This window comes from Couchioplanes caeruleus (assembly GCF_003751945.1).
GTDB lineage: Bacteria > Actinomycetota > Actinomycetes > Mycobacteriales > Micromonosporaceae > Actinoplanes > Actinoplanes caeruleus.
In genome coordinates this window covers 5,931,477-5,988,481 of record NZ_RJKL01000001.1, presented here as the reverse complement: position 1 = coordinate 5,988,481, position 57,005 = coordinate 5,931,477, and the positions used below count along the sequence as shown (strand labels likewise).

Annotated in this window: 57 protein-coding genes and 1 pseudogene (1 of these 58 only partly in view); 17 read left to right on the top strand and 41 right to left on the bottom strand. The window is 72.1% G+C overall.

The genetic code is table 11. The features are described 5' to 3' along the window. On the top strand, positions 1–290 hold the 3' end of the coding sequence (locus tag EDD30_RS26890; RefSeq protein ID WP_071809024.1) for an aspartate/glutamate racemase family protein. It extends 433 nt beyond the left edge of the window; 290 of the gene's 723 nt are visible here — the last part of the coding sequence; its start codon lies off the left edge, out of view; it ends in the stop codon at positions 288–290. Between the two features lie 222 nt (positions 291–512). Here the strand turns inward: EDD30_RS26890 and EDD30_RS26885 are convergent, their stop codons facing one another. Continuing rightward, positions 513–974: a pyridoxamine 5'-phosphate oxidase family protein gene (locus EDD30_RS26885; protein ID WP_071809023.1), complete on the bottom strand. Its 462-nt coding sequence runs from the start codon at positions 972–974 to the stop codon at positions 513–515. A 72-nt stretch (positions 975–1,046) separates the two neighbouring features. On the opposite strand from EDD30_RS26885, the gene EDD30_RS26880 reads away from it, so the two are divergent. Continuing rightward, complete coding sequence (locus EDD30_RS26880) at positions 1,047–1,964, top strand: tyrosine recombinase XerC (RefSeq protein WP_071809022.1); 918 nt, start codon at positions 1,047–1,049, stop codon at positions 1,962–1,964. 171 nt (positions 1,965–2,135) lie between these two features. Beyond that, positions 2,136–3,323 carry an aminotransferase class V-fold PLP-dependent enzyme gene (locus EDD30_RS26875; protein ID WP_071809073.1) on the top strand — a complete coding sequence of 396 codons (1,188 nt, stop codon included), beginning with the start codon at positions 2,136–2,138 and terminating at the stop codon, positions 3,321–3,323. Between the two features lie 50 nt (positions 3,324–3,373). Here EDD30_RS26875 and EDD30_RS26870 read toward each other — a convergent pair. The 17 genes and pseudogenes from EDD30_RS26870 to EDD30_RS26790 all read right to left on the bottom strand — a co-directional run. Next, a pseudogene (locus EDD30_RS26870) lies at positions 3,374–3,793 on the bottom strand (M23 family metallopeptidase); the annotation flags it as partial. Between the two features lie 139 nt (positions 3,794–3,932). Continuing rightward, complete coding sequence (locus EDD30_RS26865) at positions 3,933–4,256, bottom strand: DUF2469 domain-containing protein (RefSeq protein WP_043532656.1); 324 nt, start codon at positions 4,254–4,256, stop codon at positions 3,933–3,935. Continuing rightward, positions 4,253–5,116: a ribonuclease HII gene (locus tag EDD30_RS26860; protein ID WP_071809020.1), complete on the bottom strand. Its 864-nt coding sequence runs from the start codon at positions 5,114–5,116 to the stop codon at positions 4,253–4,255. The genes EDD30_RS26865 and EDD30_RS26860 overlap by 4 nt, the downstream gene beginning before the upstream one ends. After that, positions 5,116–5,580, bottom strand: a complete 465-nt coding sequence (locus EDD30_RS26855) for an NUDIX hydrolase (protein ID WP_071809019.1) — start codon at positions 5,578–5,580, stop codon at positions 5,116–5,118. Before EDD30_RS26855 ends, EDD30_RS26860 begins: the two co-directional genes overlap by 1 nt. 47 nt (positions 5,581–5,627) lie before the next feature. Then, positions 5,628–6,278, bottom strand: a complete 651-nt coding sequence (gene lepB, locus EDD30_RS26850; protein ID WP_071809018.1) for a signal peptidase I — start codon at positions 6,276–6,278, stop codon at positions 5,628–5,630. Further along, the gene (lepB, locus tag EDD30_RS26845) at positions 6,275–7,159 is read right to left on the bottom strand and encodes a signal peptidase I (protein WP_170047672.1); all 885 of its coding nucleotides are present in this window, start codon (positions 7,157–7,159) and stop codon (positions 6,275–6,277) included. Before lepB (EDD30_RS26845) ends, lepB (EDD30_RS26850) begins: the two co-directional genes overlap by 4 nt. A gap of 224 nt (positions 7,160–7,383) precedes the next feature. Continuing rightward, complete coding sequence (rplS, locus tag EDD30_RS26840) at positions 7,384–7,743, bottom strand: 50S ribosomal protein L19 (RefSeq protein WP_071809017.1); 360 nt, start codon at positions 7,741–7,743, stop codon at positions 7,384–7,386. Positions 7,744–7,870: 127 nt separating this feature from the next. Continuing rightward, positions 7,871–8,635: a tRNA (guanosine(37)-N1)-methyltransferase TrmD gene (trmD, locus tag EDD30_RS26835; protein ID WP_071809016.1), complete on the bottom strand. Its 765-nt coding sequence runs from the start codon at positions 8,633–8,635 to the stop codon at positions 7,871–7,873. Between the two features lie 10 nt (positions 8,636–8,645). Continuing rightward, positions 8,646–9,212, bottom strand: a complete 567-nt coding sequence (gene rimM / locus EDD30_RS26830) for a ribosome maturation factor RimM (RefSeq protein ID WP_211278018.1) — start codon at positions 9,210–9,212, stop codon at positions 8,646–8,648. A 17-nt stretch (positions 9,213–9,229) separates the two neighbouring features. Next, positions 9,230–9,487 carry an RNA-binding protein gene (locus EDD30_RS26825; RefSeq protein ID WP_014447131.1) on the bottom strand — a complete coding sequence of 86 codons (258 nt, stop codon included), beginning with the start codon at positions 9,485–9,487 and terminating at the stop codon, positions 9,230–9,232. Further along, a complete protein-coding gene (gene rpsP, locus EDD30_RS26820) occupies positions 9,465–9,980 on the bottom strand; it encodes a 30S ribosomal protein S16 (protein WP_071809014.1) in 516 nt (171 codons plus the stop codon). Before rpsP ends, EDD30_RS26825 begins: the two co-directional genes overlap by 23 nt. Before the next feature lie 338 nt (positions 9,981–10,318). Continuing rightward, positions 10,319–10,972 (bottom strand): hypothetical protein, encoded by a 654-nt coding sequence (locus tag EDD30_RS26815; protein WP_143162998.1) that lies wholly within the window; start codon positions 10,970–10,972, stop codon positions 10,319–10,321. Between the two features lie 47 nt (positions 10,973–11,019). Continuing rightward, entirely contained in the window at positions 11,020–11,673 is a 654-nt protein-coding gene (locus tag EDD30_RS26810; RefSeq protein WP_071809012.1) for a ribonuclease FAU-1 family protein, read from the bottom strand. After that, positions 11,670–13,076, bottom strand: a complete 1,407-nt coding sequence (gene proS / locus EDD30_RS26805; RefSeq protein WP_071809011.1) for a proline--tRNA ligase — start codon at positions 13,074–13,076, stop codon at positions 11,670–11,672. The genes EDD30_RS26810 and proS overlap by 4 nt, the downstream gene beginning before the upstream one ends. A gap of 53 nt (positions 13,077–13,129) precedes the next feature. After that, entirely contained in the window at positions 13,130–14,206 is a 1,077-nt protein-coding gene (locus EDD30_RS26800) for an amidohydrolase family protein (protein ID WP_071809010.1), read from the bottom strand. Between the two features lie 208 nt (positions 14,207–14,414). Continuing rightward, entirely contained in the window at positions 14,415–15,977 is a 1,563-nt protein-coding gene (gene ffh, locus EDD30_RS26795; RefSeq protein WP_071809009.1) for a signal recognition particle protein, read from the bottom strand. 64 nt (positions 15,978–16,041) lie between these two features. Next, positions 16,042–16,281: a hypothetical protein gene (locus EDD30_RS26790; protein WP_071809008.1), complete on the bottom strand. Its 240-nt coding sequence runs from the start codon at positions 16,279–16,281 to the stop codon at positions 16,042–16,044. Between the two features lie 430 nt (positions 16,282–16,711). Between EDD30_RS26790 and EDD30_RS26785 the strand changes: the two genes are divergently transcribed. Genes EDD30_RS26785 through EDD30_RS26775 form a run of 3 tightly spaced genes read left to right on the top strand, consistent with a single transcriptional unit; the run spans position 16,712 to position 21,717 of the window. After that, a complete protein-coding gene (locus EDD30_RS26785) occupies positions 16,712–18,370 on the top strand; it encodes a stealth family protein (protein WP_123678874.1) in 1,659 nt (552 codons plus the stop codon). A 24-nt stretch (positions 18,371–18,394) separates the two neighbouring features. Continuing rightward, the gene (locus EDD30_RS26780) at positions 18,395–19,642 is read left to right on the top strand and encodes a nucleotide sugar dehydrogenase (RefSeq protein WP_071809006.1); all 1,248 of its coding nucleotides are present in this window, start codon (positions 18,395–18,397) and stop codon (positions 19,640–19,642) included. 5 nt (positions 19,643–19,647) lie between these two features. After that, positions 19,648–21,717 carry an acyltransferase family protein gene (locus EDD30_RS26775; protein WP_071809071.1) on the top strand — a complete coding sequence of 690 codons (2,070 nt, stop codon included), beginning with the start codon at positions 19,648–19,650 and terminating at the stop codon, positions 21,715–21,717. Here EDD30_RS26775 and EDD30_RS26770 read toward each other — a convergent pair. From EDD30_RS26770 to EDD30_RS26760, 3 genes are read right to left on the bottom strand one after another with little or no spacing between them, the layout of a single operon-like run. After that, the gene (locus EDD30_RS26770; protein ID WP_071809005.1) at positions 21,662–22,090 is read right to left on the bottom strand and encodes a GtrA family protein; all 429 of its coding nucleotides are present in this window, start codon (positions 22,088–22,090) and stop codon (positions 21,662–21,664) included. The genes EDD30_RS26775 and EDD30_RS26770 overlap by 56 nt on opposite strands. Further along, complete coding sequence (locus tag EDD30_RS26765; RefSeq protein WP_071809004.1) at positions 22,077–23,066, bottom strand: glycosyltransferase family 2 protein; 990 nt, start codon at positions 23,064–23,066, stop codon at positions 22,077–22,079. Before EDD30_RS26765 ends, EDD30_RS26770 begins: the two co-directional genes overlap by 14 nt. Next, positions 23,063–24,703: a hypothetical protein gene (locus EDD30_RS26760; RefSeq protein ID WP_148088159.1), complete on the bottom strand. Its 1,641-nt coding sequence runs from the start codon at positions 24,701–24,703 to the stop codon at positions 23,063–23,065. Before EDD30_RS26760 ends, EDD30_RS26765 begins: the two co-directional genes overlap by 4 nt. A 226-nt stretch (positions 24,704–24,929) precedes the next feature. On the opposite strand from EDD30_RS26760, the gene EDD30_RS26755 reads away from it, so the two are divergent. Then, positions 24,930–25,421, top strand: coding sequence for a CAP domain-containing protein (locus EDD30_RS26755; protein ID WP_244945413.1), 492 nt, complete (start codon positions 24,930–24,932; stop codon positions 25,419–25,421). Between the two features lie 97 nt (positions 25,422–25,518). Here the strand turns inward: EDD30_RS26755 and EDD30_RS26750 are convergent, their stop codons facing one another. From EDD30_RS26750 to ftsY, 7 genes are all read right to left on the bottom strand, one after another. Then, positions 25,519–26,562, bottom strand: coding sequence for an O-methyltransferase (locus EDD30_RS26750; RefSeq protein WP_071805684.1), 1,044 nt, complete (start codon positions 26,560–26,562; stop codon positions 25,519–25,521). 64 nt (positions 26,563–26,626) lie between these two features. Then, complete coding sequence (locus EDD30_RS26745; protein ID WP_123678527.1) at positions 26,627–29,137, bottom strand: glycosyltransferase family A protein; 2,511 nt, start codon at positions 29,135–29,137, stop codon at positions 26,627–26,629. Between the two features lie 71 nt (positions 29,138–29,208). Next, positions 29,209–31,434, bottom strand: a complete 2,226-nt coding sequence (locus EDD30_RS26740) for a [protein-PII] uridylyltransferase (RefSeq protein WP_071805722.1) — start codon at positions 31,432–31,434, stop codon at positions 29,209–29,211. Between the two features lie 19 nt (positions 31,435–31,453). Next, on the bottom strand, positions 31,454–31,792 hold the full coding sequence (locus EDD30_RS26735; RefSeq protein ID WP_071805723.1) for a P-II family nitrogen regulator: 339 nt from the start codon (positions 31,790–31,792) through the stop codon (positions 31,454–31,456). Between the two features lie 25 nt (positions 31,793–31,817). Continuing rightward, complete coding sequence (locus tag EDD30_RS26730; RefSeq protein ID WP_071805686.1) at positions 31,818–33,212, bottom strand: ammonium transporter; 1,395 nt, start codon at positions 33,210–33,212, stop codon at positions 31,818–31,820. Positions 33,213–33,421: 209 nt separating this feature from the next. After that, positions 33,422–34,234 (bottom strand): phosphotransferase, encoded by an 813-nt coding sequence (locus EDD30_RS26725; protein ID WP_071805687.1) that lies wholly within the window; start codon positions 34,232–34,234, stop codon positions 33,422–33,424. A 70-nt stretch (positions 34,235–34,304) separates the two neighbouring features. Further along, positions 34,305–35,507: a signal recognition particle-docking protein FtsY gene (gene ftsY / locus EDD30_RS26720; protein ID WP_071805688.1), complete on the bottom strand. Its 1,203-nt coding sequence runs from the start codon at positions 35,505–35,507 to the stop codon at positions 34,305–34,307. 153 nt (positions 35,508–35,660) lie between these two features. Between ftsY and EDD30_RS26715 the strand changes: the two genes are divergently transcribed. The 6 genes from EDD30_RS26715 to EDD30_RS26695 all read left to right on the top strand — a co-directional run bounded on the left by EDD30_RS26715 (position 35,661) and on the right by EDD30_RS26695 (position 40,091). After that, positions 35,661–37,349: an alkaline phosphatase D family protein gene (locus tag EDD30_RS26715; protein WP_071805689.1), complete on the top strand. Its 1,689-nt coding sequence runs from the start codon at positions 35,661–35,663 to the stop codon at positions 37,347–37,349. 21 nt (positions 37,350–37,370) lie between these two features. Beyond that, positions 37,371–37,526, top strand: coding sequence for a hypothetical protein (locus tag EDD30_RS39340; RefSeq protein WP_170047273.1), 156 nt, complete (start codon positions 37,371–37,373; stop codon positions 37,524–37,526). Next, positions 37,523–37,942, top strand: coding sequence for a hypothetical protein (locus tag EDD30_RS26710; protein WP_071805690.1), 420 nt, complete (start codon positions 37,523–37,525; stop codon positions 37,940–37,942). Before EDD30_RS39340 ends, EDD30_RS26710 begins: the two co-directional genes overlap by 4 nt. 107 nt (positions 37,943–38,049) lie before the next feature. Further along, the gene (locus EDD30_RS26705) at positions 38,050–38,505 is read left to right on the top strand and encodes a DinB family protein (protein WP_170047275.1); all 456 of its coding nucleotides are present in this window, start codon (positions 38,050–38,052) and stop codon (positions 38,503–38,505) included. A 138-nt stretch (positions 38,506–38,643) separates the two neighbouring features. After that, entirely contained in the window at positions 38,644–39,747 is a 1,104-nt protein-coding gene (locus EDD30_RS26700) for a hypothetical protein (protein ID WP_071805692.1), read from the top strand. Further along, entirely contained in the window at positions 39,654–40,091 is a 438-nt protein-coding gene (locus tag EDD30_RS26695) for a hypothetical protein (RefSeq protein WP_071805693.1), read from the top strand. Before EDD30_RS26700 ends, EDD30_RS26695 begins: the two co-directional genes overlap by 94 nt. A gap of 154 nt (positions 40,092–40,245) precedes the next feature. Here the strand turns inward: EDD30_RS26695 and EDD30_RS26690 are convergent, their stop codons facing one another. From EDD30_RS26690 to EDD30_RS38440, 4 genes are all read right to left on the bottom strand, one after another. Further along, positions 40,246–40,863: an HAD family hydrolase gene (locus tag EDD30_RS26690; RefSeq protein WP_071805694.1), complete on the bottom strand. Its 618-nt coding sequence runs from the start codon at positions 40,861–40,863 to the stop codon at positions 40,246–40,248. A gap of 250 nt (positions 40,864–41,113) precedes the next feature. Further along, on the bottom strand, positions 41,114–44,695 hold the full coding sequence (smc, locus tag EDD30_RS26685; protein WP_071805695.1) for a chromosome segregation protein SMC: 3,582 nt from the start codon (positions 44,693–44,695) through the stop codon (positions 41,114–41,116). A 433-nt stretch (positions 44,696–45,128) separates the two neighbouring features. Next, the gene (locus EDD30_RS26680) at positions 45,129–45,323 is read right to left on the bottom strand and encodes a hypothetical protein (protein WP_071805696.1); all 195 of its coding nucleotides are present in this window, start codon (positions 45,321–45,323) and stop codon (positions 45,129–45,131) included. Positions 45,324–45,623: 300 nt separating this feature from the next. After that, the gene (locus tag EDD30_RS38440) at positions 45,624–45,842 is read right to left on the bottom strand and encodes a hypothetical protein (RefSeq protein WP_071805697.1); all 219 of its coding nucleotides are present in this window, start codon (positions 45,840–45,842) and stop codon (positions 45,624–45,626) included. Positions 45,843–46,061: 219 nt separating this feature from the next. On the opposite strand from EDD30_RS38440, the gene EDD30_RS26670 reads away from it, so the two are divergent. From EDD30_RS26670 to EDD30_RS26655, 4 genes are all read left to right on the top strand, one after another. Next, a complete protein-coding gene (locus EDD30_RS26670) occupies positions 46,062–46,865 on the top strand; it encodes a CAP domain-containing protein (protein WP_071805698.1) in 804 nt (267 codons plus the stop codon). A 132-nt stretch (positions 46,866–46,997) separates the two neighbouring features. Beyond that, positions 46,998–48,488 carry a DUF3492 domain-containing protein gene (locus EDD30_RS26665; protein WP_071805699.1) on the top strand — a complete coding sequence of 497 codons (1,491 nt, stop codon included), beginning with the start codon at positions 46,998–47,000 and terminating at the stop codon, positions 48,486–48,488. Further along, positions 48,485–49,657, top strand: coding sequence for a hypothetical protein (locus EDD30_RS26660; RefSeq protein ID WP_084556407.1), 1,173 nt, complete (start codon positions 48,485–48,487; stop codon positions 49,655–49,657). Before EDD30_RS26665 ends, EDD30_RS26660 begins: the two co-directional genes overlap by 4 nt. Further along, on the top strand, positions 49,654–50,241 hold the full coding sequence (locus EDD30_RS26655) for a Spherulin-4 (RefSeq protein WP_071805700.1): 588 nt from the start codon (positions 49,654–49,656) through the stop codon (positions 50,239–50,241). The genes EDD30_RS26660 and EDD30_RS26655 overlap by 4 nt, the downstream gene beginning before the upstream one ends. Here EDD30_RS26655 and mutM read toward each other — a convergent pair. The 9 genes from mutM to rsmD all read right to left on the bottom strand — a co-directional run bounded on the left by mutM (position 50,177) and on the right by rsmD (position 56,786). Further along, positions 50,177–51,031, bottom strand: coding sequence for a bifunctional DNA-formamidopyrimidine glycosylase/DNA-(apurinic or apyrimidinic site) lyase (gene mutM / locus EDD30_RS26650; RefSeq protein ID WP_071805701.1), 855 nt, complete (start codon positions 51,029–51,031; stop codon positions 50,177–50,179). The genes EDD30_RS26655 and mutM overlap by 65 nt on opposite strands. A gap of 11 nt (positions 51,032–51,042) precedes the next feature. Then, complete coding sequence (locus EDD30_RS26645; RefSeq protein WP_084556410.1) at positions 51,043–52,236, bottom strand: hypothetical protein; 1,194 nt, start codon at positions 52,234–52,236, stop codon at positions 51,043–51,045. Positions 52,237–52,241: 5 nt separating this feature from the next. Continuing rightward, a complete protein-coding gene (gene rnc / locus EDD30_RS26640; RefSeq protein ID WP_071805702.1) occupies positions 52,242–53,147 on the bottom strand; it encodes a ribonuclease III in 906 nt (301 codons plus the stop codon). Further along, positions 53,144–54,136 (bottom strand): phosphate acyltransferase PlsX, encoded by a 993-nt coding sequence (locus EDD30_RS26635; RefSeq protein ID WP_071805727.1) that lies wholly within the window; start codon positions 54,134–54,136, stop codon positions 53,144–53,146. Before EDD30_RS26635 ends, rnc begins: the two co-directional genes overlap by 4 nt. 103 nt (positions 54,137–54,239) lie before the next feature. Further along, the gene (rpmF, locus tag EDD30_RS26630; protein ID WP_014694262.1) at positions 54,240–54,413 is read right to left on the bottom strand and encodes a 50S ribosomal protein L32; all 174 of its coding nucleotides are present in this window, start codon (positions 54,411–54,413) and stop codon (positions 54,240–54,242) included. Between the two features lie 5 nt (positions 54,414–54,418). Continuing rightward, positions 54,419–55,066, bottom strand: a complete 648-nt coding sequence (locus tag EDD30_RS26625; protein ID WP_084556409.1) for a YceD family protein — start codon at positions 55,064–55,066, stop codon at positions 54,419–54,421. A 79-nt stretch (positions 55,067–55,145) separates the two neighbouring features. Continuing rightward, positions 55,146–55,643, bottom strand: coding sequence for an ATP synthase subunit B family protein (locus EDD30_RS26620; protein WP_071805703.1), 498 nt, complete (start codon positions 55,641–55,643; stop codon positions 55,146–55,148). A 91-nt stretch (positions 55,644–55,734) separates the two neighbouring features. Beyond that, on the bottom strand, positions 55,735–56,214 hold the full coding sequence (gene coaD, locus EDD30_RS26615) for a pantetheine-phosphate adenylyltransferase (protein ID WP_071805704.1): 480 nt from the start codon (positions 56,212–56,214) through the stop codon (positions 55,735–55,737). After that, the gene (gene rsmD, locus EDD30_RS26610; protein WP_071805705.1) at positions 56,211–56,786 is read right to left on the bottom strand and encodes a 16S rRNA (guanine(966)-N(2))-methyltransferase RsmD; all 576 of its coding nucleotides are present in this window, start codon (positions 56,784–56,786) and stop codon (positions 56,211–56,213) included. Before rsmD ends, coaD begins: the two co-directional genes overlap by 4 nt. Between the last annotated feature and the right edge of the window lie 219 nt (positions 56,787–57,005).

The following is a 57,005-nucleotide window of genomic DNA, read 5'->3' as shown; positions in this document are numbered from 1 at the left end:
TGATCATCCCCGAACCACGCGACCGCGCCGAGGTACACCGCGTCATCTATGACGAGCTGTGCCTCGGCGACGTCCGCGAGACATCCCGACAGACCTACCGACAGGTCATCGACCGCCTCGTCCAGTCCGGCGCGCAGGGCGTCATCCTCGGCTGCACCGAGATCGAACTGCTGATCTCGCCCGCCGACAGCCCCGTTCCCGTCTTCCCGACCTCCCGGCTGCACGTCCAAGCCGCCGTCAACGCTGCGCTGCAGGGCCGGACCACGCACCTCAGGCTCGCCGCAGACTGATTCCGCAAAACCCTAAATGGTGGCCAGAGACGACGGATGGCAAGCCCGAACGGGAATCGCGAAAGAACAAGTCCACGACCGAACAGAGTCCGCACCGAACGCGAAGTCCGCCGCCGAGTGGGCAACCACCGAACGGGGAGTCCGCCACCGAACGGGAGACTGCCTTCTTAGCGGAGGGCCGCCGGCTGCCTCCCCGCGGCCGGACGGGATGGCTCTGCGGGCTCACTTACGGGTGCGGCGGCGGTAGCCGTGCTCCGTGTCCCAGGACTCGATCACCAGATGGTCCGCCGGGTCGCCCACGTAGGTCAGGGACACCTCCCGCACATCCACCCGGAAGTAGCCCGAATCCGGGAACGGGCTGTCCGCCGGCACCGGCATCTCCACAGCGGTGCCCGCGAGCTTGGCGTCGCCCGGCCACCGCTCCGGATGGTCGGGCGGGGGCTCGAGCGTGGGGCTGTGGATCGCGATGCGGGGGTCGCGGCGGACGTCGAGGAGTTTCATCGAGCCGCTCATCGAGCCGAAGGTGATCTCGCCGGCGTCGAAGCCGAGCTCGGTGCCGCTGATGCGGGGAGAACCATCGCGGCGCAGGGTCGCGATGGTTTTGTTGGTGCCCGCCTCGAAGCGGGCCTTGACCTTGGCGGCGAACGCCGGGCTGTCCTTCTCTATCTCCTGCCAACTCGCCATGGTTCGACCCTAGAGCTTGGGCCCGACAACTTCCGCCGCGCTCGCGTGGACCGGACGCGGAATGATGGACCGATGAACACCCGCGATGTTCACGAGGCGCTGCCTCCGGCTCTGCGCCAGGCCGTGGACGACTTCGGCCTGCATCTGGCCCGGGTCGACAACCGCTCGGTCCACACCGTACGGGCATATGTCGGTGATGTCGTCTCTCTGCTCGACCATGCCGCGCAGCGAGGGTGCTCCTCCCCCGGCGACCTGGACCTCGGGGTTCTCCGCGGATGGCTCGCGCAGCGGATGTCCGGCGGCGCCGCGCGCACCTCGCAGGCGCGGCGGGCGGCCGCGGCACGCACGTTCACCGCGTGGGCGCATCGCTCCGGGCTGTGCGCGGCCGACGTGGGCGCGCAGCTCGCCAGCCCCCGCGCGCATCGCGATCTCCCGTCGGTGTTGCGCGCCGATCAGGCGGCGGACCTGGTCGTGACCGCGACCGATCCGCATGGCGTACGCGACCGAGCGGTGCTCGAGCTCCTCTATGCCACTGGCGTACGGGTGAGCGAGCTCTGCGGCCTGGACCGCACCGACGTGGACGAAGCACGCCGCGTGGTCCGCGTCCTGGGCAAGGGCAACAAGGAGCGGGCTGTTCCCTACGGCGTGCCGGCGCAGCGCGCCCTCGACGACTGGCTGCGGGACGGACGTCCGACGCTGGCCCACGCAGGCAGCGGCGACGCCCTGTTCCTCGGCGCTCGTGGCGGCCGGTTGCAGCCCACCGTGGTACGCCGCATCGTCGACGCCGCGGCCCGGGCGGCCGGCCTGCCCCACACCAGCCCGCACGACCTGCGCCACTCGGCGGCAACCCACCTGCTGGACGGAGGCGCCGACCTGCGCGCGGTCCAGGAGCTGCTGGGGCACGCGTCGCTGTCGAGCACGCAGATCTACACCCACGTATCGACGGAACGTCTCCGCGCCGCCTTCGACCAGGCCCATCCCCGCGCTTAACGGGCGTCCTCGCTACTGCCGCGGGGCAGAGCGGGAACACGGTGGCCGTTTCGGCCAGGCCCATGCCGCACGTGAGACGCCGCGACCCGCCTCCCGCGTACGGCGGCAGGGATCCCGCTGCCGTCTTTGATCACCGCACCCCGGCAACCCATGGTGACGTACGATCGCAGCGTGAGCGCCGGAGATCCGCCCCCGCCCATTCCGGGAGCGCGGCTCCTCTTCTCGCTCGATGCCGCCACCGCCTACCTCAATCATGGCTCGTTCGGTGCCGTGCCGATCAGCGTGCAGCGGGCCCAACAGCGGCTGCGGGACGAGACCGAGCGCAACCCCATGGCCTTCTTCGCGCCGCCCGGGCTCACCGATCGCATCGTCCATACCCGACGTCATGTGGCCCAGTTCCTCGGCGCCGACCCCGAGGGCAGTGCTCTCGTGCCCAACACCACCTCCGGCGTCTCCCTGGTGCTGCAGTCGGTGCGGTTGCAGCCCGGTGACGAGGTGCTGCTGACCGATCACGGATACGGGGCGAACGCCCTGGCCACCCGGCGGCAGTGCCGGCGGGACGGCGCCACCGCGCGGACCGTCGCGCTGCCGGTCGACGCCGGGGATGCGGAGGTCGTGTCGCGGATCCGGAGTGCGCTGCGGCCGGGACGGACGAAGCTGCTGATCGTCGACCAGCTCACCTCGCCCACCGCCAAGGTGCTGCCCGTACGGGAGGTCGTGGCCGCCGCTCGCGAGCACGACATCCCGGTGCTCGTCGACGCCGCCCATGTGCCGGGGATGCTTCCGGTCGAGGTCGACCGGATCGGCGCCGATTTCTGGGTCGGGAATCTGCACAAGTGGGCGTACGCGCCCCGAGGCACCGCCCTGCTGGTCGTGGCCCAGCCCTGGCGGCGCCGGATGGAACCGTTGGTCGTCTCGTGGGAGCAGGAGGCCGGCTTCCCGCTGTGTGTGGAGTTCCACGGCACGGTGGACTACACGTCGTGGCTCTCCGCCCCCACCGGGCTGTTCATGTTGCGCACCCTCGGCGTGGACACCGTGCGGAGTCATAATGCGGCGCTGGCCGCGTACGGTCAGCGGGTGGTGGGTGCCGCCCTCGGCCTCTCGCCCACCGACCTGCCGGACCCCGGCGCCGCCGAGGCCTCGATGCGCGTGCTCCCGCTCCCGCCGGGCGTCGCCACGACGTATCCCGAGGCGCACGCCCTGCGCCAGCACATCGCGGAGAAGCTGGCGACCGAGGTGGCGGTGAACGCGTGGGGCGGCCGTGGATGGCTGCGGCTGAGCGCTCAGGTCTACAACCGCGCGGAGGAATACGATCGCTTCGCCCAGCACCTCCCGGAGCTCCTGAGCGGTCTGCGATAGAGCGCAGGACGGCCGCCTGAGGCAAGGCGACGAAGAGCCGGACAGCGGCATCACAGCGGGAGCAGGCGCACTCGACCGAGGCCCAGCAGGGTCAGCGGGTCCAGATAGTCGTCGCCGCGGCGCAGGCCCCAGTGCAGGCACGCCGGGGCCGGGCAGCCCGGGTGGCCCGGCGCGAGCCGCCCGATCTCCTGCCCGGCGGTGACCGGATCGCCCACCCGCAGCGACGTCACCGTCAGCGGTTCGTAGGTCGTGCGCAGGCCGCCGGGATGGGCGACGCTCACGACCCCCCGCTCGGCGACCCTGCCGGCGAAGACGACGGTGCCGGCCCCGGCGGAGCGGACGGGTGCGGACGGCGCGGCGGCGAGATCCACGCCGCGGTGACCGGCCAGCCAGGGTTGTGGTGGCGGATCGAAGCGACGAACGATCGCGGCGCCCGGGACCGGCCAATGAAAGACCGGCCAGGGGAGCAACGGCAGGGAGAGCAGGAACACGACCAGCGAAGCCATGCCGGCATAGTGCCGGGATCAGCCGGCCGCCGCAGAACCGCCTGTGGAAAAGCGAACTCCTGTGGAAAAGGGTCAACCCGTGGGACGGCCGCGGCCGTCGGGATCAGCCGCCGAAGTTCGCGTCGTCCGGCAGGGAGATGTCCGGCTTCTCGAGCTCCTCGACGTTGACGTCCTTGAAGGTCATCACGCGCACGTTCTTGACGAAGCGCGCCGGCCGGTACATGTCCCAGACCCAGGCGTCGTGCATCTCCACCTCGAAATACACCTCGCCGTCGGAGTTGCGCACGTGCAGGTCCACCTGGTTCGCCAGGTAGAAGCGACGCTCCGTCTCCACCACGTAGGAGAACTGGCGGACGATGTCGCGGTACTCCCGGTAGAGCTGCAGCTCCATCTCGGTCTCGTACTTCTCGAGATCCTCTGCGCTCATCGCTTCTCGCCCTCCATGGCCTCATCTTCCCCCACCGGCACCGGCGGCCGAGGCTGCTCGCCCGACGCCACGCCGACGGTACCCTCAAGCTCCGGCCAGAGCATCAGCGGCTCGGCAGAAGCCACCACGGAAAGCGACCCGGCACCCGAAGACGAGGACGGGGCGGAGGCGGAGGCCGCCGCCGGACGCCGCGCCCGCGGCGGGCGATTCCCGCGCCCGGACGCCGCGGCGACGTTCACATAAGAGAACCGGTGCTCCGCGCACGGCCCATGCGCCGTGAGCGCCGCGCTGTGCTCGTCCGTGATGTAGCCCTTGTGCACAGCGAACCCGTAATTCGGGAACCGTCCGTCCAGCTCGACCATGAGCCGGTCCCGGGTGACCTTGGCGAGCACGCTGGCCGCGGCCACGCAGGCCGCCACCCGGTCGCCCTTCCAGACCGCGAGCCCAGGTGCGCCGAGGCCGTCGACCGGGAAGCCGTCGGTGAGGACGTAGTCCGGGACGGTGGCGAGCGACGCCAGCGCCCGGCGCATCGCCGCGAGGTTGCAGACGTGCAGGCCCCGGGCGTCGACCTCGGCCGGCGGGATGACCACGACGGACCAGGCCAGGGCTCGCTTGACCACCTCGTCGTAGACGCGTTCGCGGGCGGCCGCGGTGAGCAGTTTGGAGTCGGCGAGCTCGTCGATCTCGCCGCGCTTGCCCTCGGGCAGGATCGCCGCGCCCGCGACGAGCGGTCCCGCGCAGGCGCCCCGGCCGGCCTCGTCGGCGCCGGCCACGTGCCGGAAGCCGCGGCGTTGCAGGGCCCGCTCCAGCGCGTAGAGGCCGCCTTCGCGTCGGACGACGGTGCGGGGTGGGGCGAGCATCAGTGACCCCGTGCGAGTGCGAGGCACCGCCGGAGCAACCCGGTGAGGCCCGGTGGGTAGATCTCCGCGTCCGTGCCGTCGATCTCGGTAAGGGTCCACCAGCGGTGCTCGGTGATGGTTTGGCGTTCCTGGGCGTCGAACCCGGCGAAGTCGACCTCCCAGGCCGGCACGCGGTGGAGGAAGAAGTGCTGGTCCTGCCGGTACTGCCGGCCGTCGTAGCTGAACTCCGTCACCTCGTGGTGCACGGGCTCGCCGAGCTCCGCGGGATCGAGACGCAGGCCGGTCTCCTCGAACAGCTCCCGGGCGGCGCCCTGAGCGGGCGTCTCGCCCTCGTCCAGGCCGCCTCCGGGGGTGAACCACCATCGCAGGCCCGGCCGGGCGGGGTCGCCGCCGTGCAGCAGCAGGACGCGCTCGCCGGCGTCGACGAGGAGCACCCGGGCGGCCCGCCGTTCGATGTACGTCACGCCTCCAGCCTATTGCGCCAGAGATCGATCTTGACCCCGGCCCGGGGCTACTCGACGGGTGCGGTATCCGGGATGGCGTCGAACTGCTCGGGGACCGGCAGCCAGCTCGCGCGCCCGACCGGCCAGAAGATCGTGAAGGCACGCCCGACGATCGACTCCTTCTCGATCGTGGCTTCCTCGATGCTCTGGCTCTGCTGCCAGTGCTCCAGCGAGTCTCCCGAGGCCGAGCGGTGGTCGCCCATCACCCAGAGCCGGTCCTTCGGCACGGTGATGTCGAACGGCTCGTCCGCGACCGGGTCCTGGTTGCCGCCCGCGTCCTTGTAGATGTATGGCTCATCCAGCGACTGACCGTTGATCATCAGGCGTTGCTGTGGATCGCAGCAGATCACACGGTCGCCGGGTACACCGATGATGCGCTTGATGAAGTCCTCGCCGTCGCCGCCGCTCTGCCAGTCGGCGGGCGCCTTGAAGACGATGATCTCGCCGCGGCGGGGCTCGCGGAAGTCGTAGACGAGCTTGTTGACCAGCACCCTGTCCCAGATGTTGAGCGTGTGCTCCATCGATGGCGACGGGATGTAGAAGGTCTGCAGGACGAAGGCGCGGACGAGAACCGCGACCAGGATCGCCACGCCCAGCAGGATGGGCAGCTCGCGCCAGAAGGAACCGCGGCGCTGCTCGCCGGTCTGCTCGTCAATCACGAACGGAGCCTACGTCCCCGAGGCCTCAACCACAGTCCGGAACGCGCGGATACGCCGATAGTCAGCAGCAAGGGGAGCGCCGCCGCCGTGGTGGCCGGATCGGGCTCGCGGGCCGGCGCGGAGCCGAGCGGGGCAGCGCCGACAGGCTGCCCGGCGGCGTACGCCTTCCAGTTGTCGGGCACGGAGAGGCTGGTGAAGCGACTCGTCGGCCAGACCACCACGAAGGCGCGGCCGATGACGTTGTCGATCGGGACGGTGCCCTGGCACCGGGCGTCCTGGGAGACCAGCCGGTGGTCGCCCATGACGAACATCTCATCCTGCGGCACGGTCACCTCGGCGAAGCGCCGGCTGCTGCACTGCCGCGGGTTGGGCGGCGCATCGAGCGGGGAGTCCTCGAACAGGTACGGCTCGTCGATGGGCGCGCCGTTGACGGTGATCCGGCCCTTGTCGTCGCAGCAGGCCACCTTGTCGCCGGGCAGCCCGATCACCCGTTTGATGAAGTCACGCTCACCCGGGCGGCTGACGCCGACGAGGTCGCCGATGGTGCGCCCCAGCTTGGCGCCGAAGGTGTTGCTGATCGGCTCGGCGGGCTGCTCGGGCGCCCAGTTGTCGGTGCCGCGGAAGACGACGACCTCGCCGCGGACCGGGTCGCGCATGTCGTAGACGACCTTGTTGACGAGCACCCGGTCGCCGACGAGCAGGGTGTTCTCCATGGAGCCGGACGGGATGAAGAACGCCTGGACGAGGAAGGTGCGGATGAGCACCGCGAGGCAGAAGGCCACGACCAGCAGCAGCGGAAGCTCCTGCCAGAGCGGCATCTCCTTGCGCCGGATCACCCGGCCGCGGCGGCGCCGGGAAGAGGAGCCCCGGTACCCCTGCATCGGTTCCACGCTACGCATCTCCCGCCGCCGATCCGGTCGACCGCCCCGGATACAGCACTACCGCCCGCATTCCCCTCGGGGAACAGATCGGGCGGTAGTGCGAATGGCCGCCTTCGCGGCGGACGCCGCAATGGCACTGATTCCCATCCGTCACCGGCGCAAGCGTAGTTCGCCCGCGCTGTAAACGTCAGTCCGAGTGAATACGGCCCGGACCACGAGGGGGTTCAGCTGACGGTCTGCTTCTCGCGCAGCTCCTTGATCTTGGCCTTCTTGCCACGGAGCTCGCGCAGGTAGTACAGCTTGGCGCGGCGGACGTCACCACGGGTCACGACCTCGATGCGGTCGATCGCCGGGCTGTTGACCGGGTATGTGCGCTCGACACCGACGCCGAAGCTGATCTTGCGGATCTTGAAGGTCTCACGGAGGCCACCGCCCTGGCGGCTGATCACGACGCCCTGGAAGACCTGGACCCGGGAACGGTTACCCTCGACGACCCGGGCGTGGACCTTGAGCGTGTCCCCGGCACGGAAGGCGGGAATGTCGGTGCGCTGCGACTGGGCGTCGAGAGCGTCCAGCGTATTCATCGCTGCATCCTCGTGTAACTCAAAGCGCACCGGGAGTTCGATGCGCGAATGGGTGATTCTGATCCTCCGCCAACCGCGGGAGGATCCTCGTCCGGCCGCCACGGCGTGGGGACGAACGGCAACCTCCCTACTTTGCCACATCCGACCCCGGGATCCGAAATCCGGCGTCCTCGATCGCGGCCCGGTCTCGTCTGTCGAGCCGGTCCGGCGGGTACGCGTCGAACAGGTCCGGCCGGCGGGCGGCCGTCCGGAGCAGCGACTGTTCCCGCCGCCAGCGGGCGATCCGCCCGTGGTCACCGGAGCGCAGCACCTCGGGCACGTCCATCCCCCGCCACGACGCCGGCTTGGTGTAGACGGGCGCCTCCAGCAGCCCGGCCGCGTGCGATTCCTCGGTCAGCGACTCGGCGTTACCCAGCACGCCGGGCAGCAGCCGGGTGACGGCCTCCATGATCACGATGACGGCGACCTCGCCACCGAAGAGGACATAGTCCCCCAAAGACACCTCGCGGACCGGCATCCGGGTCGCGGCGTCGTCAAGAACCCGCTGGTCGATGCCCTCATACCGGCCGCACGCGAAGACGAGATGATCGAGCGAGGCCAGCTCGTGCGCGTCCGCCTGCGTGAACGGCCGGCCCACCGGGGACGGCACCACGAGCGTGGCCGAGGGGGACGCCACGGCGGAGAAAGCGGCGGCCCACGGTTCGGGGCGCATCACCATGCCCGGCCCGCCGCCGTACGGGGTGTCGTCCACCGTCCGGTGCACGTCGGAGGTCCAGAAACGCAGGTCGTGCACGGACAGGTCGAGAATCCCGCCGGCGCGGGCCTTGCCGATCAGCGACAGTTCCAACGGCGAGAAGTAGTCCGGAAAGATGGAGATGACGTCGACGCGCACCAGGAGCCTTCTAGAGGTCGAGCAGGCCCTCAGGCAGGTCGACGACGACGCGGCCGGCGGCCAGGTCGACCGTCGGCACGATCGCGCTGACGAACGGCACGAGCGCGACACCGCCCGCGGACTTGCGGAGCACGATCAGGTCGGAGGCGGGCGCGTGGTCGATGCGGTCGACCGTGCCCAGCTCGGTGCCGTCGAGCGCGACCACCGTGAGCCCGATGAGCTGATGGTCGTGGAACTCGTCCGGGTCGTCCGGCGGCGGCACCTCCGCGCTGTCGACCTGCAGCAGCACGCCGCGCAGCGCCTCGGCGACGTTGCGGTCGTGCACGCCCTCGAACTGGGCGATGATCCGGCCCTGGTGCCAGCGCAGCGATTCCAGGGTCAGCTTGGCGGGGACCCGGTAGGGCACTCCCGGGACGGCGGCGGTCGCCGGACCGGTGCTCACCCTGCGGTCCCGGGGGACCTCGGTGGTGAACACCGATCCGGCGACGAATCTCGCCTCTGGCTCATCGGTCCGGACGGTCACCAGAACCTCCCCACGGATGCCGTGGGGCTTACCGATCTGGCCGACTACCAGCAGCATCGCGCGACGGGTGGTCAGTAGGCGTCGACGATGTCGACGCGGATGCCGCGCCCACCGATCGACCCGATGACCTGACGCAGCGCCTTGGCCGTGCGCCCGCCACGCCCGATGACCGTTCCCAGGTCCTCGGGGTGCACGCGCACCTCGAGCCGCTTGCCGCGGCGCGAGTCGACCAGCCGCACCCGGACGTCGTCCGGGTTGTCGACGATGCCTTTGACGAGGTGCTCCAGCGCGGGCCGGAGCGCCCCGTCAGCTCGCGTCGGCGCCGGCACCGGCCGGGTCCTCTGCGGTCTCGGCGACGGCCTCGCGGTTCGGCTCGGCCGGGTCGGCGGCCTTGGTCTGCGCCGGCTTGGCCGCGGCGGCCTCCGGAGCGGCGGCGACCTTGGTGGCCTTCTTGGCGGGCTTGGCCGGGGTCTCGGCGACACCGGCGGCGGCCTTGGCCTCGGCCTCGTAGGCGGCCTGGCGGCTGGCCTTCTCCGGCGCGACGAGCAGCGGCGGCGGGGCCGGCAGACCCTTGAACTTCTGCCAGTCGCCGGTCTTCTCGAGGATGCGCTGCACGGCCTCGCTCGGCTGCGCGCCGACCGAGAGCCAGTACTGCACGCGCTCGCTCTTGACCTCGATCAGCGAGGGGTCGTGCTTGGGCTGGTAGATGCCGACGTACTCGATGGCGCGACCGTCACGCTTGGTGCGCGAGTCGGCGACGACGATGCGGTACTGCGGGTTGCGGATCTTGCCCATCCGCAGGAGCCGGATCTTAACGGCCACGGTTGTTTCGCTCCTGATGATCACGAGGGTGAGCCGACGGAACCCACGTGGGGATGCGGGACCGATGTCTCGGTGGACTGGCAACGCGATCAGGGTTAGAGGGCGCCTCACGCGTGCCGGATACCAGCCGTTCATTCTGCCAGACGATGGGCGGTCGTTCCCAATCGGGCCGGGAAGAAGGGCGGTCAAGATCAAGATCAAGGTCAAGATCTGGATGTCGTGCCTGGTTGCATGGTACGAACCGTCGCTCCCGCCGAGGCCGGGCGCGGAGCCCCAGGCGCCTGGCGGCGCCAGAACGGGCCTCCGCACCCTTCATTCTGCGTGAGTGGGCGAACCCGTCACGCCAGCCGCTGCAACGCGGTGCGCGCGGTCTCTGTCAGGACGGCGTGCGCGGCGTCGACCTGCCCATCCGGCCACGGCATGTCGGCATGGCGATCGGACACCGTCACCCGCAGGCCCAGGAAGACGTTGCTGTCGAGGACCGCCACCGAAAACCTGCGCAGGCGCTTCCCGGCCACCTCGGCCTCGTCGGGGTCGAACGCCGCGAACGCACGCTCGCCCAGGTCGGCGACCTGGGAACGCCCAGAGGCGTTGCCTTCGGCGAGCGCGAAGTGCATCTCCGCCGCCAACGCGGAGTCGAACCACTCCACTCTGAGTTCGCCGATGGCCCGCGGGCTCACATCACGGCCGTCGATCGAGGAGGCACAGGCCGCCCGCGAGAGGCCGCCGTACCGCTGCGGAGCACCCGGCATGTCCTGAACGTCCGGGACGGTCAGCGCATCGGTGAGCGGGCCGAGATCCAGCATGGGGCAGACGTCCGCCCGGACCCCGAAAGGGGCGCGCACGAATCCGACGACGCCGTAGAGCCCGAACGCCGTGCCGGCGATGACAAGGAGCAGTGCGACCAGGGCGGCGATCCACCGCGGTGGGCGAGGCCCCGGGTCCCAGGCAGGGGCCGGAGGGGCCTGAGCGACCGGTGGGGCCAAAGTCACTCGAAGGCAGGCTACGGATCGGTGCACCGTGACGCAGTCCAGAGTGATCAAGGACGCGGGACCGGTGGGCGGTTCCAGCCGGATGGGATCGACGTGGGGACCGGCCAGGTGGGGTCCGGGTGGAAGTCGGTCCAGGTGCCGTCGAAGGGGAAGTCGCCCGCCTCGATCTGCTTGATCACGCGGAGGCCCTCGGCGCGGACCGCGGCCTCGTCGCGGACCCAGTAGTGCTCCGGGAGGGCGAGGCGCTCGGTGAACTCGTCCTCGTCCTTCCACTCCCAGGAGCGGTCCGGGCGGGCCACGACGTCGAGGTCCTGGTCGATCACGTCGACGCCGGCCAGGTCGCCGTCATCCCAGCGCAGGGCCCGTTCCTCCAGGTTGACGTACCAGCCGGTGAAGCGGCCCTCGTCGTCGCGGAAGAACCAGACCGAGTGGTCGGCGTCCGGCGGGATGAACTTGAGCAGGCCCGGACCCCGCCACACGGCCGGGACGACACGGTGCTCCAGGCCGGCCCACTCCGGGAACGGCATGTCGCGGATGCCGCGCCCGTCGGCGGCCTCCTCGACGAGCACGGCCGAACCCCGGGCCAGCCAGAGCAGCAGGCCGCGCGCGTCGTCGGAGATCACCCGGCATGGGCGTACGGAGGCCAGCCGCGGACCGTCGACGTTGCGGTACAGGACCTGACGGCCGGGGGCGAACATCAGTACGCGCGCGCCAGGATCGCCAGGACGCCGGGCTCCTCGTCCGACTCGGGCACCGAGCCGTCGGGGCGGATCAGGCAGCGGACCGTGACCGCCTTGCCGTTCGCCTCGGCCTCGCCGTCGGTGCCGACCGCGGACCAGGGCACCCGCGCCCAGCCGGTCTGTGCCGCCTCGATCGCGTCGCCCAGGGTCTCGACGTCGACGGTGCGCTCCTGGCGCAGGGCCAGCGCGCTGTCGAGGAGCCGCTGCTGGTCGGTCTTCAGGGCGCCGGTCACCTCGGTGACCACGTCGGCGAGCGCCACCGGGGACTTGGTGCCGTCGATGCGCCGGGCCACCACCGCGTTGCCGGCGGCCAGGTCGCGCGGGCCCACCTCGATGCGGACCGGGATGCCCTGCAGCTCGGCGTCGACCGCGCGACGCCCGAAGGGGATGTCGGCGCGATCGTCGAGCTTCACCCGTACGCCCGCGGCTTTGAGCTCGTCGCGCAGCTTGACCGCCGCCTCCGTGACGCCCTCACCGGCCTTGACCACCATGATCTGAGCCTGGATCGGGGCGAGCAGCGGCGGCAGCCGCAGGCCGCTGTCGTCGCCGTGCACCATGATCAGGCCACCGATCATGCGGGTCGTGCTGCCCCACGAGGTGGTCCAGGCGTGCTCGACCGTGCCCGCCTGCGAGGTGTAGGTGATGTCGAACGCCTTGGCGAAGTTCTGACCCAGCTCGTGCGAGGTGCCCATCTGCAGGGCCTTGCCGTCGCCCATCATGGCCTCGAGGGTCATGGTGTTGGTCGCGCCGGCGAACCGCTCGCCCTTGGTCTTGCGGCCCGGGACGACCGGGATGGCCAGCAGGTTGACCATGAAGTCCTCGTAGACCGAGTGCAGGATCCGCCGCGCGTAGTCGCGGGCGTCGGCCTCGGTGGCGTGCGCGGTGTGGCCCTCCTGCCAGAGGAACTCGGTGGTCCGCAGGAACGTGCGCGGCCGCAGCTCCCAGCGCACCACGTTGGCCCACTGGTTGAGCAGCAGCGGCAGGTCGCGGTAGGAGTCGATCCACTTCGCCATGAACTCGCCGAAGATCGTCTCGCTGGTCGGGCGGACCACGATCGGCTCGGCCAACTCCTTGCCCCCGGCGTGGGTGACCACGGCCAGCTCGGGCGAGAAGCCCTCGACGTGCTGTGCCTCACGGCTCAGGTAGCTCTCCGGGATGAACAGCGGGAAGTAGGCGTTCTGCGCCTCGGCTTCCTTGATCCGCGCGTCCATCGCGGCCTGCATGCGCTCCCAGATCGCGTACGCGGCCGGCCGGATCACCATCGTGCCGCGCACCGGCCCGTTGTCGGCCATCTGCGCCTTGGCGATGAGGTCCTGGTACCAGCGGGGGAAGTCCTCCGCACGGGGAGTGAGCACGCGAGCCATGAGGCAGCATCCTAGCCGCGCCGCGGTGGCCGCCGGGGCGCGGGCGGCCCGTGTCAGCGGACGATCCGCCCCTTGAGGACGATCCGGCCAGGTTCGCGCACCACCCGCAGGTCGGCGCGGGGATCCTCGGGATAGACGACCAGGTCGGCCAGCCCGCCCTCGACCAGCCCGGGGAAGCCCAGCCATGCGCGGGCCCGCCACGAGGCGGCGGCCAGCACGTCCACCGCGGGGATGCCGGCCTCGTGCAGTAGCAGCATCTCCTCCGCCGCGAGCCCGTGCCGGATGCTGCCCCCGGCGTCCGTGCCGACGTAGACGGGCACGCCCGCCTCGTGGGCCGCCACGACGACCTGCGGGAAGCGGTCGCGCAGGCGCAGCATGTGGTCGGCGTACCCGGGGAACTTGGGCCGCGCCTGATCGGCGATCTTCCCGAAGGTCCGGATGTTGATCATCGTGGGCACCAGCGCGGTCCCCCGGCGCGCCATCTCGTCGACCAGGTCGAGCGAGAGCCCTGTCCCGTGCTCGACGGAGTCGACGCCGGCCCGCACCATCTGCGCCACCGCCTCCTCCGAGAAGGTGTGCACGGCGGCCCGCGCCCCGGCGGCGTGCGCGGCCTCCACGGCGGCGGCCATGGTCGCGGCGTCCCACGAGGGTGCCAGGTCGCCCACGGACCGGTCGATCCAGTCCCCCACGATCTTGACCCAGCCGCTGCCCGCCTTCGCCTGCGCGGTGACGGTCTCGACCACGTCGGCGGCGTCGACCTCGACACCGATGTCCCGCAGGTAACGCCGGGTCGGCGCGACATGCCGCCCGGCACGCACCAGCCGCGGGATCTCGGGCTCGTCGTCCAGCTCCGGGTACGGGTACGGCGACCCGGCGTCCCGCAGCGCCAGCACCCCGGCGTCCCGGTCCTTGGCGGCGAGCTCGCGGGCCTCGTCCAGGCTCTCGATCGGTGACGCGCCGTAGCGGATGCCGAGGTGGCAGTGAGCGTCGACCAGTCCTGGGACGATCCAGCCACCGTCGCTGATCGTCTCGGCGTCCTTCACGGGCTCGAAGGTCACCCGGTCGCCGACGAGCCAGAGGTCGCGAACCTCCCCCTCGGGCAGCACCACGCCACGCACATGCAAAGCCATGCGTCAGTCCTACCCGATGCCCGCCTCAGCCCTCGCCCTGGGTCCGCCCGAGCAACGCCTTCCACCGCGCCGTCGGCCCCGGCAGATCCAACGTCACCGGAAACGGCACCTCCGTCTCGAAGCGGCTGAGCGCAGCGGTCATCGATTCCTCCCCGGACGGACCGCTGCTCAGCTCACTAGACATGCGACTAGCTGTCTCCTGCCATCATCAGCGCTTGTCGTCGTCGTTCTTTTTGCGAGTGAGCTTGTTGAAGTCGAGGTTGGGGAGCTTGAAGCCCGGCGGCAGACCCTGGCCGCCACCGCCGCCGAGGGCGCCCGGGTCCATGCCCGGGGGAAGCTGGGGCATGCCGCCCGGGAAGCCCGCCGGCATGCCGCCGCCCATCCGGGGCCGGTTGCCACCCTTGGTGCCCTTGCGCTTGTTCTTCGGGCTCTTGGTCGCCTTGCGGCGGCCCGCGCCCGGCAGGCCCATCATGCCGCCCATCTGCTTCATCATCTTCTGCGCGTCGGCGAAGCGGTTGAGCAACTGGTTGACGTCCATGACCGTCACGCCCGAGCCGTTGGCGATGCGGGCGCGGCGGGAGCCGTTGATGATCTTCGGGTTCGTGCGCTCGCCGGGGGTCATCGAGCGGATGATGGCCGTCACCCGGTCGAAGTGGCTGTCGTCGAGCTCGGCCAGTTGGTCCTTCATCTGGCCCATGCCCGGCATCATGCCGAGGATGTTGGCGATCGGACCCATCCGGCGCACCGCGATGAGCTGGTCGAGGAAGTCCTCCAAGGTGAACTGCTCGCCGCCGAGCAGCTTGGCGGTCATCTTCTCCTTCTGATCCTCGTCGAAGGCCTGCTCGGCCTGTTCGATGAGGGTCAGCACGTCGCCCATGCCGAGGATGCGACTGGCCATCCGGTCGGGGTGGAAGACGTCGAAGTCCTCGAGCTTCTCGCCCGTGGACGCGAAGAGGATGGGCTCGCCGGTGACGTGGCGGACCGAGAGCGCGGCACCGCCGCGGGCGTCACCGTCGAGCTTCGACAGCACCACGCCGGTGATGCCGACGCCGTCGCGGAAGGCCTCGGCGGTGCTGACCGCGTCCTGGCCGACCATGGCGTCGATGACGAAGATGACCTCGTCCGGGTCGACGGCGGCGCGGATGTCGCGGGCCTGCTGCATCATCTCGGCGTCGATGCCGAGGCGGCCGGCGGTGTCGACGATGACGATGTCCTTCGCCGTGCGCCGGGCGTGCTCGATGGAGTCCCGGGCGACCTGGACCGGGTCGCCGACGCCGTTGCCGGGCTGAGGCGCGTACACGTCGACGCCGGCCCGCCCGGCGAGCACCTGGAGCTGGTTGACCGCGTTGGGTCGCTGGAGGTCACACGCGACCAGCAGCGGCTGGTGGCCCTGACCCTTGAGCCAGCGCGACAGCTTGCCGGCGAGCGTGGTCTTACCGGAACCCTGGAGACCGGCCAGCATGATCACGGTGGGCGGCTGCTTGGCGAACTGCAGCCGCCGCCCCTCGCCGCCGAGGATGTTGATCAGCTCTTCGTGGACGATCTTGATGATCTGCTGGGCCGGGTTGAGCGCCTGCGACACCTCGGCGCCGCGGGCGCGTTCCTTGAGGCTGGCGATGAACGCCTTGACGACCGGCAGGGCGACGTCCGCCTCCAGCAGCGCGAGGCGGATCTCCCGCGCGGTGGCGTCGATGTCGGCGTCGGTGAGCCGGCCCTTGCCCCGGAGCTTGGTGAAGATCCCGGAGAGGCGGTCGCTCAAGGTGTCAAACACGGCACAACTTCCCGTTGGTCAGTAGGGAGGAGATGCCCGCAAGCCTAGCGGCCCGCCGGAACGCTCACCGGTTGCGCATCCGGTACGTCTTCGCGGCCGCCTCGATCCGGCGCTGCGTCCGGGTGCCGGGCGCGAGCCCCTTCTTGGCCTTGCCGTACAGGTAGACGCCGCCGCCGACCACGAGCGCGCCCACGATCAGGTATCCGAGCGCGCCGAGCAGCGTGTCCAGCACCACCACCGCCACCCAGCCCACGACGATCACACCGGCGATCATCGCCACCAGGTAGGCCACTGCCTTGCCCATGTCGTTCTCCCTTCGAGAGCCCGTTGTCCACGATGCCTCCGCGGTGCAAGGCGGCACATCAGGGCGCACCCGTAGGGGTGGGCCGCCGCCGTTTCCCGGCGCCATAGCGGCAAATCGCGTATACCGCAGATATCAGGCGTAACGGTGGAATAGCACAGATGTCCGAAAAGCAGTCATCGACCGCAACCATCCGGCAGATCTCGCCGTTGAGGCACAGGAACCGGGCGGCTGAGCGATCGGCCCCGACGACATCCGGCGGAAGGACGAGTTCGTGCCTCTACGGCGGATCCTGCGACTGGCGCCCTGGGAAGTCCGGTCACGCATCCTCAAATCCGTGCAACGCCGCGTGCTGCCGCACGTCGCCGAGGCCCAGCGGCTCGGGGTCGCCCGCCGCCTGGTGTCGCTCGACCCGCCGCCGCGGCTTTCGCTGATGCGCGGCGCGGACGCGCCGACGATGCGGGTCCGCACCGCCCGGGGGTGGGTCACCGCCCGGCGCGAGACCGCCGCCAGCCCCACGGGCGTACGCCGGGAGAACCTGGACCGGGTCGTCGCCGCGCTCGACGAGGCGGGCGTCGACTGGTTCCGGATCCCGACCAAGGCCCTGCGCACGACGGCGGTGGCCGTTCGCGCGGCCGACCGGCCCGCGGTGCTGCGCCTCCTGCGGGGGATCACCGAGGGACACGCCGGCATGCTCGACGTCGTCAAGCCCCGCCGCGCCAAGCCGGGTGCCGCGGCGATCCTGAAGGTCTGCTGGCCGGTCACCGACCCGCGCGGCCGGCTCCTGCTCGGCCCGGACCTGGGCTGCGAGATCGAGTTCTGGACCGAGCGCGACGGCGTCCTGACCGGCCCGCGCGGCAACCCGATCGCCGACGTGATCCCGCTCGACGAGCCGGTGGTGACCGCACCCGAACCGGCCTTCGGCCCATTCAGCTCGCCGCACGACCGCACGGCGTACCGGACCCGGCAGATCTTCACCCTGCCGAGCCCGGACCGGATCGATTTCCCGATCGACGTCGTCTACACCTGGGTCGACGGCGGCGACCCGCAGTGGCGGGCCCGCAAGGCGGCCGCGCTGGCCGAGAACGCCTGGCTGGACGAGGCGAGCCGGCTCGCCAGCAACGATTCGCGCTACACGTCCCGCGACGAGCTGCGCTACTCGCTGCGCGCCCTGCACTGCTTCGCGCCCTGGGTGAACCACGTCTACCTGGTCACCGACGACCAGGTGCCGGACTGGCTGGACGCCGGCTACCCGGGCCTGACCGTGGTCAGCCATCGGGAGATCTTCGGCGACACCGGCCGGCTGCCGACCTTCAACTCGCAGGCGATCGAGTCGCGGCTGCACCGCATCCCCGGGCTCAGCGAGCACTTCCTCTACCTCAACGACGACGTGTTCCTCGGCCGGCCCGTCTCCCCCGACATGTTCTTCACGCCGGGCGGACTGACCCGGTTCTTCTTCTCGAGCGCCCAGGTGGACTCGGCGCCGCGGCGGCCCGACGACCCGCCCGCCGACTCGGCCGGCAAGAACAACCGCGAGCTGATCCGCGAGACGTTCGGCCGGGTGCTGACCCGCAAGATGATGCACACGCCGCATCCGTCACGGCGCGGCGTCATCGCCGAGATCGAGCAGCGCTTCGCCGAGCACGTCGACGCCACCGCCGGGCATCAGTTCCGGCACCCCGACGACATCTCCCTGTTGTCGTCGCTGCAGCAGTACTACGCGTACCTGACCGGCCGGGCAGTGCCGGGGACCATCGCCTACGCGTACGCCGACCTGGCCAATCCGGCGACGCCGCTGAAGCTCGCCGGCCTGCTGCGGCACCGCAACCTCGACGCGTTCTGCCTCAACGACACCGACTCGAACGAGGCGGTCGCCGCCGAGCAGGCGGCGCTGCTCGACGAGTTCCTGCCGGCGTATCTGCCGTTCGCGTCGCCGTACGAGCTGACCGGAGCGCGACTCGCTCCCCCGCTCCTGCCCCAGGTCGACCGGGGCCCGGCGCTGGCACCCGGCGCCACCGGCAAGGCGCCGGAGGTCGCCGTGCCGGTCCAGCCGCACGGCGGGCCGGCCGCCACCAATTCGCCCGTCGCCTGACGGGTCCGTGCAAAGGAGATCTACGTGAGCTTCGACGTCGTCATTCTCGGCCTCGGGTACGTGGGCCTGCCGCTGGCCCAGCAGGCCACCCGCGCCGGCCTGTCCGTGCTCGGCTTCGACGTCAACCCGGCGGTGGTCGACGCGCTCGGCGCGGGCCGCTCGCACGTGGACGACCTGTCCGATGCCGACGTGGCGGAGATGATCGCCGGCGGGTTCCGCACGACCGCCGACGAGACGCGCATCGCCGAGGCGGGCACCGCGGTCATCTGCGTGCCGACGCCGCTGTCCGAGGGCGACGGCCCCGACCTGCGCGCGGTGATCGGCGCGACCGAGGCCGTCGGGCGCCACCTGCGGTCCGGCATGCTGGTCGTGCTGGAGTCGACGACCTATCCGGGCACCACCGACGACGTGGTACGCCCGCTGCTGGAGAAGCTGTCCGGCCTGACCGCGGGCATCGACTTCCACGTCGCGTTCTCGCCCGAGCGCATCGACCCGGGCAACGAGCGGTTCGGCGCGCACAACACCCCGAAGGTCGTCGGCGGCTACACCCCCGGCTGCACCGACCTGGTGGAGGCGTTCTACGGCCGGTTCGTCGAGACCGTCGTGCGCACCCGCGGCACCCGTGAGGCGGAGACCGCGAAGCTGCTGGAGAACACGTACCGGCACGTCAACATCGCGCTGGTCAACGAGATGGCCCGGTTCTGCCACGAGCTCGACATCGACCTGTGGGACGTCATCCACGCCGCGTCGACCAAGCCGTTCGGCTTCCAGGCGTTCTACCCCGGCCCGGGCGTCGGCGGGCACTGCATCCCGATCGACCCGAACTACCTGAGCCACAACGTCCGCAGCAAGCTCGGCTACCCCTTCCGCTTCGTCGAGCTCGCCCAGGAGATCAACGCGACCATGCCGGCGTACGTAGCCCGCCGCGCGCAGAACCTGCTGAACGCCGACGGCGTGGCCGTGCACGGCGCGAAGATCCTGCTGCTGGGCGTCACCTACAAGCCGAACATCGCCGACCAGCGCGAGTCGCCGGCCACTCCCCTGGCTCGCCACCTCTCGTCGCTGGGCGCCGTCCTCACCTTCCACGACCCGTACGTGACGCAGTGGAGTGTGCCGCGCACCGACGACCTGGAGGGCGCCGCCGCGGCCGCCGACCTGGTCATCCTGGTGCAGCACCACCGCGAGTACGACGCCGACCACCTGGCGGGCATCGCGAAGCGCTTCTTCGACACCCGGGGCGTCACCACCAACCGGGAGGCGCACCGGCTGTGACCGAGATGAGCATCGCGCCCGTCGCGCCCTCCCCCCGGCAGACCCCGCGAGCGAGCGGACCGGCCCCGGCCGGCGGCACTCCCGCCCCGGCCGCGGCAGCACCCCGGCACCGCCGCGACATCGAGGGGCTGCGCGCGGTCGCGGTGCTCCTCGTGGTCGCGTACCACTGTGGTCTGCCCTTCGTCTCCGGCGGCTACGTCGGCGTCGACGTCTTCTTCGTGATCTCCGGCTTCCTGATCACCGGCCTGCTGCTGCGCGAGGCGCGGGGCTCCGGCACGGTGTCGATCCCGCGCTTCTACGCCCGCCGGGCCCTGCGGTTGCTGCCCGCCTCCGCGGTCGTGGTGGTGGTCACGGTCGCGGCCTCCGCGCTGTGGCTGCCGCCTCTGCGGCTGAGCGCGATCCTGTCCGACGCGCTGCACACCGCGGTCTACGCGATGAACTACCGGCTCGCGGCGGTCGGCACGGACTATCTGCAGACGGACGCGGAACCGTCGCCGTTGCAGCACTTCTGGTCACTGGCGGTCGAGGAGCAGTTCTACCTCGTCTGGCCGCTGCTGATCATCGTCTTCATCCGCCGGCGCGGCCTCGGCGCGGTGCTGTCGCTGCTGACCGTGGGCTCGCTCGCCGTCGCGCTGTGGCAGACGCGCGAGAATGCCGGGTGGGCGTACTTCGGGGCGCACACCCGCGCCTGGGAGCTCGGCGTCGGCGCCCTGCTCGCGCTGACCGCGCTGCGGCTGCCGCGCTGGTGCGTCCCCGCCGGCCTCGTCGCCGTCGCCGCGTCGGCAGTCCTCTACACCGCGCAGACCCCGTTTCCCGGGTACGCCGCCCTGCTGCCGGTCCTGGGCACCGCCGCGGTGGTCGCCGGCGGCACCGGGCGTCCGGCCGGTCTGCTCGGGCTGCCCGCGTTGCAGGCCGTCGGGCGGCTCTCGTACTCCTGGTATCTGTGGCACTGGCCGGCCCTGCTTATCGCGCCGCACGCGCTCGGCCGGCCCCTCGCCGTCTGGGAGAACGTGCTCGTGGCGCTGGGCGCGCTGGCGCTGGCCGCCCTCACCTACGCGCTCGTGGAGAACCCGGTACGGCACCTCGCCGCCCTGCGGAACCGCCCGTGGCGCGGCATCGGCGTGGGCTTCGGCATCTCGGTGCTCTGTGCCGCGCTGTGCGTCGCCGTCACGTCCGCCGCCACGCATCTCAGCGGGGCGCCGACCTACCGGGCCGCGGAGCTGGACCCGGCGACCCTCGACCCGAGGAGCCTGGCCACACAGATCGCCGCGAGCGTGGACGCGCCCGCCGTACCCACCAACCTGACGCCGAAGCTGCAGCACGCGAGCAAGGACAAGCCGCGCTACTACAGCGAGGGTTGCTCCGGCGACTTCGACGATCCCGAGGTGAAGAAGCCCTGTGCGTACGGCGACCTGACTTCGGATACCACGGTCGTGCTGTTCGGCGACTCGCACGCCGGCCACTGGTTCCCCGCGTTGGAGGCCGCCGCCCAGCAGGAGCGGTGGAAGCTCGTCGTGGTCTCCAAGAGCGCCTGCACCGCCGCGGACAGCCTGATCTACCTGCCACAGCTCAAACGCGAGTTCACCGAGTGCGTGCGGTGGCGCAGGGACGCGTGGCAGCACATCCGCTCGCTGCGCCCGGCGAAGGTCCTGATGGCGTCGACGTATCCGAGCAGCGAGCTGCTCGGAGTTCCCGGCACGCAGGAGGAGGCATGGGTCTCGGGATGGGAGCGGTCCGTCCGGGCGGTGTCCGCACCCGACACCGAGGTGTTCTTCATGAACGACACCCCGTGGATGGTCGGTAACGTGCCCGACTGCCTCTCGGAGCACCTCGACGACGTCGGTGCGTGCGCCCGATCCCGCGAGACGGCGCTCGCCAAGCCGGAGCGCCGCACGCTGGTCGCGGCGGCGGCACAGCGGGCGGGCGCGAAGGTCATCGACCCGACGCCGTGGTTCTGCACCAGGACGACGTGCCCGCCGGTGATCGGCAACGTGCTGGTCTACCGCGACCAGCACCATGTCACCACCGCGTACAGCCGGCTGCTGGCTCCGGAGCTGGCGGCTCGGTTGCGGTGAAGGTCCAGCGCGAGTTGAGCGCGTAGTTCACGATCGGGATGCAGACGATGGCGAAGGCCTGCACGTAGGCGTAGGGCAGGCCCAGCACGGAGGTGCCCGTACCGACCGTGACGGTGTTGACGGTCCAGGCCACGGCGGTGACGGCGAGGAACCGGGCCGCGCCCACCCCGTGGCCGACCGCCGACCGGAACACCCAGTTGCGCTGCAACGTGTACGACACCACGATGCTCGCCGCGAACCCGACCGTGGTCGCCACGACCGGCCACAGCCCCGCGCCGTCGTGCAGCGCGAGGGCCACGCCGAGGTGGGTGACGGTGCTCGCGGCACCGCTGACGCCGTAGCGCAGCAGGCGGCCGAGGTCAAAGCTCGGCATGCTCGGCCCGCTGCCCGACGATGACCGGCTGCTCGCCCGCCGGCGGACCGGTCCGACCCTGGACGAGGTAGCGCGGGCGTCCGCGGACCTCCTCGTGGATGCGGGCCAGGTACTCCCCGATCACCCCGAGGCCGAGCAGGATGAACGTACCCATCACGAGCAGCACGAGAATCACGGTCGGGAAGCCGGCGACGGAACCGCCGCGCAGCCACCTGACGAGCGTCTGCACCCCGAGCACGACCGAGAATGCGGCGAAGCCGAAGCCGACGACCGTCACGAGGTGCAGCGGCGCGGAGGTGAAGGACGTCAACCCGTTGACGGCGAGCCGGCACAGCGACCGGAAGGTCCACCGGGACGCGCCGTCGCCGCGGTGGTCGATGTCGACCTCCACGACCGTACGCCGGAAGCCGATCCAGCTCGAGGTGCCCCGGAAGAACGACGAGTGCTCGGGCAGCCGCAGCAGCGCGTCGCACGCCGGTCGGCTCAGCAGCCGGAAGTCGGTGGCGTTCACCAGGTCCACGGTGGTGAGCCGGGTGAACGTCGCGTTGAACAGCGACGCGGCGAGGCGGGCGACCGGCGGCTGGCCGGTCCGGTTGCGCTTGACCGCCTCGACGACCTCGGCGCCGTCGCTCCAGCACTGCACCATCGCGGGAATGGCCGTGGGCGGGTGCTGAAGGTCGGCGTCGATGACCACCACGGCGTCGCCCCCCGCGTGCTCCAGCCCGGCGAGGACGGCGGCCTCCTTGCCGAAGTTGCGGGAGAGCTGGATGCCGCGGACGCGCGGGTCGGCGCCACTCTGCGCGCATATCCGCGGCCACGAGTCGTCGGTGGAGCCGTCGTCGACGAGGATCAGCTCGTAGCGCAGCCCCGCCGCCTGCAGCACGGCGCCGGTGCGCCGCACGAACCCGTCCACCCCGTCGCCCTCGTCGAAGACCGGCGCGACGACCGACACGAGTGGATCGGCAGGCCTACTCACGGCTGGTCCGGGGCGCAGAACCGGCGGCCGTAGAGCTGTCTGGTGGCCATGTCGATCGTCACCTCGAGGCGTTCGGTCGGTGTCGTGGTGCCGGGAAGCTCGGCACGGGCGAACCGGGAGTAGGGAGAGTCCGGGTAGAGCGCGCGGAACTCCGTCTTCAACGCGCACCGGCGGGCGTTGCCGGCGGGCGTCCGGTCGAAGACGGCGACCTCGTGCGCGATGGCGTTGTTGAGCACCGAGGACTGGCGGTCCGCGGTGTTCACCGCGTACCTGCCGTTGGCGGCGGCGGACGCGGCGGCGACGAGGACCAGCAGCGTCAGCAGGGCGGCCGGGGTGTGCCGCCATCTCGCGAGGGCGAGGACCAGGCCCAGCAGCGCCGAGGCGCCGGCGGCCGCGGCGAGGCCGCTGTCGCGCCAGCCGAGGCCCCACCGACCGGCGCTCGCCGCGGCCTGGTTGTCGGCGGCGGCCGCCGCAAGGGCCGTGCCGAGGACGAGCACGGTGCCCGCGCCGACCGCCACGGCCAACGCCGCCCGGCGGTCGGTGTCGGGCAGCCTCCGCAGGTCCGCGGCGGTGCCCGCGGCGAGCAGGACGAGTACCAGCAGGGCCAGCACGGGCAGCAGGCCCCCGGCCCAGAACCCGTGGGTGCCGCGCGTCGCCTCCTGCCACTGCACCGGGGGAAGCCACGCGACCATCCGATGCACCCAGGCGTGGCCGAGATCCGGCCCGAGTACGACGTCCGATCCGCCGTAGCAGTCACCCGCGCCGCAGGCCCGCGCGATCAGCCACCGCACCGGGACGAACACCGGAAGGAAGCCGAGCCAGAGCAGGCCCACAAGGTGGGTCGCCCGATTGCCGAGCAGGGCACGCGGATCGAGGCCGAGGACGAGGCGCCCCCGGGCCACGACGGCGACGGTGGCGAGCGGCAGCGCCAGGTAGGCGATCTCGTTGAACGCGGCCAGCGCGGAACCCGACAGCACCGCGGCCACGGCCGGGACCGCGCGCAGCGGCGCTCCGTCCGCGGAAACCGCCCGGCAGCACACGGCGGCGACGCCGAGGACCAGCGCCGCGGAGAGGAAGTACAGACCGCCGAAGAGCACGGTCGTGCTCGTGCCGCCGGCCGCTACGAGCGCGGCCCCGACGCCGTACGGGACCAGCATCGCGCATGCCGACGGCGGGGTGCGCCACAGGCGCCCGCGCGCCGTGACGCTCTCCACCAGCAGCATCGCCGCGGCGGTCAGCACCATCGCGGCCAGCATCGACACGACGCGCAGGGCGATGTTCGCGGGGAGCTGAAGGACCTCCATCAGCAGGTAGGTCGCCACGTCCACGCCGCGCTCCAGCAGCCGCCCGAGCGGCCGGAAGTTGCCGAACTCCAGGTACATCGGCACGGTCCGGAACGGCTCGGCGAGCTGGCGCAGCGGGTGCGCGCGGAAGTCGCCGCCGTGCCAGTACACGTTGAAGCGGTGGTCCGCGGTGGGCGCGAGCGTCACCAGCGGCAGCAGCACGGCCAGTGGCACCAGGGCGGCGCGCAGCATCGCCCGCCGCCAGGGCCGCCCGGCCGGCCCGCAGCGATTCGCCGGCACGACCGCCGCGGGCGTCGCCACTTGCCGGGGGACATCCATGGTCTCGGCGCTCACACCAGCCCAACGATGTCCGGAATGTCGCAGTGACGCGGGGTCGGCAACCCGTCTGCACCCGGGCCTCGACCGGTGTTGCAACCCGGCTCGACCAGGTACCCGACCGGCAACCCAGCACTCACGGCAAGGCACCTGAACAGGCATCAGTGAATGCCGCCAGGCCTCCGAAGGGAATGGCGTACCTGGCGAACAAGCGCCGGGGCGGAGTTCCCGAAAGGTTGTGCCCGTGCCGAAGACCCTGGTCCGTCGCCTCGCCACCCTCGCGCTGATCCCCGCCGCCGCGTTCATCGGCCTGGTCATCGCCGGAGCGCCCGCGCAGGCGGCCGTGGTCTCCACCTCGACGCTGCAGACGCAGGTCGTGAGCCTGTCGAACCAGGCGCGGGTCAAGGCCGGCTGCAAGGCGCTGAAGGTCAACGCGGCGCTGCTCTGGGCCGCCCGCGGCCACAGCAAGTACATGGCCACCAGCGGCAGGTTCAGCCACACCGGCGCCCGCAACTCCACGTTCGCCGCCCGGGCCCGCGCCGCCGGCTACACCGCCGCGCGCAGCGAGAACATCGCCTGGGGCTACCGCAGCGCCCGCGAGGTCGTCAACGGCTGGCTGAAGTCGCCGGGCCACCGTCGCAACCTGCTCGACTGCGGCGCCAGGACGTTCGCCGTCGGCGTCGTCTACTCGACCAACGGCACGCCGTACTACACGCAGATGTTCGGCAGCCGCTGACCCCTTCCGACCACCCCACCGCCACCCACGGGCGGACCGAAGGCTTTTTTCTCCCCCTCGACCGGCCGGCATGCCCCCGCATGCCGGCCGGTCTTTTTCACGCGGGTACGGAGGCCGGCGCGCCGCTGCGCGAGTACGACAGCACGGCGTGCCGCCCCAACAGCCGGGGCTCGGCGGTCAGGCCGGTGATGTTCTCGGTCCAGCGCCGGACGGCGTCCTGCTCGTCGGGCCGGTCGGCGTCGTCGAGGACCACCGTGGCGACCGGGGCCAGGCGGCTCTGCAGGGCGTGCAGCGCCGGATAGCGGGCGTCCGGTCCCGTCGCCGCGGGCGGGCCGTCGATCAGCAGCAGGTCGATGTCGCGCACGTCGGCGAGCTTCTCGACGTCGTACCAGCGATAGGTCTTGCCATCCACGGCCAGCTCGGTGAGCGGCGCGGTACGCACCTCGGCCACCGCCGACAGCCCGTGCGCGTCGAGCTGCTCGCGGGTCTTCCGGGCGTAGTCGCCGTCGTGGTCGAGCGAGACGAGCCGCCCGCCGGTCTTCTCCAGGGCGTACGCGAGCCACACCGTCGACGTGCCGCTGCCGAGCTCGACCACCAACTGCGGCCGGCGCAGCCGGACGAGGTACAGCAGGTCGAGCAGGTCCGTCGGGTTGAGCGCGAAGTCGCCGGAGGACGGCATCGGCGCCCGCGGCGTGAATTCCGCGAAGAGCTGGAACATCGCCTCGATCTCCCGGCTCTGCGCGCGCAGCAGCAGGTCGTTGCCGTGCCCGTGCTGGCGCAGGCCGCGGGCGAGGGTCCGGGTCAGCTCCTGGTGCCGGTCGCCCGCGCTGAGCCGTTCTTTCTCGACCCCCGCCACCACCCGGCGTTGCATCTGCTCGACCACGATCCGCAGATCGCGGTGGGCGGCCTGGTTGGCACGGTAGAGCCCGGCCATCCAGCGCGACAGATGCAGGATGCCGAGCAGCACGCCGAGCAGCAGCACCGCGACAAGCGAGGTGGCGAGGCCCGCATGCCCGGAGGCGGCCGCCGTCCAGACGCCGGCGACGAGCGCCAGCACCACCATGAGCACCACCGCTTGCGGACGGGTCAGGCTCTGCAGCCGTACCGCCAGCCGACCGCCGAACCGGGTCAGGCCGCTCATTCGCTCAAACCTCCGATGTGCGCGCGTCTCAACACGTCCCCTAACTCCGGCGCCTCCCCGCCCGTTACGCGCACGCGGGCTCGGGTGTGCGTTGGGCCGGCGTGGAGTGCCGCGGCGCGTGCACCAGAGCGGCGATGCGGTCCACGTACGCCTGCGGAGGATGGGCGTTGGCCACGACGGCGCGGGCCCGCCGGCTCTGCTCGGCGAAGAGCACCCGGTCCTCGGTGTAACGCTTGACAACCCCCGCGACCTCGGCCGGTGCACAGTAGACGGCGGCATCGCCGAAGACCGCCGCGTGCCGTTCCTGGGTGACCACCACGCACCCCTGCGCCGCCGCCTCGCACGCCGGGCGGGAGAAGGTCTCCACCGTCTCGGGGTGCGGGAAGTGCAGGTAGAAGTCGAGCTGGTGCAGGAAGGTCCGCAGGTCCAGGTCGCCGGCCTCGTAGACGAGATGCGAGCGCGGACCGCCGAGCTGCACGTCGATCCGCGGCCAGTCCGGCAGTCGCAGCCGCACATCCACCCTGCGCAGGCCGTCGAAGACGTACAGCGACTCGCGGGTGTCCCGCGGCCACACTCCCTGGTCGCACAGGTCCGTGCCGGCCACCGGCGCGTCCCGCGTGGCGCCGTCGCGCGCCGCCGTCCAGCGCTCGGCCCCGATCACGACAGGCAGGTCGTACGGCGTCAGCTCGAGCGCCGGATACCCGCGCAAGGCGGTCCGGACCTCGGGATCCTGCGGGCACCACACCACGGGCGCGTCGAACAACCGCGTCGCCGTCGCCGTGCACGCCGCGGGCTCGTACCGGTGGTCGAGACCGTCGCGGCGCACCGGGGCCTGATCCGCGACGATCAGCACCCGCCGGGGCCGCAACAGGCACTCGTCGTCCGGCGCGAACTGCAGCGCCGCCGCGTGCCGGACGACGACCAGCGCCGCCTCGTTGACGTCGCCGGGCAGCACCTGGGCGATCCGCCCCGCGTTGACCAGCTTCTGGATCGGGCCCGCCAGCGGATAGCGCCGCCGGGCCGGCGGCCGCAGCGATTCGAGGTGGAGCACGGCCACGCGCAGCCCCCGGTCCGCGAGGGCCAGCATCTCCTCCACGGCCGACAGTTGCGGGCCCTGCAGAAACCGCCAGTCGCCGGCCATCACCACGTCGTACTCCGGGCGGGGCGGCGCCTCCCCGCGGCCGTACCGGAGGTGGTCGGGTGCCGCGAACGGCCGATCGCCGCCCTCGCGGGGAAGGTAGGGCTTCGCTGCCCGGGCCGCGATGCGGCCGTGCCACTGCTGATAGGCCGAGGAGTACGCGACCCGAGCCGGGTGCATCCAGTACGCCCGGATCTCCGAGCGCGACAGCGACCCCTGGGACAGCCGGATCAGCGCCAGCGGCTCGGAGTCGATGTGGCGCACGGCCCGTTCGCCGTAGACCGCCCGCATCCGTCCGATGTATTCGGAGTCCGCGGCCTTGCGTACCTGGTCGAAGTAGCCGATCCGGTCCATCACGAGCTGGCGGCGGAACAGCAGCGAGGACGGGTTGAAGCGGCCGCGCCGCACCGCCGGGCGGGTCAGCACGAGCCGCTCGGTGACGGCCAGCCCGTCCGTGGTGGTGGCGACGATGCGGGCGTTCTCCAGCATCGGCCGCACCTGCAGTTCGAGGCGGCGCGGGTGGGACCAGTCGTCGGAGTCCTGGAAGGCGGCGAACTCGCCCTCGGCCGCGTCGAGCCCGGCGTTGCGGGCCGCGTACGTGCCCTGGTTGTACGGCTGCTTCACCACCCGGATCCGCGGCCCGAGCGCGGCCGCCCGTTGCAGGATCTCGTCGTACTCCGGCGGCGACGCGTCGTCGACGACGACGATCTCGACGTTGCGCCAGGACTGGGCGAGGATCGAGCGGACCGCCGTGATCAGGCCCTCGTCGGGGTGGAACGCGGTGACGATGACCGAGATCCGGTGCGGCTCGTCGACCGGCAGGGGCTCGGCGGCCGCCGTGAGCCGGTCGAACGGCGGCAACCCGTTGGCCGGGTCGAGCGCCGGATAGGGCTTCGGCATCAGCCGCTGGAACGCGGCGAGCCACGGCGCCACCGGCAGTTCGCCGTCGCCGGCGAACGGATTCGCCACGTCGATCTCGAGGTCGGTTCGGATGGCTTCGCTCATCCCCGAGTACGTCCGCAGCAACGCGCGAGCCGCGTCGGCGCCGCGCCAGGTGTACGTGAGCTGTGCGTGCAGTCCCTGGTGGGCGCCCGGCATCGCGGGGGCACCCCACGCGTCACGGACGAGCGCGTACAACCCCAGCGCGTCGGTGCGGTCCGCCGGAAGCATGTCCTGCAACGCCAGCGTCTGCGCCAGCCCGGCGAGCACGGAGGAGCGGGCGTCCCGCTTGATCCGGCGCAGCCAGGCCACGTCACCGCTGCGTACGGCGGCAAGCAGGTCCGCGTACGTGGCCCCCGTCTCCCGCAGCGCGATGTACGCCAACAGCCGGCGCATCTCCAGCGAGCGCAGCCGGATCGCCGTGGGCGGCACGGCCCGCTGCACGTGGTACCGGGCGATCCTCAGGTAGTCGTCGAGCAGACCGGCTGGTTCCCCCATGCGGCAACAGACCTCTTCTTAGCCCCTGAATGTCACTAAGGCAACGCCGCCGCCGCGCGGGAAGTGACGGTTCAGGCCACGGCCAGCACCGCGGCCTCCACCCGGGCCCGGGCCGCCGGATCCGCCCAGGCCCCGACGAGGTAGAAGGCGTCGACCACGTCACCGCCCAGCGTCGAGATGCGCGCGGCCCGGACCTCGGCGCCGGCCTCGTCCAGCGCGGTGGCGACCCGATGGAGCAGCCCGGCCGAGTCGGCCGCGCGCAGCTCGAGGACCACCGCGTCCGTGGCGGCGGCGCGCAGCCAGACCACCCGGGGGGCGGCGCCGTCGCGGGCCGGCACCGGACGCGACCGCAGCCGCTGGGTCACCGAGACGTCGCCGGCGGCGACGCGGCGCAGGTCGGCGGCGAGCGCGAGCGGGTCCGCCGGCGAGCCGAACCGGGGCTGGGTCAGAAACTCGACGATCGCCCGGCCGTCGATCGTGGACGCGTCCGCGGCGACGACGTCGAGGCGGTGCAGGGCGAGGCAGGCCGCGACCGCGCCGAGCAGCCCGCGGCGGTCGGCCACGGCCACGGCGACCCGGTCGCCGTCGAGGTGCACGGCCGGCAGGTCGCCTGTGCGCAACTCGGGTCCGGGCTCCGGCGGTGCGGGCAGCTCCCCGGTGTCCAGCGCGGTGTGGACCCGGCGGACCAGCTCGGCCATCAGCCGGCCCTTCCAGTCCGACCAGGCGCCCGGGCCGGTGGCGTGCGAGTCGGCGCGGGCGAGCGCGTGCAGCAGGTCCAGGGTCGCCGTGTCGCCGACCTGCTCGGCGACCGTGGAGATGGTCACGGGGTCGCCGAGGTCGCGCCGGGTGGCCGCGTCCGGCAGCAGCAGATGCAGGCGGACGAGCCGCTCGACGGTCGCCACGTCCGCCTCCGGCAGGCCGATCCGGGCCGCGATCCCGGCGGCGATCGGGGCGCCGACCAGGCTGTGATCGCCGGGCAGCCCCTTGCCGACGTCATGCAGGAAGGCGCCGATCAGCAGCAGGTCAGGGCGGTCCACCTCGCGGGCGTACGCGGTCGCCTCGAACGCGGCCTGCACGAGATGCCGGTCCAGCGTGAACCGGTGCACCGGATGGTGCTGCGGCAGGCTGCGCATCCGGGCCCACTCGGGCAGCCAGGCGTCGATCAGGCCGTACCGGTCGCACGTCTCCCAGGTGGGCAGCAGCCCCGGCCCGGAGCCGAGCAGCGAGACCAGCGCGCCGCGGGCGGTGGCCGGCCAGGGCGTCGGCAGCGGCGGGCAGAAGGCGGCGAGCCACTCGCAGGTGGCGCGGGCGATCGGTAGGCGCACGGTCGCGGCCGCGGCGGCGACCCGCAGGGACAGCGCCGGGTCCGGTACGGGCCCGATCGCCGTCCGGGCGAGCACGAGCTCCCCATCCTGCTCGACCACGTCCCGGGCGACGGGCCGCCGCACAGGGTTGCCGGGGGCGGTGCCGCGGCGGCGTACCCCCCGCAGCCGGTCGGCGGCACGCCAGGCGTCGTCGAGGGCGTGCGCGACGGTCCGGGCGTCGCCGGAGACGCGGCGCAGCAGCGCGTCGGCGTCCTCGAGGTCCAGCAGCTCGGCCACGGTCGAGCGTTCCTGGGCGACCAGCCGGTCGACCCGGCGGCCGGTCGCCAGATGCAGGGCGTCGCGGGCGTCCAACAGGCGCAGGCCGGCGGCGCGCACCGCCGGGCGCAGGGTGTCGGCGAGCCCGGCGCGGCCGATGCCGCGCAGGATCGTCAGGTCGCGCAGGCCCCCGGCGGCTTCCTTGAGGTCGCCCTCGAGCAGGAACGCGAGCTCGCCGTGCGCCGCCCACCGGGCCGCGGTGAGCTCTTTGAGCTGCGGAAGCAGGCGTACGGCGGTGCGCCGCCACTGGTCGCCGGCTGCCCCGACCAGCTCGGCCGACAGGGCGGCGTCGCCGGCGACGTGCCGGGCGTCGAGCAGGCCCAGCGAGACCTTCACGTCGTCGTGGGAGACCGAGAGGGCCTCGGCGAGGGTCCGCACGGAGTGGTCGAGGCCGATCCGCGTGTCCCAGATCGGATACCAGAGCGCGGCGGCGATCCGGTCGATCCCGGCCGTGCCGCGGTGCAGCAGCACGAGGTCGAGGTCGCTGTGCGGCGCGACGTCGCGCCGACCCAACCCGCCCACCGCCACCAGGCTGACGCCCGGCACGTGGCCGGGGAACACGGAGGTGAGCCACGCGTCGAGCGCCGCGGCCCGGGCATCCCGGGCCGCGGCGCCGACGTGGCCCCGGAGGGTGTCCGGCGAGGAGCCGGACGGCACCCGCGGCGCCTCCGGCGCCTCAGAGCGCGTCGAGGCCGCGTTCACCGGTGCGGACCCGGACCACGTCGTCCACCGACGTGACCCAGACCTTGCCGTCGCCGATCTTGCCGGTACGGGCGGAGTTCACCACCGCGTCCACGACCTTCTCGACGTCGATCTCGTCGGTGACCACCTCGACCTTGATCTTCGGCAGGAACTCGACCGTGTACTCGGCACCCCGGTACACCTCGGTGTGGCCCTTCTGCCGTCCATATCCCTGCACCTCGCTCACGGTGAGCCCGGCGACGCCCAGGGCGTGCAGAGCCTCCTTCACCGCGTCGAGCTGGTACGGCTTGATGACGGCGGTCACCAGCTTCATGTTCAGTCCCTCCATGTCAGAGAACTTATCCGGCAACCTTCTCCGCCGAGGCCGCCTTGCCCTCGGTGTCCGCCTGTGCGGGCGTGGTGCCGGTGAGCCCGGCCATCGCGAAGGCGCCACCGCCGGTGCCCGCACCGCCGCTCGGGGTGAGGTCGTAGCCGGTCTCGCCGTGGTCGGCGATGTCGATGCCCGTGATCTCGGCCTCCGGCGAGACCCGCAGGCCCTTTGCGGACCGGATGATCAGGGCGATGGCCGCGGCGATGGCGAAGGAGTAGAGCGTGACGACGAGGCTGCCCAGGAACTGGCGGCCGAGCTGGGTCACGCCGCCGCCGTAGAACAGACCCTCGCTCGCGTTGAGGATGGCGGGATCGGTGATGCCCGCGTTGACCTGCGCGGTCGCGAAGAAGCCGATCGCCAGCGAGCCGATCCAGCCGCCGACGAAGTGCACGCCGACCACGTCGAGCGAGTCGTCGTAGCCGAGCCGGTATTTCAGGCCGACCGCGAGGGCGCAGACCGCACCGGCGACGAGGCCGATCAGCACGGCCGGCAGCGGGGCGACGAAGCCGCAGGCCGGGGTGATCGCGACCAGGCCGGCGACCGCACCGGAGGAGGCGCCGACCAGGGTGGGCTTGCCGTCGCGGATCCACTCCACGACCACCCAGCCGACCAGGGCGGCCGCCGTGGCCACCTGGGTGTTGAGGAAGGCGAAGACGGTGGTGCCGTCGACGGTGAGCTCGGACCCGGCGTTGAAGCCGAACCAGCCGAACCACAGCAGGCCGGCGCCGAGGGCGACGAACGGCACGTTGTGCGGGCGCATGTTCTCCCGCGGCCAGCCGGCACGCTTGCCGAGGATCAGGCAGAGCGCCAGCGCGGCGGCGCCGGCGTTGATGTGCACCGCCGTGCCGCCGGCGAAGTCCAGCGCGCGGATCTTGGAGCCGACGAAGCCGCCGCCCCAGACCCAGTGGGCGACCGGTACGTAGACCAGGGTGAACCAGGCCAGCGCGAAGATGACCCAGCCGGCGAACTTCATCCGGTCCGAGACCGCGCCGCTGATCAGGGCGACGGTGATGATGGCGAACATCATCTGGAAGCCCATGAAGGCGTACGTCGGGATGCCGGTCTTCGCGCCGAAGAAGAGCCATTCCTCGGTGATGCCGCTGGTGCCCGTACCGAAGTACGAGAAGTTGCCGATGACGGTGTTCAGGCCATCGTTGCCGTTCACGCCGAAGGCCAGGGTGAAGCCGTAGATGACCCAGAGGACGGAGACGAGCCCGATGCACGAGAAGCTCATCATCATCATGTTCAGTACGCCCTTGGACCGGTTCAGGCCACCGTAGAACAGCGCCAGACCCGGAGTCATGAGCAAAACGAGCGCAGACGACAGGAGCAACCAGGCTGTGTTGCCGGTGTTGATCTCCACGCTGCCTCCTCTCCGATAGGTGTCCTGCCGCGCTTGCCCACGGCGGGGCCGTGCGGGCAATGCGGAGCCGGTGCCGGGGCAGCGTCGCGCCGTTCGACCGGTGTGAGGCGCCAGCCTTCCGGTCGGCTGTTTCGCGCAGGGTCAACGCGCGATTTCCGGCAGGTCACCGTTTGTTTCGTACGTGTGAAGAAACTCTCACAAGCGGCTTCTCACCGCAGGGCGTACTCCAGGGTGTGGCGCTCGTAGTCGAGCAGGCGGAGATCTCGCATCGGTCGCCGCAGATGTCCCTTGTGCACGATACGGACGAAGGCGGGGTCGCCCGCCGCGGCCATCCTGCGGATGCCCTCGACGTGGTCGACGATCCGCTTGCGGATGGTCCGGACCAGGCGGTGACGGTCGCGCGGGATCAGTCCGTACGCGTCCGCGAAGAGCCGCAGCCGCCGCGGCCGGTTGGGCCGCTTCCAGCCCAGCGTGTACGAGTCCCGGTCGCTGAACAGCGGCACCCAGGTCCAGGCCGCGTACGCGACGTCGTAGATCCGCGCGCCCGGCGAGGCCAGGTCGAAGTCGATCAGGGCGAGGGTGCCGTCCGGCCGCCAGACCACGTTGTGCGGTGCGGCGTCGTGGTGGCAGATCACCTCGGTGTCCGGCGGCGGCGGGCCGAAGCTGCGCCAGACCGCGCCCGGCGGCGGCTGGAAGCCGTACTGCGCGTCGTGGAACATCCGCAGCATCGTGCCGACCGTGACCAGGGCCTCCTCGGTCGTCCAGTGCGGGGCCAGCGGATACTCGCCGCACTCGCCATCGAGGTAGGACAGGACCTCGCGGCCCTTCTCGTCCATGCCGAGGGCGTGCGGAGATCCTGTGAAACCCACCTGCTGCAGGTGGTTCAGCAGCGAGTGCACGGCCGGCGTCCACGGCCCGGCATTACGGCGTACCGTGTCGCCCAGTTTGGAGACCGTGCTGACGTTGCCGCCGTGCAAGGGGATCTCGCGACTGCTGTCGGGAGCGCTGCGCTCCTGGGTCACCCACGACCTCCCCTGGAAGTTCCCCGCTTCACGGGTTTGCCACCCCGTCACGGGCTTGCCGCCTTCGAGCCTACGCGTCGGCGCCAAGCAGGGCCTCGACGAAGGCGGCGGGCTCGAACGGCGCGAGGTCGTCCGGGCCCTCGCCCAGGCCGACCAGCTTGACCGGAATCCCCAGCTTGCGCTGCACGGCGATGACGATTCCACCCTTGGCGGTGCCGTCGAGCTTGGTGAGCACGACGCCGGTGACATCCACCACCTCGGTGAACACCCGGGCCTGCTCGAGGCCGTTCTGACCGGTGGTGGCGTCCAGGATCAGCAGGGTCTCGTCGACCGGGCCGTGCTTCTCCACCACCCGCTTGACCTTGCCGAGCTCGTCCATCAGCCCGACCTTGTTCTGCAACCGGCCGGCGGTGTCGATCAGCACGGTGTCCACGCCGACGTCGATGCCCCGCTTCACGGCGTCGAACGCCACGCTGGCCGGGTCGCCGCCCTCGGGACCCCGGACGGTCTCGGCACCGACCCGCTCGCCCCATGTGGTGAGCTGGTCCGCGGCGGCGGCCCGGAAGGTGTCGGCGGCGCCCAGCAGCACCGTACGCCCGTCCGCGACCAGCACCCGCGCGATCTTGCCGCAGGTGGTGGTCTTCCCGGCGCCGTTGACCCCGACGACCAGCACGGTCGCCGGACGGCCATCGTGCGGTGCGGTACGCAGGCCACGGTCGAGCTGGGGATCCAGCGCGGCGGTCAGCTCCTCGGCGAGTTGCTCGCGCACCCCGGCGACCGTCCGCGTGCCGAGCACGCGCACCCGCTCGCGCAGCCGCTCCACGAGAACCTGGGTGGCCTCGACGCCCACGTCGGCGGTGATCAGACTGTCCTCGATCTCCTCCCACGCGTCCTCGTCCAGGTGGTCGCGGGAGAGCACGCTGAGCAGGCCGCGACCGAAGACGTTCTGCGAGCGGCTGAGCCGGGCCCGCAGGCGCACCAGGCGGCCGGCGGTGGGCTCGGGCTTCTCGAGGGCCGGCTTCGCCGGAGCCTCGACCACCGGCTCGGCGGGCGGCGCGGCCGGGCGTTCGATCAGCGGCGGCAGCGCCTCGGCTTCGGGAGCCGGCGGCGCGACCGGAGGCCGTTCGAGCGTGGTCGTGCCCGCCCGGGTCTCCCCCGGCCGGCTCTCCCCGGGCGGCGGAAGCTCCCGCCGCCGCAGCCGCGGCACGACGAGACCGACGGCCCCGACGACGAGCACCGCGAGCAGGATCAGGGAGGCGACCACGTATTCCATGTACGAAATCCTGACAGATGGACCGGAGGACCGTGGTGCCACCCGTCCGTTGCCGCCGGACCCGCCCGGTGATCACGAGGTGACCCAAAGCGTGGTGGCGGAATCCCGGGCCGGTGGGGAGGATGGCAGCATGGCTCTCACCACGGCGGTACGGTGACCGCGTCGCTGCTCATCGGGCCGGTCCTCCGCCGAGTCGTCGGCGACAAGGCGACGATCTGGGTGGAGACAAGCGGCCCGGCCCGGGTGCGGGTCGAGGCGACCGGCGGCGGCGCCGGCTCCGCTCCCACCTTCTCCGTGTACGGGCACCACTACGCGATCGTGGTGGTGGAGGGCCTGCGTCGCGGCGTGGCGAGCGAATACCGGGTGTGGCTCGACGAGCGCGAGGTGTGGCCGCAGCCGGACTCGCCGTACCCGCCGACCGTGATCGTGACCCGCCCGGCCGAGGACGCCGACCATCCGGTCAGCATGATCTTCGGTTCCTGCCGCGAGGCCACCCCGCACGCGACCGCGCGCAAGCTGCCCCCCGACGCGCTGGACGCGTACGCCCGGCGGCTGATGACCGACCCCGGCGACCCGGACCTGCGCCCCGACCTCGTGGTGCTCCTCGGCGACCAGGTCTACGCGGACAAGACCTCGGCGAAGGTACGGCGCTTCCTGCGCCGCCACCGGCCGTCGGGTCACAAGGGCCCGGCGGACGAGGTGGTCTCGTTCGACGAGTACACCAAGCTGTATCTGGAATCGTGGCGCGACCCGGAGGTCCGCTGGCTGCTGGCCACCGTGCCGAGCGTGATGATCTTCGACGACCACGAGATCATCGACGACTGGAACACGTCCGCGTCCTGGCGCTCGGACATGTCGGCGCAGCCCTGGTGGGCCGAGCGCATCGCGAGCGGCCTGGCCTCGTACTGGGTGTATCAGCATCTCGGCAACATGAGCCCGGACGAGCTCGCCGCCGATCCGCTGCTGGCGAAGATCCTCGCGGTCCCGGACGCGACCGAGCTGCTGCACGACTTCGGCCTCTCGGTCGACTCACCGACGTCGGCGGAGAACATCGACCGGCCGTACCAGTGGAGTTTCGCCCTCGACGTGGGCCGCACCCGCCTGGTGATGCTCGACAACCGCTGCAACCGGGTCCTGATCCCCGCACGCCGGGAGATGCTGCCGGCCGCGGAATGGGCCTGGTTCGTCGACCAGGCCCACGGCGACTACGACCACCTGGTGATCGGCTCGTCCCTGCCGTGGCTCATGCCGCCCGCGATCCACCACGTCGAGGCCTGGAACGAGAAGCTGACGGCCAGACCCGGCACCCGCCGGGCGGCCTTCGCCGAAGTGATCCGCCGGGCCATCGACCTCGAACACTGGGCGGCCTTCGGGCGCTCGTTCCACGCCCTGACGGAGCTCTGCCGCCGCCTGGGTGAGGGCGGCGAGGGAGCGCCCCCGCAGCGCGTCGGCGCGGGCGGGGCCTACGCACCCCCGGCCACCATCAGCGTCCTCTCGGGCGACGTCCACCACTCGTACGTGGCCCGCGCCCTGCTGGGACCGGCCGTACGAACGCCGGTGCACCAGTTGACCTGCTCGCCCATCCACAACCAGGTGCCGGCCCCGATGCGGCCCCTGATGCGGCTGAGCTGGTCCCGCCTGGCGGCAACCGGCATGCGCGCCCTGGCCAGGTCGGCCGGCGTGAAGCGTCCGCCACTGACCTGGAAACGGCTGGCCGGCCCCTACTTCGGCAACGCGGTCAGCACCCTGCGCCACACCGGAGCCCGCGCCGAGGTCGAGGTCGAGGGCACCACCAAGGACGGCACCCTGTTCACGGTCGCCGCGGTCCGCCTGACCGACTAGCGCAGCGCCACCACCAGGACAATGCTGGAAGCGGCAGGCTTCGCCATCACCGACGAGGGTGTGGCCCGCTGGCGCGACAAACTCCGCCGCCCCACAGAAGCCCAGCGCGCCGAAAGCCGCCGCCGGCTCGACGCGATCGAGGCAGGTCGCTGGCCCGACCAGGAGCCGACGGCATGACCGACCTGCACCCGGAGATCCGGGCCGTCCTCGACCGGTCGGCGATCCAGTCCTACGCTCAGGGTCATGTCCATGTCGGCGAGGTGATCACCGAAATTGCCGGCGAACGCGCATACGTCGGCATCCCGGCAACCGCTCTCCTCGACGCTCACGCGCGATGCGGGGACGACAAGGTCGCCCGGGCCCGCCTCGACGTGCTGGTCCACCTGCCCGGCGCCCGCACACTCGACCTGACGGCCGAGACCGCGGGCCGCGTGGCCGGTACCGTCGCGTTCACCGGGGGCGACCTGGCGCGTTCGCATGCGATATGGGCAGCCCTCGAGCACTCAGCGGCCTACCTGACGGCCGAACCGCAAGAATCCACGCGCCTGGTCGCTGACGACCGCATCATCATCGTCCCGGCCGGGGACGCATAACCGGGACGAGAATTGTCGTAGGGGCGGTCCACCATGTCTGCGTGACTTCTTGGACCGCGCCTGCGGCGCAACGAGTGAGCGAACCCCGGACCGGCGACGAGCGCGCCATGCTCGAAGGCTGGCTCGATTGGCATCGGCAGACCCTGCTGACGAAATGCGCGGGCCTCTCGGCAGAGCAGCTCAAGACCAGGGCGGTCGAGCCGTCCACGCTGACGCTGCTCGGGCTCCTCCGGCATATGACCGAGGTGGAACGCGGCTGGTTCCGCATCCAGGCGGCGGGCCAGCAACTCTCCTACCTCTACTGCGACGACACCAATATTGACGGCGACTTCGACGACGTGGTGGAGGCCGACGCGGAGAAGGACCACGCCACGTTCCTGGCCGAGATCGAGGCGGCCCGCGCCGCGGTGGCGAGCCTGCCTCTCGATCACGAGTTCACCACGGAGAACCGTCCGACGACGAGCCTCCGATGGGTCTACCTGCACATGATCGAGGAATACGCCCGCCACAACGGCCACGCCGACCTACTCCGCGAACGCACCGACGGCCAAACCGGCGACTGACCCACCGCGCGGCGACTCGATGACCCGCGCCTGCGATCCACGCCTTGCGCTCGGCGAACGCTGGGCCGTCCTCAGAAAACACCGGCGAGACACCACGCTCGTCGTCGAGTCGTCGCAGACCCTCGCGGACGCACCTTCATGCCACGCCTCACCGACGGGTTCACCACCCGAAGGTTCCTCGCCGCCGGTCTCACCGCGGTGGTCCTTACCGCCGCGTCGCCGGCGGCCGCGATCGCTGCTCCGACGCGAACACTGCCCACCTCGACAATGGTCCTGGCCGCCACCGAGTACGAGCAGAAGATGGCCCTCGCCATCAAGTTCGGCCTCGGCGGCCGATTGGACCTGATCGAACTCGTTGACCGCGATTTCGTCATCGCGATCTGGACCCACGTCAAGGACAAACCTCAGAACGCCGAGGTCCGGGTGGCGGCCGAGCTCGCATTCAGCGCCACGCCGCAGGACGTCGAGCAGGCCTGCGCCGACTTCATCCTCACCGAGGCGCAGGCGGCCCTCGACCGCGAGCGCGAGCGGCGGAGCGCCGAGGAGAAGCGGCGGAGCGACCTGGCTCGCAGCACGGCCGCCGCCGCCATCAACGTAACTGCCGACGCCGCCCTGCTCGACGGCACCGACGCCAAGTTCGTCGAGCTGATCTGGCAGAGAGTCGTCGAGGATTCGCAGTGGCCGAAGGTCAAGGCCGCGGCCGCCGTCGCCCTCCAAGGCACCGCCGGACAGCAGCAGGCGTTCATCGCTTCGGGGCTCGCAGAGGCCGCGAGGCAGGACACCAAGGACCGCATCGCCAAGGACGAGGCGCAGACGGGAGCCGCGAAGGCCGCCGCGTTGGTCCGTGCCGCGAAGCGTTTCGCCGCCAACCGGATCGGCCTGCCGGTCACCGACGAGCTGCTCAACCTGCCCGACCGTGACTTCATCGTGACGGTCTGGAACCATGAGGCCGGCGGGACCAAGGTGCAGGACGCCGCTGTCGAGGCCTCGCGCAGCCTCGACCCGGCGATCTGGAAAACCTTCATCGACACCGGCATCCACCAGGCCAAGGACCGGGACATCCAGGCCGCCCTGGACAAGAAGGAAGCCGAGGACCGGACGGCGGTCCGGGCCATCGTCGACCGGGCGGTGAAGCCGGTCATGCAAGCTTGGCAGCAGCCGGGCGCGTCGCGCTGGCGGGCGACGCGAACACCGTCGCCGCCTTCCGCCGGGCCGGGCAGTACCAGGTCGGACCGGACCTGAAGCTGACCGGCTTCGCCCAGATCGTGAGCGGCCGCTTCGACGGCGACAACCATGACGATCTGCTAGCGATGCCGTCACGGGAGAACACCTCGCTTCGCGGAAAGGCGCGCCTCTACCCGGGCACCGCGACTGCCGCCGTGCTGCGGTCTCCCGGCACCCTTGCGGGAGTCGACCTCTCCGACGCCGTCGGAGTCGCCGCGGGTGAATTCACCGGCGACGGCAAGGACGACCTCGCCGTGCAATGGCGCGCCGGCAGCCTGTTCGTCTACCCGGGCAACCGAGACAACAGGTTGCAGGGCTCTACGCCGGCATCCCTGGTGCCGACGTCGGCTATCCGTTCCTAGAACGGCACGATGGAGGGCTCCTCTCCGCGGAGAGGAGCCCTCCATCGACTCACTCGTCAAAGGCGACGCCCGTGCCGACCACTGTCACGGCCACCGGACCGGTGGTCGATGTCCGGATCGGAGCATCACAGAGCCACTGGGCAGCCCCGGGTTGTCAGGCGGGGAGGCCGAGGGCCTTGCGCAGGTAGGGCAGATCCTGCGAGCCCGACCACCGGAAACCGAGCAGCTTGGCCGCACGGGCCCCGCGGATCACCCGGTCGTCGTCGTCCACGAAGAGCACCCACGGCGGGTCGATGCCGAGGGCGGCGGTGGCCTGCGCGAAGAACTCCGGGGCCGGTTTGTGGATCTTCAGCTCCCAGGAGCTGAGGATCGCGTCGAACTCGCCGATGAGGCCGAGGGATTCGAGGTCCTCGCGGAGCCGGTCGGTCGCGTTGGTGGCCAGTCCCACGGGGCGACCCGCCGCCCGGACCTCCCGGACGAATGCCAGGGCCTCCGGGTTGACGGTGCCGCGGTGCTTCTGCCATTGGGCGACCGCGGCGGCGGCCTCGTCCTCCGGCAGGGGGAGGCGCTTGGCGATGAGGTACATCCACTCCGCGTCGGTGATCTCGCCGGCCACGGCGGGACGGAGGAGATCCCAGGAGAACGCCGTCCGCATCAGCACGCCGTCCGGCAGGGAGTGCTCCGCCTCGGCCGCCGCCGCGACGGCGGGGTCCCAGCGGCGGACGACGCCGTCCAGATCGATGAGCATGGCCTGGGCGGGTTGGCGCTGCATGCGGCGAACGATCCTCTCTCGACGGCTTTCCCGAGCGGCCGGCGACGCCATGACCTGGCGCGGGGGCGAGCCTCGGACGCGGCGAAGGGCACGCCGCTCGGACGCCCAAGATTACGCCGTGCCCGAGCGTGCGATCCCGGCCGCCTCGGCAAGCGGCCGCTCATCGTCGCCGTCAACCTGATACGTGCGGCGGCCCTGACCGTCTGGGAACCCGCGCGGCCCCGTCTGGGAACCGGCGCGCGGCCGCTGCTCAGTCCTCCGGCTCCCGGTTCAGCCGCTGGCTGATCACCTGCGTGACGCCGGACCGCATCGTGACGCCGTACAGGGCGTCGGCGACCTCCATCGTCCGCTTCTGGTGGGTGATGATCAGGAGCTGGCTCTTCTCCCTGAGCTGCTGGAAGAGCGTGATCAGACGGCCCAGGTTGACGTCGTCGAGGGCCGCCTCGACCTCGTCCATGATGTAGAAGGGGCTGGGCCGGGCACGGAAGATGGCGCAGAGCATCGCCACCGCCGTCAGGGATCTTTCACCACCGGACAGCAGCGACAGACGCTTGATCTTCTTGCCGGGCGGGCGGGCCTCGACCTCGACGCCCGTCGTCAGCATGTCTTCCGGGTCGGTCAGCACCAGGCGGCCCTCGCCGCCCGGGAAGAGCACTTGGAACACCGTCTGGAACTCGCGGGCGGTGTCCTCGAAGGCCGACGTGAAGACCTCGAGGATGCGGTCGTCTACGTCCTTGACCACGGTGAGCAGGTCCTTGCGGGTGGCCTTGAGGTCCTCGAGCTGGTCGGACAGGAACTTGAACCGCTCCTCCAGCGCCGCGAACTCCTCCAGGGCGAGCGGGTTGACCTTGCCGAGCAGGGCCAGGTCGCGTTCCGCCTTGTTGGCGCGCTTCTCCTGGGTGGGGCGGTGGAACGGCACCGGTTCCGGTACGTCCTTGCCGTCCTTCTCCGCCTGCGCCACCTCGGCCTGGGTCGGGGGTACGAGCTGGTCGGGCCCGTACTCGGCGACGAGGGTGTCGACGTCGAGGGAGAAGTCCTCGGCCGCCTTGGCCTCGAGCTGTTCGATGCGCATGCGCTGCTCGGCGCGGGCCACCTCGTCGCGGTGGACCTCGCTGGTGAGGCGGTCGAGCTCGGCGACGAGGCGCTTGGCGGAGGCCCGTACCTCCGACAGCTCCGCCTCGCGGGCCGTGCGCGCGCGGGCGAGTTCGTCGCGGACCTCGACCGCGGCGGCCAGGGAGACCGCCACCCGGGCCAGCGCCGACGCGGCGCCCAGCGCGACCGCCTTGGCGACCTCGGCACCGCGGGCGCGGGCGGCCCGGCGGGCCGCCGCCCGTTCCCGGGCCTGGCGCTCGGCGTTGGCCTGACGCAGCAGCGAGTCGGCTCGTCCGGCGATCGAGGAGACCCGCTCCTCCGCCGTCCGCACGGCGAGCCGCACCTCCATCTCGTTCTGGCGGGCCTGGGGCACGAGCGCGGCGAGCCGGTCGCGTTCCTCGGTGGACGGCTCCTCGTCGATCGGCGTGGCCTCGGCGAGCCGCAGCCGCTCCTCGAGCTCGGTGAGGCCGGCGAGGTCGCGGTCGCGGTTGGCCTCGGCCTTCTGGCGGGAGGCGCCGAGCCGCTCGGACTCGGCCTTGGCGGAGCGGGCGGCGGCGCCCAGCTCGGCGAGGCGGCGGGCCGCGGCGTTGCGTTCGCCCTCGGCGGCGCGCTTGGCGGCGGCGGCGACGTTGACCGCTTCCTTGTGCTCGGCGACCTCGGCGCGGGCCTCGGCGAGCCGGTCCTTCAGCTCGCCGATGGACTGCTCGGCGGCTTCCCGGTTGGCGCGGGCCTCGTCGACGGCGGCCTGCACCTCGATGTAGCTGGTGGCCTTGCCGGAGCCGCCGGCCGCGGCGTGGGCGCCGAGGACGTCGCCGTCGGGGGTGACCGCGCGCAGTTCGGCGTTCCGGGTCACGAGCCGGGAGGCGGCGGCGAGGTCCGGCACGAGGACGACGTCGCGCAGGGCGCGGTGCAGGGCCGGGCGGATCGTGTCGGGGCAGTCGATGACGTCGGGCGCCCAGACCGCGCCCTCCGGCAGCGACGGCCGCAGGGAGTCGAGCGATCCCTGCATGCCCGGCGCGGCGGGGCTCGCGACGACGAGGGCGGCGCGGCCCGCGTCGGAGATCTTGAGCGTACGCATGGCCTCGACGGCCTCGTCGATCCCGTTGAGGGCGACCGCGTCGGCGAGCGCGCCCAGCGCCGCGGCGAGGGCGGCCTCGTGTCCGGGCCGGACGGTCAGCATCGAGGCGAGGCTGCCGAGCAGGCCGGGGACCTGGTCGGCCTTGCCGAGCAGCGCGCCGGCGCCGTCCTTGCGCTTGAGGCCGAGGGCGAGCGCCTCCTCGCGGGCCTTCCAGCTCGCGGCGTCCTTCTCGGCGGTGCGCTCGGCGTCGGAGAGCTCCTTGACCACGGCGGCGGACCGATCGTGCGCGGCGACCGCCTCGGCGTGCCGGGCGTCCAGCTCGGCGTTGTCGCGGTCGGCCTCGGTCGACTCCGCGGAGACCGCATCGACCTCCGCCTGCGCGGCCTCGGCGCGCATGAGCGCGTCGTCGTGCGCGACGGCGAGGCGTTCGATCTCCTCCGCGGCGCTGGACGTCCGGGCCTGGGCCGCGTGCACCTGCCCGGTCAGCTTCGCGAGGCCCTCACGCCGGTCGGCGATCGCCTTCGCCGCCGTACGCAGGGCGCCCTCGGCCGCGGCGAGCTGGCGTTCCAGCTCCTGCCGGTGCTCGACCGCCTCGGCGAGCCGCATCTGGTCCTCGGTCAGCGCCTCGCGCAGCTCCTCCTCCTGCTCGCGGACCCGTTCGGCCTCGGCCACGAGCTGGTCGGGGTCTCGGCCGGTGCGCTCGTCGTCGGGGGTCGCGGCGAGGTGGCGGAGCCGCTCGGAGGCGAGCTGTTCGGTGGAGCGGAAGCGTTCCTGCAGGGCGGACAGCTTGTACCAGGTGTCCTGGGCCGCCTGGAGGAGTGGGGCGTCCTCGGCGTGCTGGGCCTCGAGGTCGGCGAGCCAGCGCTGCACCTCGCGGTTCTCGTCCTCGACCTGCTGGCGGCGCTCGCGCATCGCCGACTCGTCGGCGATCTCCTTGTCCAGGGTGGTACGCAGCGTGTACAGGTCGTCGGCCAGCAGCCGCAGCCGGGCGTCGCGCAGATCGGCCTGGATGCCGGCGGCGCGGCGGGCGACCTCGGCCTGCTTGCCGAGCGGCTTGAGCTGGCGGCGCAGCTCGGCGGTGAGGTCGTTGAGCCGGTTGAGGTTGGTCTGCATCGCGTCGAGCTTGCGGATCGCCTTCTCTTTGCGCTTGCGATGCTTGAGGACGCCGGCGGCCTCCTCGATGAAGGCGCGGCGGTCCTCGGGCTTGGCGTGCAGCATGGCGTCGAGCCGGCCCTGGCCGACGATGATGTGCATCTCCCGGCCGATGCCGGAGTCGCTCAGCAGTTCCTGAATGTCGAGCAGGCGGCAGGAGCTGCCGTTGATCTCGTACTCGCTCTCGCCGGAGCGGAACATCCGGCGGGTGATCGACACCTCGGTGTAGTCGATGGGCAGCGCCCCGTCGCCGTTGTCGATCGTGAGGGTCACCTCGGCGCGGCCGAGCGGCGCCCGCCCGGCGGTGCCGGCGAAGATGACGTCCTCCATCTTGCCGCCGCGCAGCGCCTTGGCGCCCTGCTCGCCGAGGACCCAGGCGATGGCGTCGACGACGTTGGACTTGCCGGAACCGTTGGGGCCCACCACACAGGTGATGCCCGGCTCCAGCCGCAGCGTCGTTGCGGAGGCGAAGGACTTGAAGCCCTTGACCGTCAGGCTCTTGAGGTGCACGGGACTCCGGGGGTCGCGGTTTGCTCTCCGGCAGGAGGTTACCCGCAGGTGCGGGCCGTGTCCGTGCACGCCGCGCGTCCCGGATCCTCTCCATCTGAGCCTGTTACCGCCTGCTTGTCCTTTTCGGCGGAGCACAGGATAGCCACGTCCGCGCGCAAAGCGACGAAGCTAGCGCGAACAGCGAGGATATCGGCCTGAAGTTGGCACGCGACTGCGACGGCCGCGCCGTTGGTGAGCGTGTTCCGCAGTGCCCTCGGCGTAGGCGCGCGGCTCGGCGGCGGATGGTGGCACCGGCGGGCAGCCCGGCCACCAGCGCGCACGCGGCTCAAAAAGATGCGCGCCGCCACTTGTGTCTGTGGAGGCGCGCTGTTCTGTTGGCGTTGCCTGGTGCGAGGGGGACTGCGGGGCGCCCGGTCACGGCGCCACGCGGAGCTCAGGTCAGCGCGGGCTCGGTCAGCCGCATCAGATCGTCCGCCTCCGCGGCCGCCGCCGCGAGACGATCGTTCTCCGCCCGCAGGCGTGTGATCTCGAACTCCATAGCCTGCACCCTGGAACGCAGCCGGGTGACCTCGTCGAGCAGGCGCCGGTCGGGCGCCGCACCTACGTGGCCGTAGAGGGCCTTCGCCATGACTTCTCCTTGTGAGACACTGCGTCTCTTGTGTAAGCGCTGCCGAAAAGGCCGGCCAAACGCGCGCCCAGTGGTTTCGCACACCTGCACCACGGGCACGCGTGGGGCAGCGATCTGCACCCGACGAACTTGTGTGGGTGGCAGATATTTCCGCGCTCAGGACTCGACTGAGCACAGATGGGCGCGACTGGCGACTCTTCTATGGTGCGCCGATGACCAGGCTCCGTCAAGCCGTGGACAACGCGCCGACCCCCGTCTACCAGTGAATCACGCCACCTTGGCATGCCACCCGCGCTTGGATCAAGCGGTTTCCTCGTCCGGGCGACGGTCGCCGAGGTCGACGGCCGCATCGCGCCACGCGACGGTTACGGCGTGCAGCAGTTGATCGAAGGCGGAATCCATGGCGGCGAGGACCGCACCCGCCAGGTCCTCGCCGGCGAGCCGATCAAGGAGCACCTGCTGGCGCTCGAGGTACCGGTCGCAGTCGCGCAGGAGTTCGAGATGCCTCGGGTCGAGCATGTCTGTGGCGTACCGGGCAGGTAGGCGCGGCAAACGCCGCCGTGGCCCGACGAACCGTGCGGCGCCGCACCCGCGCCGAAAGGCCGAACCCGAATTGGTGGGTCCCTGCCTGAAGGGAGCCTTAGATCTTCCTTAGCTGGTTTGCCGCGTATCGGCCGGAGTGCTTACCGTCGCCCGGGTCGAATTTCCTCGATCCCTGGGGACGACGGAGGCAGGACGTTGCGCGGGCCGATCGAGCAGACCGACCGGGAAGAGTACACGGGACGGGCCGGGCGGCACCGCGGGCGAGGGACGATGCCGTCGGCGGCACGACTGATCCTGCCGGTCGGCGGCGTGCTGGCCGCCCTGGGCGTCGGAGCCGTCCTCCTCCCCTCGGACTTCACCGGCTCGGGCACCGCCGCCGAGCGCTCGGAGGCCGCCGTCGCCGCCGCGGCGCCGGAGGGCGGCGGAACGACGGGCACCGCCGGCACTCCGGCGGCACCGGCCACGTCCAGCACTCCAGCGGCGCCTTCGTCGAAGCCCGCCACCAAGCCGGCGGTGAAGAAGACCACGGCCGCGCCGGCCGCGAAGGCCGCACAGGCACCGGAGGAGGCCCCGAGGAAGCCGGCGGCGAAGCCTCCGGTGGCGGCCGGGCTCGCCGGTCAGGAGTCCGAGGTCATCCGGCTGGTCAACGTCGAGCGGGACCGGGCCGGCTGCGGCGCGGTGGACCTCAACACCGACTTGCGTACGGCGATGCGCCTGCACGTCCAGGAACTCGGCACGCACGACGACCTCTACATCAGCCACGTCAGCGACGACGGCCGGGACTTCGCCCAGCGGGCGAGGGAGCAGGGCTACGACGATCCGGGCGGCGAGAACGTGGCCCGGGGGCAGAGCGACGCCGCCGCGGTCATGGACGCCTGGATGAACAGCCCCGGGCACCGCGCCAACATTCTCAACTGCGACTTCAAGGCGATCGGCGCGGGCGCGGTGAAGGGCGTCGACGGCACGATCGTCTGGGGGCAACTTTTCGGGCGTTCCTAAGCAAAGGAGTCCGCAAACCCGGCAAAAGGGTCAAAGATCTGTCGTTTAGCCGACAGGATCCCCGTCCTTCGCGCCGCTGCGTCGTTGCAGCCTTCGTGATATCGCCCCTGACGTGCCCGCAGTGCTGACCGCATGCGCATCTGTCTGCTCACCGGGGGCGGCTATCCGTTCCGCCGGGACGCGCTAGGCGGCTGGTGCCGGACGCTCGTCGACGGTCTCGGCCGGTTCCGCTTCGACCTGGTCACCGTCTCGGACCGCGAGCCGCCGGGCGGTCCGGCGTATCCGCTGCCCGCCCATGTCACCTCCGCCCGGACGGTCGCGCTGCCCCGGGAGACGCCGCGACGCGAAGGCAGGGACGAGCACGCCACGGCGGCGGCCGTGCTCCTGTGCCGGGGACTGGTGCTGGAGCGGGACGACCTGTTCGCCAAGGGACTGATGGGGCTGGCGGTGCTGGCCGACGGTGGCGGCGTGGCCGCCGGGGCGCCGCTCAACGCCGTACCCCTGGCGGACGTGCTGCTGGAGGCGTGGCGCGCCGGGCGGGCCTCGGGCGCCGACGAGCGGCTGCCGCGGCTGAGCCTGCGGGACGCACGCACCGCGGCCACCCTGCTGCGCCACGCCGCGCGGGCGCTGGCCGTACCGTTACCGCAGGCCGACGTGGTGCACTGCGTGGGCGGCACGACCCCGCTGCTGGCCGCGCTGGCCGGCCGCTGGCGCACCGGGACTCCGCTGCTGCTCACCGAGGCCCGGGCGCCCGTGGCCAAGCTGCGGGCGAACGAGGAGCGGCTGTCCCCCGCCGTGCAAACCGTGCTGCGCCGCTTCCGCCGGGCCGTCGCCCGTACCGGGTACGACGAGGCCGGGCTCATCGCGCCGCTCAGCGAGTACCACCACTCCTGGGCGCTGCGGCACGGAGCCGAGCCGGACCGGCTGGTTCCGGTGCCCGCAGGCGTCGATCCGGGCGACTTCCCGTGCGCGCCGGAGTCGCGTACCCCGCCGGCGATCGTGTGGGCGGGCAACGGCGGGCCGGAGAGCGGCCTGGACTGCCTGCTGGCGGCCTTCACCCAGGTGGCCGCCGCCGTACCGGGCACCGTGCTGCATCTGGTCGGCGTCACCCCCGCCCACGAGGACCACTGCGCCGAGCAGGTCGAGCGCACCGGGCTCGGCCGGGCGGTCCGCCTGCACCCGCTGCCCGCCGATCCCCGGGACCGGTACGCCGCCGGCCACCTCGTCGTGCACGTGCCGGGGCCGTCGGATCCGCCGTACCGGTTGATCGAGGCCATGATGTCGGGCCGTGCGGTCGTCGGGGTGGACGTCGGTCCCGTCGCCGAGACGCTCGGCGACGCCGGCGTCGTGGTGCCGCAGCGGGATCCCGGCGCGCTCGCGGCCGCCTGCACGGCGTTGCTCACCGCGCCGGCCCGCCGGCGCGCCCTCGGCGACGCGGCCCGCCGCCGGGCCCTGGCCTGTTTCACCGCGGACCGGGTCGTCCGCGTCTACGGCGCGCTCTACACCGACCTGGCCGGCCCGGCGCCGGCGCCCTCCTACGAGCTGACCCTGGCCGTTCCCGCGCCCCGCGACGCGCGCCCGGCCACCGTGCGATGGCTCGCCGGAGCCGGGGAGGACCGGTGACCGCGGACCTCGCCCTGCACGGCGGCAACCTGCGCGCGCCCGCCCTCGGTGCCACGCTGCTGCGCTGCGCCCTCTACCTGGGCCCGCTGAGCGTGGCGGTGGCGGCGGCCGGCCCGCTCGGCCGGGTCGCCCGGCCGGTGACCGCCGGCACGCTGCTGCTCGGCTGGAGCCTCGCCCACGCCCTCACCGGAGTCGGCGCCGTCATCGCCCGGCGCTCCGGACGCGGCCCGGCCGCCACGGTCGTCGCGCGGGGCTTCGCCGCCGCGGCCGCGCTGTGGGTGGCGCTCGTCCTGGTCGCGCCCGCCGGCCTGATCGGCCCGGACCGGGGACTCGCCGTCACGGTCGGCCTGTGCGGCCTGCTCTCCCTGGGTACGGTCACCGTCGCGCTGGTGACCCGTACCGAGGCGGCGGTGGTCCGGTGGAGTCTGCCCTGCTGGCTGCTCGCCGCCCTCGGCATCGCCGGGACCGTAGGCGACACGCTCGCCGAGACGGTGCCGGTCACCGCGCTGGTCCCGGGCGCCGTGGCGCTGGCCGCCGCCCGCGCGTTCCGACCGGTCCTCGGCTCCTCGCCGGTAGGCCGGCTGCGCCCCGGCGACCTGCGCCACGGCGGCATGCGTCTGCTGCTCGGCGCGGCGCAGGCGGCCTGCGTCGCACTGCTGTGGCACGCGGGCCCGCCCGCCGCCACCTCCCTGGCGGTGGTGCCGCTACTCGCCGCCGGACCGATCCTGGAGGCGCTGATCGCCTGGCATCGCCGCCAGGTCCAGGCGGGACTCGACGTCTCCGAGAGCGACGCGGAGTTCCGCGAGCATCTGAGCGGCGTCACCGTCGTGACCATCGCCGCGCTGCTGCCGCCGCTCGCGGCCGGGACCGCGCTGGCCGCGGCCGCGTACCGGATGCCGGGCGGTACCCGCGGCGCCGTGCTCGTCCTCGCGGGCGGAATCCTGCTCAGCGGCATCCTGGCGATCACCCTGCTGCTCGGCTGGCGCGGGCGTACCGGGATCGCGACCCTGCTCGCCGCCGCCCCGCCGACCGTGGCGGTCGCCGTGCCGGCCGTCGGGGCGCCGCCCGTCGCGCCGTTACCCACCGCCGTCGCCCTGCTGGTGGCGACGCACCTCGCCGGCCTGCTCATCGTCGCCCGTACCGCCGCTGACCCCCGGAGGACGCCGTGAAGACCCTGTTCCCCCCGTACGCGCAACCGTCGCCCGAGCTGTCCGTGGACCCCGACACCTGGATCGTGCAGGACCGGCCCGGCCCGCCGCGCACGGCGCACCAGCGGCTGGGCCGCGTCGACCTGGACTGGGGCGGGCGCTCCCTGGCAGACGTGCTCGGCGACGTGGACGCGTGGCGCGAGGACGGCGTCCAGGGCCTCTTCCTGGACCGGGCGCCCGCCGGATCGAGCGGGGTGGGGCCGGTGGCGCTGACCGTACGGCTGGCCGCCCGCCGCGGCCTGCACCGGATCGTGCTGAACCCGGGCGTGCCCACCCATCCGCTCTACCGCGACCTGGGCGTGAAGATCTGCACGTTCGACGGGCCGTGGTCGGCCTACCAGGGCTGGGACGGCGACGGGGTCCGGACCGGGGACGGCCACCTCGTGCACGGGGTGCCGCCGGAGCTGCTGACCGCCGCCCGCCGGCTGATGGGTCGCCGCGGCGCCGGTTTCGGGCTCGCCACCGACGCCGGGCCGTACGTCAGCGGAGCGGCCTCCGGGGGCGGGGCTGGCAGCGCGGGCAGCTGTACGACGAGCGGTTCATGAACTGCTCGCGACGCAGGGCGGTGCCGCACCGGTGGCAAGGCTGTCCCTCGCGCCCGTACGCGTGCAGCGCCCGGTCGAAGTAGCCGCTCTCCCCGTTGACGTTGACATAGAGCGCGTCGAAGCTGGTTCCTCCGGCGACGATCGCCTCGGCGAGGACGTCGCGCACGTGGCCGAGCAGCCGCCGCACCGCCGGCGCGGTCAGCGCGTCCGTCGGCCGGGCACCGTGCAGCCCGGCCCGCCAGAGCGCCTCGTCGGCGTAGATGTTGCCCACGCCGGAGATCAGCGTCTGGTCGAGCAGTGCCCGCTTGACCTCGGTGTGCTTGCGCCGCAGCGCCGCCACGAACGCCTCGTCGTCGAAGAGGGGGTCCATCGGGTCCCGGGCGATGTGCGTGATCTCCGCCGGCAGCGTGGCGCCGCCCTCGGAGACCGACAGCCCGCCGAACGTACGCTGATCCACGAAGCGCAGCTCCGGGCCGTCGTCGGCGAACCCGACCCGGACCCGCAGGTGGGTCTCGTCCGGGGCGTCCGCGGGCTGCATCAGCAACTGTCCGCTCATGCCCAGGTGCGCGATGATCGCGTCTCCGGAGTCCAACGGCAGCCACAGATACTTCCCGCGGCGGGAGACATCGGTGATCGTGCGCCCCGCGAGCACCGCCGCGAAGTGCACGTCGCCGGGCAGGTGCCGACGGATCGCGCGGGGGTGGCGCACCTCGACCGCCTCGATGCGGCGGCCGGCCACCCACTTGGCCAGGCCCTGGCGGACGGTCTCGACCTCGGGAAGCTCAGGCATCGCGCTCTCTTCTAGATGGTGTAGGGCCACACGGCCAGCAGGTACGCGCCGTACCAGAGGCCGAAGGCGGCCCAGGCGGCGATCGCCAGGACGGCCACGCGGGGACGCGCCCGGCCCGCGGCGACCACGGCCGGCAGGAGCGTCAACAGGACGGGCAACAGCAGCCGCGGCTTGGAGTGGTAGTAGCCGGCCTGGCCGTACACGAGCACCATGGCGACCACGCCGTAGACGGTGAGCGGCAGCCAGGGACGGCCGGCCAGGGCGACGGCCGCCGCGGCCGCCGCGACGAGCAGGATGAGCGCGACGCTCATCGGCACCCAACGGTCACCGGTGGTCAGCGTGTCGACGAGGAAGGTCAGCGTGCTGGCGCCGAAGTCGAAGGACGTACCCCAGCCGGCGGTCTGGATCCGAAACCAGGCGTCGGCGTCGCCTACCCGCCACCCGACCCAGCCGAGGAACGCCGGGACCCCGGCCAGCGCGACGCCGGCCGCGACGAGCGGCGGCCACTTCCGCGCCGGGTCGCTGCGGACCGCCATGATCGCGGCGACGGCCAGGGCCACCGCGGCCGCGGCGCCGGTCGGCCGGGTCAGGGAGCAGCCCAGGCCGAGCAGCCCGGCAGCCCACCACACCTTGCGGTGGGCGGCGACGAGCATCCCGGCGAGCAGGGCGAGGAAGAGGCTCTCCGAGTACGCCATGGAGAACACCACCGACATCGGCGCCGTGCAGCAGAGCGCGACCAGGGCCCAGCCGCTGCGGCGCCCGTAGAGGCCGGTGCCGAGCAGGTGCAGGGCCACGGCCGCGCCGATCGAGGCGAGCCAGCTCACCGTGAGCGCGGCGGTTCCGGCGTCCGGCCCTAACTGGGAGAGGCCCCGGATGAGCATCGGGTAGAGCGGGAAGAACGCGAGCTCGTTGCCGTCGAGGGCGCCGTCGGCTCCGTACGTGTAACCCTGCGGGTAGCCGGCGGCGGCCCTGACGAACCAGCCGCCGTCCCAGATGAGCAGGTTGGTGCGCAGCCCCTCCGGCTTCTCGCCGGCCTGGTCCAGGCGGACGACCAGGAAGATCTGCAGGATCCGGGAAAGCGCGAGGATGCCGACCGCCACGGCGGCGCCGTGCCAGCCCCCGGCGGCGTCCCAGAGGCGCTCGGGCCGGGACCGGGGAGCCGCGTCACCGTCCGTGGCCGGGACCTCGCCCGTGCCGGAGGCCACGACGCTCACCGGCCGGCGGCGCTTCTGTCGTCGGCCCCGGCGGGGTTGCCGCTGCTGTCGGCCACGGCGTCTCGGCCGTCGGCCGCGGCCACGGCGTCTCGGTCGTCGGCCGCGGCCGCGGCGTCCCTGCTGTCGGCCCGCGACAGCTCCGCGTGCCCGCCGCCCGCGACCGCCGGCGGCGGGGTCTCCGCCTCGGCCCGTTCGGTGAGCGTGCGCCAGGCCGCCGCGGCGGCGCGCTGCTCCGCCTGCTTCTTACTGCGCCCGTCGGAGCCGCCGTAGCGCTCCCCGGCGACGACCACCCAGGCGGTGAAGGTCTTGGCGTGGTCCGGGCCGGCGTCGTCGATGACGTAGTCCGGCACGCCGAGGCCCAGGGCCGCGGTCAGCTCCTGCAGGCTGGTCTTCCAGTCCAGGGCGGCGCCGCGGCCGGCCGACTCGGCCATCAGCGGATCGAACAGCCGGTGGATGACCTCGCTGGCGGTGTCGAGCCCGTGCTCGAGATAGATCGCCCCGAGCAGCGCCTCCAGGGTGTCGGCGAGGATGCTCGCCTTGTCCCGGCCGCCGGTGGTCTCCTCGCCCTTGCCCAGCAGCAGGTGCGGTCCGAGGCCCTTCGGGCCCAGCGTGCGGGCCACGTCGGCGAGCGCGTGCATGTTGACGACGCTGGCCCGCAGCTTGGCGAGCTGCCCCTCGGGCAGGTCCGGGTGGTTGTGGAACAGCGCCGAGGTGATGACCACGCCGAGGACCGAGTCGCCCAGGAACTCCAGGCGCTCGTTGGTGGGCAGGCCGCCGTTCTCGTACGCGTACGAGCGGTGGGTGAGCGCCCGTTCGAGCAGCTCCGGCTCGAGGGGAACGCCGAAGGCCTCCTCGAGCGGCTCGGTGGAGGGCCGCAGCCGCCTCTTGTCGATACTGCTCATGAACCACCTCTTGCGCTCTGCGGATCCGGGGTCTTGCGGTCCGTCGCCGGAGCCTCGGGACCGATGATCAAGTCGGCGATGGCCGGGACGGCGGCCCGGCGGTGCAGGGCGGCGGCGAAGCCGATGCCCGCGGCGATGTCCGCTCCCGACGCGGCGCCGTGGCAGACGACCACCGTGCCGCCGACGCCGAGCAGGACGGCCGCCCGCGGCGGTACCTCGCCCGGGTTCGGGGCGCCCAGCAGCGCGTACGCCGTTTCGAGGCCCTTGAGCAGGACGTTGCCGGTGAAGCCGTCGGCCACCACGACGTCCGCGGGCGCGCCGGTGACCACGTCGTTGCCCTCCACGAGGCCGGCATAGCTGCCCCCGGCGGGCAGGTCGAGGGCGGCGAGGACGGCGGGGACGGCGCGGCGCAGGCGGTCACCCTTGCCGCGTTCGGTGCCGATGGTGAGAAGGCCGACGCGGGGGGCCGCGACGCCGTGCACGACCGAGGCGTACGCGGCGCCGAGGCGCGCGTGCATGGCGAGGGTGGTCTCGTCGGGGTCGACGGACGAACCCACGTCGAGCAGGACGATCCGGCCGGCGGCGGTGGGCAGCACGGCGGTGAGGGCGGGGCGGCGTACCCCGGGCCAGCGGCCGAGGCCCAGCGCCGCGGAGGTGACGGTGGCGCCGGTGTTGCCGGCCGAGACGACGGCGTCGGCGAGGCCCTGGGCGACGGCCAGCACGGCCGAGCGCACCCCGGACTCGACGCTGCTCACGTCCCGGTCCTGGGCGTGCGGGCCGGTCGGCGCCGCGACGGCGCACACCCGGCCACGATCCGCCGGACCCAGGGCGGCAAGAACCGCGTCGGCCGCTTCCACCGGGCCGACGAGCAAAAGCTGGAGGGCCGGGTCGGCCTGGCAGGCGCGCAGAGCGCCGTCAACCACGACGGCGGGAGCTTGGTCCCCGCCGAGGAGGTCGACGGCGATCCGCGCGGTGCCCGGCTCCCGCACAGCGCCGGCCTCGCGGCCGGCCTGCGTCGGGCCCGGGGCACCGGACGTTCGCCGCTGCTCAGGCTCGACCCGCCCGATGATCGGGCGCGTCACTCCTCGAGGCTCAGACCTCGAGGACCTGACGACCGTTGTAGGTGCCGCAGACCGAGCAGGCGGTGTGCGGCAGCTTCGGCGACTTGCACTGGGGGCAGGCCACGGTCGATACCGCGGTCGCCTTCCAGTTCGCCCGGCGGGACCGGGTGTTGCTGCGCGACATCTTGCGCTTCGGGACGGCCACGGTACCTACTCCTCGTTCAACTTTTGCGGGTGTTGCGGCGAAGCCGCCCTCGGCAGCTCAGTCAGGTTTTGCGGGTGTTGCGGCGAAGCCGCCCTCGGCAGCTCAGTCAGGTTTTGCAGAGCGGCCCAGCGTGGATCGACTTCCTCGTGGCTGTGATCGGCCGGGAGGTCGTCGAGATGCACCCCGCACTCGGGGCACAACCCTGGGCAGTCCGGCCGGCAGACCGGGTTCGTCGGCAGTGTGAGCACCACCGCGTCGCGGACCGCCGGTTCCAGGTCGATCAGGTCGCCCTGCATCCGACCCACCTCGTCCTCGTCCGTCGTCTCCTCCGTGGTGCTGTCCTCGTAGGCGAACAGCTCCGCGATCGAGACGTCGAACGACTCGGAGATCTCGTTGAGGCAGCGCCCGCACTCACCGGAGAGTGAGCCGCGCACGTTGCCGCTGACGTACACGCCCTCGGAGACCGACGTCAAGCTCACATCGAGCTCGAGGTCGGAGCCCTCGGGCACCGAGATCAGCTCAAGACCGAGGTCCGCCGGTGCCGGGACGACCCGCTTCAGGGCACGCGTCGCCCCGGGCCGGCGCGGGAGCTTCGTCGTGTCGACGACCAGCGGCTGCCTGGGATCGAGGTGTTTCTGCGGTGACTTGGGCATCGTGAATCCTCAGCCTTGGGTAGGCCGACAGGAAAGGTTACCTGAGCAGGGTCGGCAGCGTCGAATCGCCCCCGAAGGCTCAGAACGGCAGCGGCCGCTCGCTGTCTTCGCCCTGGAAGGTGCCGATCTCGCGCAGCGCGTGCATCTTGTCGCGGCCACGCTCTATCGACGCCAGGGCCCGGGTGAGGAACTGCTCGAAGTTGGCCAGGGCGGTGTCGACGTAGTCGTCGACCTCCTCCCGCAGGCGCTGCGCCTCGGCGCGGGCCTCGGCGATGATCCGGGCACCCTCGTGCTCGGCCGATACCGTGATCTCGTTCACCGACACGAGCCGGGCATGTTCCGTCTCGCCCTCGCTGATGATCCGGTCCGCCTCGCGCTTGCCGGCATCGATGATCTTGTCGCGCTCCTCCAGGAGGGCGACGGCCCGGCGCAGGTCCCCGGGGAGCTCCGAGCGCAGCTCGTCGAGGAGCGCCACCATCTCGGCACGGTCGAACATGAAGTTGGTCCGGGACATCGGGACGGACCGTGCCTGCTCCACCATGGAGATGATCTCGTCGATGCGGTCGAGCGGATCCACCGGCGCCTCACTCCTGTCAGACAGCACTCACGCTGAGTGGTGCGATCACGTTACTGCCGAACCCGGCGACGAAGCCGCGAAGGCCACGCCGTCAGTTTTGCCGCAGCCTCGTCACGAGCCGCTCCCCGACGAAGTCCGGGACGTACGGCGACGCGTCCCCACCCCACTTGACCACGTCCTTGACCAGACTGGAGGAGAGGAAGGAGTAGAGCGGGTTGGTCGGCATGAACAGTGTCTCCACGCCGGAGAGGCCGATGTTCATCTGCGCCATCTGCAATTCGTAGTCGAAGTCGCTGACCGCCCGCAGGCCCTTGATCACCACGGCGGCGTCCTGCGCCCGGCAGAAGTCGACCAGGAGACCGTGAAACGACTCGACGCGGACGTTGCCGTAGCCAGCGGTCGCCTCGCGGAGCATCCCGATGCGCTCCTCGACGCTGAACAGGCCGGTCTTCGAGTGATTGATCAGCACGCCGACGATCACCTCGTCGAAGAGCCGACTGGCCCGCCCGACGATGTCGAGGTGGCCGTTGGTGACGGGATCGAAGGATCCGGGACAGACCGCTCGTCTCATGATCGGCGACCGTACCAAAGTGTGGTCTCGCCGTAACGACGACTGCGGTCCGCGGTGATGCCGTCCACCCACTCCAGGGGCTCGCCGCGCACGGCCGTCCGCGAGGACCGCTCGAAGGTCACCACGGCGTCCACGGCGAGCCAGCCGTTCTCCACCAGCAGCCGCTGCACCTCGGCGACCTCGTCGTCGGTGACCGCGTACGGCGGGTCGGCGAACACGACGTCGTACGGCCCACCCTCCGGAGGGGCGGCGATCACCTGGGCGACCCTGCCGGTGACCAGCCGGGCGGCGCTGCCCACCCGCAGCGCCACGATGTTGTCGCGGATGGCCCGGGCCGCCTTGCCGTCCGCCTCGACCAGCAGCGCGTGCGCCGCCCCGCGGGACAGCGCCTCCAGGCCGATCGCGCCGGAGCCCGCGTACAGGTCGGCGAAGCGGGCGCCCTCCAGGTCGGTCATCGTGCCCAGGGCACTGAAATAGGCCTCCCGCACCCGGTCGGAGGTGGGCCTGGTGAGCGCGCCGGGCGGCGCGGCCAGCCGGCGACCGCCATGGGCGCCGGCGATGATCCTGGTCATGCGGCGACGCTACGCCACCCCTCCGCACCCACCACTGCGGAGTGAACTTTTGCCTCCCAAATAGCACTCAGCGCATCGACTTCGTCGCCTTCCGTATAGCGAGGATCTCGAATATATATCGAAGCAATATGCGGTTTCTGCGCCATTCTTCGGATTGATCCGCAAGAGTGCCCGCCGGCGGTTTCGGCGGGCGGCACCACTGTGGATCTTTCGGACACC

Coding starts and splice junctions, on each gene's coding strand:
- lepB (WP_170047672.1), bottom strand. CDS start 7,159: ATGCAGGGGTACCGGGGCTCCTCTTCCCGGCGCCGCCGCGGCCGGGTG.
- EDD30_RS26880 (WP_071809022.1), top strand. CDS start 1,047: ATGAACACCCGCGATGTTCACGAGGCGCTGCCTCCGGCTCTGCGCCAG.
- EDD30_RS26770 (WP_071809005.1), bottom strand. CDS start 22,090: ATGCCGAGCTTTGACCTCGGCCGCCTGCTGCGCTACGGCGTCAGCGGT.
- EDD30_RS26790 (WP_071809008.1), bottom strand. CDS start 16,281: ATGGGCAAGGCAGTGGCCTACCTGGTGGCGATGATCGCCGGTGTGATC.
- EDD30_RS26680 (WP_071805696.1), bottom strand. CDS start 45,323: ATGGCGAAGGCCCTCTACGGCCACGTAGGTGCGGCGCCCGACCGGCGC.
- ftsY (WP_071805688.1), bottom strand. CDS start 35,507: ATGGAATACGTGGTCGCCTCCCTGATCCTGCTCGCGGTGCTCGTCGTC.
- mutM (WP_071805701.1), bottom strand. CDS start 51,031: ATGCCTGAGCTTCCCGAGGTCGAGACCGTCCGCCAGGGCCTGGCCAAG.
- coaD (WP_071805704.1), bottom strand. CDS start 56,214: ATGAGACGAGCGGTCTGTCCCGGATCCTTCGATCCCGTCACCAACGGC.
- EDD30_RS26750 (WP_071805684.1), bottom strand. CDS start 26,562: ATGAGCGGCCTGACCCGGTTCGGCGGTCGGCTGGCGGTACGGCTGCAG.
- EDD30_RS26775 (WP_071809071.1), top strand. CDS start 19,648: ATGAGCATCGCGCCCGTCGCGCCCTCCCCCCGGCAGACCCCGCGAGCG.
- EDD30_RS26800 (WP_071809010.1), bottom strand. CDS start 14,206: ATGGCTTTGCATGTGCGTGGCGTGGTGCTGCCCGAGGGGGAGGTTCGC.
- EDD30_RS26665 (WP_071805699.1), top strand. CDS start 46,998: ATGCGCATCTGTCTGCTCACCGGGGGCGGCTATCCGTTCCGCCGGGAC.
- EDD30_RS26625 (WP_084556409.1), bottom strand. CDS start 55,066: ATGCCCAAGTCACCGCAGAAACACCTCGATCCCAGGCAGCCGCTGGTC.
- proS (WP_071809011.1), bottom strand. CDS start 13,076: ATGGCTCGCGTGCTCACTCCCCGTGCGGAGGACTTCCCCCGCTGGTAC.
- EDD30_RS39340 (WP_170047273.1), top strand. CDS start 37,371: ATGCTGGAAGCGGCAGGCTTCGCCATCACCGACGAGGGTGTGGCCCGC.
- EDD30_RS38440 (WP_071805697.1), bottom strand. CDS start 45,842: ATGCTCGACCCGAGGCATCTCGAACTCCTGCGCGACTGCGACCGGTAC.
- EDD30_RS26885 (WP_071809023.1), bottom strand. CDS start 974: ATGGCGAGTTGGCAGGAGATAGAGAAGGACAGCCCGGCGTTCGCCGCC.
- EDD30_RS26735 (WP_071805723.1), bottom strand. CDS start 31,792: ATGAAGCTGGTGACCGCCGTCATCAAGCCGTACCAGCTCGACGCGGTG.
- EDD30_RS26860 (WP_071809020.1), bottom strand. CDS start 5,116: ATGCTCGCCCCACCCCGCACCGTCGTCCGACGCGAAGGCGGCCTCTAC.
- rplS (WP_071809017.1), bottom strand. CDS start 7,743: ATGAATACGCTGGACGCTCTCGACGCCCAGTCGCAGCGCACCGACATT.
- EDD30_RS26745 (WP_123678527.1), bottom strand. CDS start 29,137: ATGGGGGAACCAGCCGGTCTGCTCGACGACTACCTGAGGATCGCCCGG.
- EDD30_RS26690 (WP_071805694.1), bottom strand. CDS start 40,863: ATGCAGCGCCAACCCGCCCAGGCCATGCTCATCGATCTGGACGGCGTC.
- rsmD (WP_071805705.1), bottom strand. CDS start 56,786: ATGACCAGGATCATCGCCGGCGCCCATGGCGGTCGCCGGCTGGCCGCG.
- EDD30_RS26700 (WP_071805692.1), top strand. CDS start 38,644: ATGCCACGCCTCACCGACGGGTTCACCACCCGAAGGTTCCTCGCCGCC.
- EDD30_RS26785 (WP_123678874.1), top strand. CDS start 16,712: ATGCGCGGCGCGGACGCGCCGACGATGCGGGTCCGCACCGCCCGGGGG.
- EDD30_RS26710 (WP_071805690.1), top strand. CDS start 37,523: ATGACCGACCTGCACCCGGAGATCCGGGCCGTCCTCGACCGGTCGGCG.
- rnc (WP_071805702.1), bottom strand. CDS start 53,147: ATGAGCAGTATCGACAAGAGGCGGCTGCGGCCCTCCACCGAGCCGCTC.
- EDD30_RS26865 (WP_043532656.1), bottom strand. CDS start 4,256: ATGAGCGCAGAGGATCTCGAGAAGTACGAGACCGAGATGGAGCTGCAG.
- EDD30_RS26705 (WP_170047275.1), top strand. CDS start 38,050: ATGCTCGAAGGCTGGCTCGATTGGCATCGGCAGACCCTGCTGACGAAA.